At 32.4% G+C, this 50,261-nt stretch carries 44 protein-coding genes and 1 pseudogene; 15 read left to right on the forward strand and 30 right to left on the reverse strand.

Going from position 1 to position 50,261, the window contains the following annotated elements:
• Both pls and CD035_RS02185 read right to left on the reverse strand, forming a co-directional pair.
• Window positions 1-2,052: pseudogene (gene pls / locus CD035_RS02180) on the reverse strand (plasmin-sensitive LPXTG-anchored glycoprotein Pls); the annotation flags it as partial.
• A 280-nt stretch (window positions 2,053-2,332) separates the two neighbouring features.
• Window positions 2,333-3,775, reverse strand: a complete 1,443-nt coding sequence (locus CD035_RS02185; RefSeq protein WP_048540798.1) for a 6-phospho-beta-glucosidase — start codon at window positions 3,773-3,775, stop codon at window positions 2,333-2,335.
• A gap of 143 nt (window positions 3,776-3,918) precedes the next feature.
• On the opposite strand from CD035_RS02185, the gene CD035_RS02190 reads away from it, so the two are divergent.
• Window positions 3,919-4,620 carry a GntR family transcriptional regulator gene (locus tag CD035_RS02190; protein WP_048540796.1) on the forward strand — a complete coding sequence of 234 codons (702 nt, stop codon included), beginning with the start codon at window positions 3,919-3,921 and terminating at the stop codon, window positions 4,618-4,620.
• 42 nt (window positions 4,621-4,662) lie between these two features.
• On the opposite strand, the gene CD035_RS02195 is transcribed toward CD035_RS02190, so the two are convergent.
• Window positions 4,663-5,253 carry a histidine phosphatase family protein gene (locus tag CD035_RS02195; protein WP_197708387.1) on the reverse strand — a complete coding sequence of 197 codons (591 nt, stop codon included), beginning with the start codon at window positions 5,251-5,253 and terminating at the stop codon, window positions 4,663-4,665.
• 171 nt (window positions 5,254-5,424) lie between these two features.
• Here CD035_RS02195 and CD035_RS02200 point away from each other — a divergent pair, with 171 nt between their 5' ends.
• The 5 genes from CD035_RS02200 to CD035_RS02220 all read left to right on the forward strand — a co-directional run bounded on the left by CD035_RS02200 (window position 5,425) and on the right by CD035_RS02220 (window position 10,287).
• Window positions 5,425-6,060, forward strand: coding sequence for an FMN-dependent NADH-azoreductase (locus tag CD035_RS02200; protein ID WP_025906904.1), 636 nt, complete (start codon window positions 5,425-5,427; stop codon window positions 6,058-6,060).
• 217 nt (window positions 6,061-6,277) lie between these two features.
• Window positions 6,278-7,126 (forward strand): AhlS family quorum-quenching N-acyl homoserine lactonase, encoded by an 849-nt coding sequence (gene ahlS, locus CD035_RS02205; protein ID WP_048540794.1) that lies wholly within the window; start codon window positions 6,278-6,280, stop codon window positions 7,124-7,126.
• A 26-nt stretch (window positions 7,127-7,152) separates the two neighbouring features.
• Window positions 7,153-8,283 (forward strand): zinc-dependent alcohol dehydrogenase family protein, encoded by a 1,131-nt coding sequence (locus tag CD035_RS02210; RefSeq protein WP_048540792.1) that lies wholly within the window; start codon window positions 7,153-7,155, stop codon window positions 8,281-8,283.
• A 315-nt stretch (window positions 8,284-8,598) separates the two neighbouring features.
• Window positions 8,599-9,882 (forward strand): kynureninase, encoded by a 1,284-nt coding sequence (gene kynU / locus CD035_RS02215; protein WP_048540790.1) that lies wholly within the window; start codon window positions 8,599-8,601, stop codon window positions 9,880-9,882.
• A gap of 27 nt (window positions 9,883-9,909) precedes the next feature.
• Complete coding sequence (locus CD035_RS02220; protein WP_048540788.1) at window positions 9,910-10,287, forward strand: GtrA family protein; 378 nt, start codon at window positions 9,910-9,912, stop codon at window positions 10,285-10,287.
• Window positions 10,288-10,340: 53 nt separating this feature from the next.
• Here CD035_RS02220 and lrgB read toward each other — a convergent pair whose 3' ends face one another.
• The 4 genes from lrgB to CD035_RS02240 all read right to left on the reverse strand — a co-directional run bounded on the left by lrgB (window position 10,341) and on the right by CD035_RS02240 (window position 14,052).
• Complete coding sequence (gene lrgB / locus CD035_RS02225) at window positions 10,341-11,042, reverse strand: antiholin-like protein LrgB (protein ID WP_048540786.1); 702 nt, start codon at window positions 11,040-11,042, stop codon at window positions 10,341-10,343.
• A complete protein-coding gene (gene lrgA / locus CD035_RS02230) occupies window positions 11,039-11,455 on the reverse strand; it encodes an antiholin-like murein hydrolase modulator LrgA (protein ID WP_048540784.1) in 417 nt (138 codons plus the stop codon). The genes lrgB and lrgA overlap by 4 nt, the downstream gene beginning before the upstream one ends.
• Window positions 11,456-11,575: 120 nt before the next feature.
• The gene (locus CD035_RS02235) at window positions 11,576-12,298 is read right to left on the reverse strand and encodes a response regulator transcription factor LytR (protein WP_048540782.1); all 723 of its coding nucleotides are present in this window, start codon (window positions 12,296-12,298) and stop codon (window positions 11,576-11,578) included.
• Window positions 12,298-14,052 (reverse strand): sensor histidine kinase, encoded by a 1,755-nt coding sequence (locus CD035_RS02240; RefSeq protein WP_048540781.1) that lies wholly within the window; start codon window positions 14,050-14,052, stop codon window positions 12,298-12,300. The genes CD035_RS02235 and CD035_RS02240 overlap by 1 nt, the downstream gene beginning before the upstream one ends.
• Window positions 14,053-14,184: 132 nt before the next feature.
• Here CD035_RS02240 and CD035_RS02245 point away from each other — a divergent pair, with 132 nt between their 5' ends.
• Window positions 14,185-14,967 (forward strand): putative hydro-lyase, encoded by a 783-nt coding sequence (locus CD035_RS02245; protein ID WP_048540779.1) that lies wholly within the window; start codon window positions 14,185-14,187, stop codon window positions 14,965-14,967.
• A gap of 201 nt (window positions 14,968-15,168) precedes the next feature.
• Here CD035_RS02245 and kynA read toward each other — a convergent pair whose 3' ends face one another.
• The 5 genes from kynA to CD035_RS02270 form a co-directional block, all read right to left on the reverse strand.
• Window positions 15,169-16,011 (reverse strand): tryptophan 2,3-dioxygenase, encoded by an 843-nt coding sequence (gene kynA, locus CD035_RS02250; RefSeq protein ID WP_048540777.1) that lies wholly within the window; start codon window positions 16,009-16,011, stop codon window positions 15,169-15,171.
• A 2-nt stretch (window positions 16,012-16,013) separates the two neighbouring features.
• Complete coding sequence (locus CD035_RS02255) at window positions 16,014-16,634, reverse strand: cyclase family protein (protein WP_080964666.1); 621 nt, start codon at window positions 16,632-16,634, stop codon at window positions 16,014-16,016.
• A 126-nt stretch (window positions 16,635-16,760) separates the two neighbouring features.
• Window positions 16,761-18,122, reverse strand: a complete 1,362-nt coding sequence (locus tag CD035_RS02260; RefSeq protein WP_048540773.1) for a gluconate:H+ symporter — start codon at window positions 18,120-18,122, stop codon at window positions 16,761-16,763.
• 24 nt (window positions 18,123-18,146) lie between these two features.
• Entirely contained in the window at window positions 18,147-19,514 is a 1,368-nt protein-coding gene (locus tag CD035_RS02265; protein WP_048540772.1) for a four-carbon acid sugar kinase family protein, read from the reverse strand.
• Window positions 19,515-19,523: 9 nt separating this feature from the next.
• Window positions 19,524-20,399 carry an NAD(P)-binding domain-containing protein gene (locus CD035_RS02270; RefSeq protein WP_048540770.1) on the reverse strand — a complete coding sequence of 292 codons (876 nt, stop codon included), beginning with the start codon at window positions 20,397-20,399 and terminating at the stop codon, window positions 19,524-19,526.
• A 114-nt stretch (window positions 20,400-20,513) separates the two neighbouring features.
• Here CD035_RS02270 and CD035_RS02275 point away from each other — a divergent pair, with 114 nt between their 5' ends.
• Both CD035_RS02275 and CD035_RS02280 read left to right on the forward strand, forming a co-directional pair.
• Window positions 20,514-21,116, forward strand: coding sequence for a GntR family transcriptional regulator (locus CD035_RS02275; RefSeq protein WP_025906924.1), 603 nt, complete (start codon window positions 20,514-20,516; stop codon window positions 21,114-21,116).
• A 69-nt stretch (window positions 21,117-21,185) separates the two neighbouring features.
• Window positions 21,186-22,391, forward strand: coding sequence for a S41 family peptidase (locus CD035_RS02280; RefSeq protein ID WP_048540768.1), 1,206 nt, complete (start codon window positions 21,186-21,188; stop codon window positions 22,389-22,391).
• Between the two features lie 101 nt (window positions 22,392-22,492).
• Here CD035_RS02280 and CD035_RS02285 read toward each other — a convergent pair whose 3' ends face one another.
• The 3 genes from CD035_RS02285 to isaB all read right to left on the reverse strand — a co-directional run bounded on the left by CD035_RS02285 (window position 22,493) and on the right by isaB (window position 26,566).
• Window positions 22,493-23,704, reverse strand: coding sequence for an MFS transporter (locus tag CD035_RS02285; RefSeq protein WP_048540767.1), 1,212 nt, complete (start codon window positions 23,702-23,704; stop codon window positions 22,493-22,495).
• Between the two features lie 502 nt (window positions 23,705-24,206).
• Window positions 24,207-25,820 (reverse strand): ribosomal protection-like ABC-F family protein, encoded by a 1,614-nt coding sequence (gene abc-f, locus CD035_RS02290; protein ID WP_048540765.1) that lies wholly within the window; start codon window positions 25,818-25,820, stop codon window positions 24,207-24,209.
• 233 nt (window positions 25,821-26,053) lie between these two features.
• The gene (isaB, locus tag CD035_RS02295; protein ID WP_048540763.1) at window positions 26,054-26,566 is read right to left on the reverse strand and encodes an immunodominant staphylococcal antigen IsaB family protein; all 513 of its coding nucleotides are present in this window, start codon (window positions 26,564-26,566) and stop codon (window positions 26,054-26,056) included.
• Between the two features lie 613 nt (window positions 26,567-27,179).
• Here isaB and CD035_RS02300 point away from each other — a divergent pair.
• Entirely contained in the window at window positions 27,180-27,917 is a 738-nt protein-coding gene (locus CD035_RS02300; RefSeq protein WP_048540761.1) for a transglycosylase family protein, read from the forward strand.
• 79 nt (window positions 27,918-27,996) lie between these two features.
• Here CD035_RS02300 and CD035_RS02305 read toward each other — a convergent pair whose 3' ends face one another.
• Together CD035_RS02305 and CD035_RS02310 are read right to left on the reverse strand one after the other, a co-directional pair.
• Window positions 27,997-28,557, reverse strand: coding sequence for an RBBP9/YdeN family alpha/beta hydrolase (locus CD035_RS02305; protein WP_048540759.1), 561 nt, complete (start codon window positions 28,555-28,557; stop codon window positions 27,997-27,999).
• Window positions 28,558-28,575: 18 nt separating this feature from the next.
• Window positions 28,576-28,938: a helix-turn-helix domain-containing protein gene (locus tag CD035_RS02310; protein ID WP_048540757.1), complete on the reverse strand. Its 363-nt coding sequence runs from the start codon at window positions 28,936-28,938 to the stop codon at window positions 28,576-28,578.
• Between the two features lie 266 nt (window positions 28,939-29,204).
• Between CD035_RS02310 and CD035_RS02315 the strand changes: the two genes are divergently transcribed.
• On the forward strand, window positions 29,205-30,122 hold the full coding sequence (locus CD035_RS02315) for a nucleoside hydrolase (protein ID WP_048540755.1): 918 nt from the start codon (window positions 29,205-29,207) through the stop codon (window positions 30,120-30,122).
• A 508-nt stretch (window positions 30,123-30,630) separates the two neighbouring features.
• Here the strand turns inward: CD035_RS02315 and CD035_RS02320 are convergent.
• On the reverse strand, window positions 30,631-32,013 hold the full coding sequence (locus tag CD035_RS02320; RefSeq protein WP_048540753.1) for an amino acid permease: 1,383 nt from the start codon (window positions 32,011-32,013) through the stop codon (window positions 30,631-30,633).
• Window positions 32,014-32,222: 209 nt separating this feature from the next.
• Window positions 32,223-33,413: a CynX/NimT family MFS transporter gene (locus CD035_RS02325; RefSeq protein WP_048540751.1), complete on the reverse strand. Its 1,191-nt coding sequence runs from the start codon at window positions 33,411-33,413 to the stop codon at window positions 32,223-32,225.
• Window positions 33,414-33,529: 116 nt separating this feature from the next.
• On the opposite strand from CD035_RS02325, the gene CD035_RS02330 reads away from it, so the two are divergent.
• Entirely contained in the window at window positions 33,530-34,090 is a 561-nt protein-coding gene (locus CD035_RS02330; protein ID WP_048540748.1) for a helix-turn-helix domain-containing protein, read from the forward strand.
• A 32-nt stretch (window positions 34,091-34,122) separates the two neighbouring features.
• Here CD035_RS02330 and CD035_RS02335 read toward each other — a convergent pair whose 3' ends face one another.
• The 3 genes from CD035_RS02335 to CD035_RS02345 all read right to left on the reverse strand — a co-directional run bounded on the left by CD035_RS02335 (window position 34,123) and on the right by CD035_RS02345 (window position 36,319).
• Window positions 34,123-34,983, reverse strand: coding sequence for a fructosamine kinase family protein (locus CD035_RS02335; RefSeq protein WP_037590547.1), 861 nt, complete (start codon window positions 34,981-34,983; stop codon window positions 34,123-34,125).
• A gap of 76 nt (window positions 34,984-35,059) precedes the next feature.
• Window positions 35,060-35,359, reverse strand: a complete 300-nt coding sequence (locus tag CD035_RS02340) for a winged helix-turn-helix transcriptional regulator (protein WP_048540747.1) — start codon at window positions 35,357-35,359, stop codon at window positions 35,060-35,062.
• 45 nt (window positions 35,360-35,404) lie between these two features.
• Window positions 35,405-36,319 (reverse strand): LCP family protein, encoded by a 915-nt coding sequence (locus CD035_RS02345; protein ID WP_048540745.1) that lies wholly within the window; start codon window positions 36,317-36,319, stop codon window positions 35,405-35,407.
• Between the two features lie 162 nt (window positions 36,320-36,481).
• On the opposite strand from CD035_RS02345, the gene CD035_RS02350 reads away from it, so the two are divergent.
• From CD035_RS02350 to CD035_RS02360, 3 genes are read left to right on the forward strand one after another with little or no spacing between them, the layout of a single operon-like run.
• Complete coding sequence (locus tag CD035_RS02350) at window positions 36,482-37,057, forward strand: phosphatase PAP2 family protein (RefSeq protein ID WP_048540742.1); 576 nt, start codon at window positions 36,482-36,484, stop codon at window positions 37,055-37,057.
• A 51-nt stretch (window positions 37,058-37,108) separates the two neighbouring features.
• Window positions 37,109-37,801 (forward strand): GNAT family N-acetyltransferase, encoded by a 693-nt coding sequence (locus CD035_RS02355; protein ID WP_048540740.1) that lies wholly within the window; start codon window positions 37,109-37,111, stop codon window positions 37,799-37,801.
• Window positions 37,802-37,858: 57 nt separating this feature from the next.
• Entirely contained in the window at window positions 37,859-38,752 is an 894-nt protein-coding gene (locus CD035_RS02360; RefSeq protein WP_048540738.1) for a VOC family protein, read from the forward strand.
• Window positions 38,753-38,799: 47 nt separating this feature from the next.
• Here CD035_RS02360 and tenA read toward each other — a convergent pair whose 3' ends face one another.
• The 8 genes from tenA to CD035_RS02400 form a co-directional block, all read right to left on the reverse strand.
• Window positions 38,800-39,477 carry a thiaminase II gene (gene tenA, locus CD035_RS02365; RefSeq protein WP_048540737.1) on the reverse strand — a complete coding sequence of 226 codons (678 nt, stop codon included), beginning with the start codon at window positions 39,475-39,477 and terminating at the stop codon, window positions 38,800-38,802.
• 257 nt (window positions 39,478-39,734) lie between these two features.
• Window positions 39,735-40,466 carry an epoxyqueuosine reductase QueH gene (locus CD035_RS02370; RefSeq protein ID WP_048540800.1) on the reverse strand — a complete coding sequence of 244 codons (732 nt, stop codon included), beginning with the start codon at window positions 40,464-40,466 and terminating at the stop codon, window positions 39,735-39,737.
• Window positions 40,467-40,569: 103 nt separating this feature from the next.
• Window positions 40,570-42,486 carry a PTS beta-glucoside transporter subunit IIBCA gene (locus tag CD035_RS02375; RefSeq protein ID WP_048540735.1) on the reverse strand — a complete coding sequence of 639 codons (1,917 nt, stop codon included), beginning with the start codon at window positions 42,484-42,486 and terminating at the stop codon, window positions 40,570-40,572.
• A gap of 28 nt (window positions 42,487-42,514) precedes the next feature.
• The gene (locus CD035_RS02380; protein ID WP_048540733.1) at window positions 42,515-44,191 is read right to left on the reverse strand and encodes an alpha-glucosidase; all 1,677 of its coding nucleotides are present in this window, start codon (window positions 44,189-44,191) and stop codon (window positions 42,515-42,517) included.
• A 75-nt stretch (window positions 44,192-44,266) separates the two neighbouring features.
• Window positions 44,267-45,268 carry a LacI family DNA-binding transcriptional regulator gene (locus CD035_RS02385; protein ID WP_048540730.1) on the reverse strand — a complete coding sequence of 334 codons (1,002 nt, stop codon included), beginning with the start codon at window positions 45,266-45,268 and terminating at the stop codon, window positions 44,267-44,269.
• A gap of 126 nt (window positions 45,269-45,394) precedes the next feature.
• On the reverse strand, window positions 45,395-47,008 hold the full coding sequence (locus CD035_RS02390; RefSeq protein ID WP_048540729.1) for a hypothetical protein: 1,614 nt from the start codon (window positions 47,006-47,008) through the stop codon (window positions 45,395-45,397).
• Window positions 47,009-47,081: 73 nt separating this feature from the next.
• Window positions 47,082-49,112: a Mur ligase family protein gene (locus CD035_RS02395; protein ID WP_048540728.1), complete on the reverse strand. Its 2,031-nt coding sequence runs from the start codon at window positions 49,110-49,112 to the stop codon at window positions 47,082-47,084.
• 137 nt (window positions 49,113-49,249) lie between these two features.
• Window positions 49,250-50,261, reverse strand: a 1,012-nt coding sequence (locus CD035_RS02400) for an LPXTG cell wall anchor domain-containing protein (RefSeq protein ID WP_142383032.1), incomplete at its 5' end; no start/stop codon positions are given.

The following is a 50,261-nucleotide window of genomic DNA, read 5'->3' on the forward strand; positions in this document are numbered from 1 at the left end:
TTCTTCTGTGCCGTCTACTGGTAAGTTTGGATCGAACTCATCTTTGTGTCCTTGTGGTACTGCTTCAGGTGCAAAGTGTACAATCTCGTCTACTGGATTTTTTGTAACTTTTGTTGTTGGTTCACCGCGTTCAACTACATCTCCTGTATCTGGGTCAACTTTAGTTGGTGTAGTTGTTGTTGATTCTCCATCTTCACCTTTTTGTACGATAACATCAGGTGTTCCTGGTTCTAATGTTGGATCAAATTCACGAATAGTTTTATGAGGAATTGGTTCTTTCGATACTTCCACATCATCAATTAAATCAGCTTGAGGTGTCGTAATTGTTACACCTTCAAGATTTGTTCTCATCATTCCTACAGAATATCTATCTTGCATATGACTAGAAGTAATTAAGAAATTATACTTTTGAGTTTTATCAATACCTAATTGTGATGTAGTAGCTTGCCAAGTCTTACCTGCATACGTAGCAGTTAATGTACTTGTTGCTGCATCGTAATTTAATACTACATCATTTAATCTTTGACCATGGTATTTTCCATCATTATGATTCGTTGTATTATCTGCATATTGAATTTTGTTCACTGGCTTGTCTTTAGAATTGAGCGCATTTGATCCTACTTGCTTTGTTAATCCACTTGCATCATTTTTTACAAATGTACCGTAACCAATTTTGACTCCACCAATTTGACTTAGATTATTTTTCTTATCTGCATCGATTTCATCGGCTTTACCATTAACATTATTGTATGACGTATCAATCTTAAACCCAGATGCATTTGCCATACCTTTATCTCTTAAAATACCACCTTGGTTTAAAAAGTCTTGGCCATTTCCTTGAGTAAAGATGAAGCCCCAACCATCTGCTCCTGTTGTATTACCTTGGTTGTTGTTCGCTACTGGAACAGTAATTGTAAAGTCTTTGTTGAAATTTATTTTATCTTTATATTCTAATGCACCTTTAGTTCCTGTATTCGGTTTATTAACAGGATTTATCGCTGTTAAAACTCCCTCTCCCGGAAACTCTTCTGGATATTCTCTGTGGACGATATCCCCGTATTCATTAAAATTACCAGTTCCTTTTTTAGTAACTGAGTTTTGTGCAGCTGCTCTTAATGCTGTTGCTGAATTATTAACATTTGTTGTTCTAGCATTGCTGCTTACTGAACGGAATGTTGCTCTTGGTTGTGCGTTTTCTTTGTTAGCTGTTTCTTTAAGTGCTTCGCTTAATGCTATATTTTTAATTTCTTTATTAGATAAATTTGAAATATCTTTTGGTAATACTTTTTCAATTTCAGCTTTTTCTTCTTCTGTAACATCAGATTTATTATATAAATCTTTAGCAACTGTATCTACAACTTGAGTTCTCTCATTTTCTGCTGGTTGAGCATTTGAATTGCCCTTAGCATTTGTGTCTTCAACTGCTGGTGCTTCTTCTGTGGCTGCTTTATTTGTTTCTTCAGCTTTTGGCACTTCTTCTATTGCTGCTTTGTCTGTTTCTTCAGCTTTTGGCGCTTCTTCTATTGCTGCTTTGTCTGTTTCTTCAGCTTTTGGCGCTTCTTCTGTTTCTGCTTTGTCTGTTTCTTCAGCTGTTGGCGCTTCTTCTGTTGCTACTTTGTTTGCTTCTTCAGATGTTACTGCTTCTTCTGTTACTGCTTTGTTTGTTTCTTCAGTTGTTGGCGCTTCTTCTGTTGCTACTTTGTTTGTTTCTTCAGTTGATGGTACTTCTTCTGTTTGTTCTTCTTTAGCGACATCTTGTTCATTAGTTGCAATTTCTTCTGTGCTCTCTTGATCTACATTTTGTTTTTCTGTTGATGTTTGTTTTTCTATAGTCTCTTCAGATTGTCCATCATCATTTAAATTATTTGACTGTGATTGTACAGAATTATTTTGTTGTTCATCCGCTTTTGCTTCTTCACCTATCCCGAAAAGTAAAGTAGCTCCCACTAAAATAGAAGCAGTTCCTACAGTAAATTTTCTAATAGAATACTTATTAAGCCTATTAGGGATAAAATCTAATTTTCCCTTACTTGCTTTCGGCTTTTTCTTCATTCTACATTCCTCCTATGCTATATCATTTTCTATTGATAAGTTTTTTATTTTTAGAGCACTTATCAAGTGTAATTATACTTTTTGAATTTAAATAAAACAATATTTAAATTCAAAAGAAAATATCAATAAATATATTTTGTATTGTACAACGTTGTTTAATACAACATATATTTTTCTTATAAATTTAAGTAAGAACATATTTACAAAATTTCCTGTTTACAACATAAAAAAATCTCTTGTCATTTAATATAACAAGAGATTAATTCATTAAACTATTTTATTATTTAAGTTCTTCACCGTTTGTATCGATGACATTTTTATACCAATAGAATGAGTTCTTCTTAGTACGTTTTAATGTTCCTTTTCCTGCATTGTCACGATCTACGTGAATTAAGCCATATCGTTTTTTCATTTCACCAGTTGTAAATGACACGATATCAATGACGCCCCATGGTGTATAACCCATTAATTCAACACCGTCTTCATCAACCGCTTCTATTGACGCTTGAATATGTTCTCTCAAGTAATCGATTCTTTCTTGGTCATCTATCGTACCGTCTTCTTTAAATTCATCTGTTGTACCAAAGCCATTTTCAACGATAAATAATGGTAACTGATAGCGATTGTACAAAGCATTTAAAGTATATCGTAAACCAATTGGATCTATTGCCCAACCCCATTGACTAACTTTAATGTAAGGATTCTCTACTGAATTTGGTAATCCACCATTCACAACATTACCATCAACACTTTGTTCTGCATCATGTTTAACGACTGTAGACATATAGTAACTGAAGCCGATATAATCAACCGTACCATTTCTTAAGATTTCATCATCGCCTTCTTGCCACTTAATGTCGTAACCTTTTTTCTCGAACATTTTTAATGCATAACCTGGGTAATATCCTCTTACTTGAACATCTGGGAAGAAATATCTCAAACGACTTGCAACTTCCGCTTCTAAAATATCTTTAGGATTACATGAATATGGATAAATAGGTACGTGAGAAATCATGTTCCCAATAACAAAGTTTGGATTAATTTCTTTACCTTTTGATACAGCAAGTGCACTTGCGATTAATTCGTTATGCGCAACTTGATATAATACTTCTTCAGCATCATCTTCTTCTGTTAAAGTGACACCAGAATTCGTCCATAAGAATATTGGATTACTTGTATCCATTTGGTTATTAATCTCATTAAATGTCATCCAATATTTCACTTTATCTTTATAACGATTGAAGACAGTTTCAGCAAAATGCACGAAAAAGTCTACAACTTTACGATTTCTAAAGCCACCATATTCTCTTGCTAAATGTAATGGCATTTCAAAATGAGATAACGTTAATACAGGTTCAATGTTATATTTTAAAAGCTCATCTATCACATTATCATAGAACTTTAGACCTTCTTCATTCGGCTCTGTTTCATCACCATTTGGATAGATACGCGTCCATGCAATAGATGTTCTTAAACACTTTAATCCCATTTCATTGAACAAACCAATATCTTCTTTATATCTATTGTAAAAATCAATACCTTCATGATTAGGATAATATTTGTCCGCTTCAACCTTTTCAGTAATTTCACGTGCTTTACCATGCTCACCAGCAGTCATCACATCGTGAACACTTAACCCTTTACCACCTTGATCATATCCACCTTCAAATTGATTAGCAGCTAAAGCGCCACCCCATAAAAAGTCTTTGTTTAATTTAGCCATTTAAATACCTCCGCATATTTTGTATACACTTACATTATAATTATACCGGTACAATTTGTAAAGATAGGTATAGATTTAGTTGGTGTTATTAATTTAACAAGTGCTATAATATGGGTAATATCTATCATAAAGTGGGGATTAATATGCTTAAGTATGAGCTTATTGCTGAACGTATTGAGTCGCTTATCAATAATGGGCATTATGAAGCTGGAGATAAATTACCGAGTGTTGAAGTTTTAAGAAGTGAATTTAACGTGAGCAAGAGTACGATTATCAATGCTCTCAAAAATCTAGAAAAAACAGGTTTAATCTATCAAGCTAGAGGCAGTGGCATCTATGTAAGAAATCCGAAAAGAGATGGATTTGTTAACTTATTTACTGCTGATGGATTTTCAGATGAATTTAAAGGGCACGATGTAACGAGTAAAATCTTAAAAGTCGCGGAAATTCAACCTGAAGATGATATTAAACAACAATTAAAGTTAAAAGACAATGATACTGTTTATCTTGTAGATCGCGTTAGATATCTTGATGGAGAGGTATTCTGTATTGAAACTTCTTATTTTAGTAAGAATGTTGTCTTATACATGAATGAAGAAATTGCCAATGGTTCGATCTTTCATTACATTGAAAATAACTTAAAAGTCAAAGTAGGATTCACTGATATATATTTCAATATTGGTAAATTAAATAAAGAAGATGCGACACACTTAGAACTAAATGAAGGTGATCCTTCGTTAGAATATGAACAAATATTCTACACTAGCACAGGTATTCCTTTCGACTACTCTAAAATCATATTCCATTATGAAAATTCTAGATTCTATATACCTTCAATTAAATAATAGAACGGGACAGTCATCATGTACGATGGCTGTCCCGGTTTTTTATGCCATTTCTGTCGGATTAATGGCTTGTACAAATTTAAATGTATTGTCTTCAAATTCAAATTCTAGTATGCAACAATTGGAGAATTTCACTTCTTTAACTTTTTCAAATGGTAACCATAATTGTAAAAACATATATAATGCTCCCCCATGACTTACTGCTAAAATTGTATTGGCTTCGTCTATATTCATAATTTCTGTTAATGTTTCATTCATCCTACTTTGCAGTTCTTCACTAGACTCACCGCCATAATCAACAAAGAAGTCTCCATAAGAAGTTTCACCCGGCTTATGTGGTGGATTTAATGTCTCACTTTCAGCTTCATAAAGCCCAAAGTTCCATTCTTTCAATCCTTTTAATCTTATATATGGCCTTTCTGGACATATAATTTCAAGCGTATCACTCGCGCGTTCTTGTGTAGATGAGTATAACGATTCAAATGTAATATTCGATTCATCGAAATATTTTTTTGCCATACGTGCTTGTTCAATTCCTAATTGTGTTAAAGGTGAATCAGATGCACCTTGAATTTTTTTCTTCTCATTAAATAATGTTTGTCCATGTCTCATTAAGTATAATTTCTTACTCAAAAACCATCATCCCTCTTATCAAATTATCTTTCATTACATTTATCCTACCATTATTAAAACTTAAGTGTAAAATAACATTTATTTTCATGAGCATTCCTATTGCTTTGCTTAAAAATTTAAGTATAATAATTATAGTTAGTTTAATTTTTATCACAGAGGAGAAATATTATTATGTCACAAGTATTATTTATTACAGCTCATCCACATGATGAAACTGTTTCTTTTTCAATGGCAACAGCTAAATCATTTATCGAAAGTTATAAAGCTTCAAACCCAAATGATGAAGTCGTTCATATCGATTTATACAATTCATACATTCCACAAATTGATGCAGATGTATTTGCTGGTTGGGGTAAATTACAATCAGGACAAGGCTTCGAAGAACTTTCAGAAGGCGAACAAGGTAAAGTACGTCGCTTAAACGAATTAAGTGATCAATTTGTTAATGCAGACAAATATGTATTCGTTACACCATTCTGGAACTTCTCATTCCCACCAGTTATGAAAGCTTACTTAGATTCAGTATCAGTAGCTGGCAAAACATTCAAATACACAGCTGAAGGTCCAGTTGGTTTATTACCAGATAAAAAAGCATTACACATTCAAGCACGTGGTGGATACTATAGTGAAGGTCCAGCAGCTGACTTAGAAATGGGTCACCGTTACATCGGACAAATGATGAACTTCTACGGAATTACTGACTTTGACGGTTTAATTGTTGAAGGCCATAATGCTAACCCAGAAAAAGCAGAAGAAATCAAAGCAGACGCAATCGAACGCGCAAAAGCATTAGGACAAACATTCTAATTTAATATTGTAATATTGAACCTGAGTCATCATGCGATGACTCAGGTTTTCATTTATCGACCTGGTAATCCTTTTTTCGGGTCGATAAATTTTTTTATCGGTCCGTATTCCAACCTCATCACCCTATTCAATCTCTTTTACACTTGTCTTTTTGATTGTTCTTGAAAACGATTACAACTATAATGTAATTATACACTAAAGATTGAGGTGATGATTTATGGTAAATGTAAATAATCAAGGAATAAAGCTTTATGTGCTCGATAATGGTCGTATGAGAATGGACAAGAATCTAATGATTGCTGGGTCTAATCAAGCTACTTTGGATAATCCTAATGCACCTAATGAAATGTTTGAATTCCCTATTTACACCGTATTTATTGATCATCCTGAAGCAAAGATTTTGTTCGACACAGCTTGTAATCCTAACTCTATGGGGGAAAACGGTAGATGGATTAACCAAACTCAAAAAGCATTCCCGTATACTGCTGATGAATCTTGCTACTTACCTAATAGACTTGAACAAATTAATGTCGATCCAAGCGAAGTTGATTATGTCGTAGCTTCTCACCTTCATTTAGATCATGCGGGTTGTCTTGAATATTTTACAAACGCAACTGTAATTGTGCACGATGATGAACTTAATGGAACGATGCAGACTTATGCGCGTAACCAAAAAGCTGGTGCTTATATTTGGGCGGATATTGATGCTTGGATTAAAAATGATTTAACATGGAAAACGATTAAACCTTATGAAGATAATTTAGAAATTGTTAAAGGAGTTAAAGTACTGAATTTTGGTAGTGGTCATGCATGGGGCATGATTGGATTAGAAGTAGAAACTCAGGAACTCGGAACACTGATATTGGCTTCAGATGCTATTTACACAGCTGAAAGTATGGGAGACATTTTAAAGCCACCTGGTATTTTATATGATTCTATTGGTTGGGCAAGATCTGTTGAAAAGATTAAAAAACTCGCTAAAGAGAAAAATGCACAAATTTGGTTCGGCCATGATGGCAATCAATTTGAAGGCTTTAGAAAATCAACAGATGGATATTACGAATAATGTTAATCATATAGGAGTGAAAGCTAATGAAGACACGAGCAGCGGTATTGCACGAAATGGGTTTACCTAGTCCATACTCAGAAAGTAAACCATTAAAAATTGAAACACTTGAATTAAATAAACCGAATCAAAATGAAGTGCTCATTAAAATTGGAGCGGCAGGTTTATGTCATTCAGATTTATCTGTTATTAATGGAAGTAGACCACGCCCTACTCCTATGGCACTTGGACATGAAGCGGCAGGAGAAATCATTGAAATTGGAGACAACGTAACAAACTTTGAAGTTGGTGATCATGTTGTCTGTACATTTATTCCAAACTGCGGTCATTGTCTACCATGTAGTGAAGGTAGACCTGCACTATGTGAGAATGGCGCCGCTTCTAATGAGCAAGGAGAACTACTTGATGGTGGCATAAGACTACATAATGATGAAGATAATATGCATCATCACTTAGGCGTTTCTGGCTTTGCAGATTATGCTGTTGTTTCGCAACACTCTATCGTTAAAGTTGATAAAGACATTCCTTTTGAAAAAGTAGCCATATTTGGATGTGCTGTTATTACAGGTATAGGTGCAGTTATTAATACAGCACAAGTAAAACCTGGCAGCTCAGTTGCAGTTGTTGGATTAGGCGGTATCGGTTTGAATGCAATTTTAGGCGCTAAATTAGCTGGAGCAGGAGAAATCATTGCATTAGATATTAATCCAGGCAAATTTGAATTAGCTAAAAAACTCGGTGCAACTGCAACTTTTAATTCAGGAGACGATGATGTTGTTGAACAAGTTAAAGAATATGTAAAAGGCGGCGTTGAATATGCATTTGAAACTGCCGGTGTAGTGCCAGCAATGGAGGTTGCTTACAAAATCACTAAACGTGGTGGATCAACAGTAACAACAGGATTACCAGACCCTAAACATGAATTTTCATTTCCACAAGTTACTTTAGCAGCAGAAGAAAGAACCATTAAAGGTTCATATGTAGGTAGCTGTGTACCAATGAGAGATATCCCAAGATTTATCGCGCTTTATAAACAAGGTCGCTTAGATATTGATTCATTACTAACAGACACGTTGCCTCTAGATGAAATTAATGAAGGATTCGACCGACTAGCAAAAGGAGACGCCGCAAGATTAGTAGTCAAAATGAATAATTGATAACTGAGATACAAAATATGGACCGATAATTTTTCGTATCGGTCCATATTTATCGTTTCTGGACCGGTATTTATTTTTATCGGTCCAGAAACTCTATTTTCGGGTCGCTATTTTTATTTATCGGCCTGAAAATCTTATTTTCGGGTCGCTATTTTTATTTATCGGCCTGAAAATCCCAATCCCAACCTCACACTTCCTGCCCACACCTCTCTCCTACATCCACCCATCACATATATCATTATCTTTGTGACTTTTACATGGAAAGTATACAATTATATTTAAAGAATGATTCATTATTTATAAGGGGATGAACAAATGGATACTTCATTTAATACAACAAAAGAATTTGCCGAAGCTTTGGATAAAGCGGATGTGTTATATCATGTTCGTGATCGATTTTATATACAACCTAACGAAATTTACATGGATGGGAATTCTTTAGGTCTTGCTTCTAAAGATGCTGAGGCATCATTACTCAATGCGTTAGAAGATTGGAAAAAAGAAGGTATCAAAATTTGGAATATTGAAGACAGCAAATACTATCATTATTCTAAGCACATTGCTTCAAACATGGCGCCATTAATTGGTGCCAGTCCTGAAGAGGTAGTTGTCGTTGGTAGTACGACATCCAATATACATCAAGCTATCAGTACTTTTTACGAACCAACTAAAGATAAATACAAAATATTAGTTGATGACTTAAACTTCCCTACTGATCGTTATGCAGTAGATAGTCAAGTGCGCCTAAAAGGATTAGATCCAGACGACGCAGTTAAAGTTGTTAAAAGTTCAGATGGTGTATTCATTGATGAAGATGCCATTATTGAAGCAATGACGGATGATGTTGCACTTATTCTATTGCCTACTGTACTCTATCGAAGTGCCCAAGTATTAGACATGGCAAAAATTACAATGGCTGCAAAGGAACGTCAAATCATCATTGGATGGGACTTATGTCATGCAATCGGCGCGATTGAAATGGACTTAACTCAAATTGATGCAGATTTTGCTGTATGGTGTACATATAAATATTTATCAGGCGGACCTGGTTCAACTGCCGGATTATATATCAATAAGAAACACTTTAATCGCAGTCCTGGTACTGCCGGTTGGTTTGGGAATAAAGACGAAACACAATTCCAACTTAATCATACATTTGAACATCAACGAGATGCTTCAGGGTGGCAAGTTGGAACCCCAAATATTCTATCTATGGCACCGTTAGAAGGTGTACTTAACATTTTTAACGAAGTTGGCATGCATGCTATTAGAACAAAATCACTTCATATTACGTCATACTTAATGTATTTAATTGATGAAAAGTTAACCGACTATGGTTATTCAATTGGGAACTTACGTGATGATTTTAAACGAGGTGGACATATTTGTTTAGTGCATGATGAAGCATATAGAATCAGTTTAGCGTTAAAAGATAAAGGCGTCATTCCTGATTTCAGAGAGCCAAATGTTATTCGATTAGCACCTATTGCTTTATATACATCTTATGAAGAAGTATATAAAGTCGTTGAGATTTTAGAAGAAATTGCACAAGATCATTTATACGAACAATATAGTACTAAACGTGGCCTGGTCGTATAATAAATCGCGTACTTAAGGAGTAACTATATGTTCAAGAAATACGGTGAAATGATTCGATTTATACTTGTAGGTGGCATCAATACAATTAATTATTATTGGATATATTTATTATTATTAAAAGTGCTCGACATTCAATATTTAGTGAGTCATATATTGAGTTTCATAATAAGCTTTATCATTTCATTTTATTTGAATTGTTATTTTGTTTATCATGTTCAACCTACCGTGAAAAAATTCATTCAATTTCCTATTACACAAGTTGTAAATATGGGATTACAAACATTATTATTATTTGTGTTTGTACAATTACTTCATGTAAACGAAACTTTTGCACCATTTATCGGATTAATTTTTACAATTCCTATAACGTTTATATTATCTAGATGGATATTAGTAGATAAATAAAACCACAAGCGCCTGTAACATGTTTATGTTACCAAGGCGCTTGTGGTTTTATTCTATAATAAGAACATAACAAAGAATGGAACGACTGCTACCACTACAATACCAACTAGAACGAGTGAAATACTGGCCATTGATTCTTCTACTTCACCTAATTCTTTTGCTGCAGCGACACCGAGTGTGTGTCCACTTGTACCTAAGGCTAATCCTCTCGCAATCGGATTTGTAATATTAAAGAGTTTCAATAATTTATTACCTAATGCCATAATAATAACGGCGTTTAAAATTACGGCTAATGATGTGAGTTCTTTAATACCCGAAATACCTTCAGAAACTGGCAATGCAATTGCAGTTGTTGCTGCTTGTGGTAACATTGATGCGATAATATCATCACCAAATTGGAATGATTTCGCTACAATATAAATAATAACAAGTGCTGCTACTGTTCCGATAGCTATACCACCCATGATATGATGCCAATGTTTTTTAAGTACTTCACGTTTTTTGTATAAAGGAATTGCGAAACAAATTGTTGCTGGTTCTAGGAAGAAATTAATAATATCTCCACCTATTTTGTAATTTTCATATGGTATGCCTGTCGCTTTTAAAAATACAATGCCACCAACCATACTGAAAAATAATGGTGCAAACAAGAAGAATCCATTTGTTTTTTTAAATAAATAAGTACCGACTAAGAATAATGTTACAGATAATCCGATACCGAAATATGGTGTATTAAGGCCAAAATGTTCCATCATGCATAATCACCTGCCACGCGTTTATTGTTAATTTCTTTCGTACGTTTAGCTGATTTTTCACTTGGTTTAATAATCATTTGTGAAAAGATACCCGTACAAACAAGTAATAAAATTGTAGAAATAATAATCAGTAATATGATAAGTATTGGACTCGTACTTAAAATTCCTAATGAGTTGATTACTGAAATACCCGCTGGAACGAATAAGAATCCGATATTATTCGTCAATGCTGTACCAACCGCTTCTACTTGTTCTAACTTGATAACACCTGTCGTCAATGCGATAAACATCAGCACTAATCCGATAACAGATGCCGGCATTGGTATAGGCATAAAGCTTTCTATGACATGTGAAATTAATAATACAATTGATATTGTTAATACTTGATGAAAGAAGTTATTGACTTTTTTCATTTTGACAACCTCCCGAAGTAATCTCTTAAGGTTATCTTAATATGAAAATCATTTTTTAAAGCGTTTTCAATGCGAAATGCAATAATTGACCTCTAAGTTACAAAATTTATACTCTGAAAATTATACTAACCCTATTTCTGATTTAAACGACTTCATATATGATCGACTAACTTGTAATTTGATGTTCCCCGTCAACGTCACTTGATACGTCGAATTAAACCAATGTTCAACCGATTGTATATGCCATTTATTGATAATACTAGCACGATGAATACGAATAAATTTAGCGTGACTGAGCTTTTTCTCATAGAAACTGAGTGGCTCGTTTGTCGTATATTCATTGTCAGTCGTATTAATCGTCGTAATACCTTGGTTGACAGATATCGCAATAATATCATCTACATTCAATACATAAATACGATCATCGATTTCAATAGGTAAGACTTCATCATGATTGACCGGTTTCGGATCAACCGATTGTTGTGTCTCGATATTCGTAATTTTGTTAATCGCTTGTTCAATTCTTGATTTCTCAAATGGCTTCAAGATATAGTCTGTTGCTTCTAATTCAAATGCTTGTACAGCATATGTGTCATGAGCAGTTGCAAAGATAATATGCGGAACATGTTTCATTTTATTGATTTTCTTCGCTAAATCTAATCCACTTTCTTCCATCAAATTAATATCTAAAAATATAACATCAAATTCGTATGACAATAGCTGTTCCAATGTCTCTTCAACATTCTCTGCTTCTTCAATTTGACTAAATGAACCAATTTGATTCAATAAATATTTCAGTTCATTACGTGCTAAAGGTTCATCATCAACAATTAACGCATGCATTACATTTCCTCCTCTCGATATTTGTGTGGAATAATCGTACATACTTTCGTTCCTTTATCACTTGAATCGAATTGTAATTCTGCATGATTTCCAAATAATCCTATTAATCTTCTATTTAAATTCTCTAACGCACTTCCAGTTCCAGACTGAGAGGCAACCGTTGTCTTACCTAAAATAGCGATTTTATCTTCATGAATACCTTGTCCATTATCTCTTACACATAATTGAATCGATTGATGATTACGAATTACTTTAACCCAAATACGATTATCATCTTTTCTACTTGTAAAGGCATGTTTAATCGCATTCTCCACTAATATTTGTATAACAAAAGGTGGTACAAGTGCAGAATAATGTTCTTCGGGTATATCAAATTCAATTTTAAAGTGATCGGGATATCTCGCTTGTTCTAAAGCAATATAAGCACGTACTTGTTCTAATTCTTTTTCAATAGTAATTGTATTATTTCTCGCACCTTGTAAATTCGAACGGAAGAAATGACTCAATTGTAATAGTAATTGACGTGCTTTCTCATGATCAATTCGAACCAATGCTGAAATTGTATTAATCGCATTAAAGAAGAAATGCGGATTAACTTGAGCTTGTAACGACTTAATTTCAGCATCTTGTAATAATTTTCGTTGTGTTTCAACAGCACCAAGTTCTAACTGACTAGAGAATATTTTAGCTAATCCTTCAGCTAGTTGTTTCTCTACAAATGTTAAATCATGATGATCTGTAAAATACAACTTCAATGTCCCTACAATATCATCGTGAACATATAACGGAATAACGATCGCCGCTTCAAGTGGACAGTTCGGATGTTGACACCCTATATCTTTACTAGAATAGACTTCTTTTTGTTGACCTGTTTCAATAACCTCTTTAGATAAATCGGTAATAATCGTCTTATCAGGTGTATGATGATCACTAGCTACACCAACATGTGCCAATATATGCGTCTTATTTGTAATAGCAACAGCAGAAACTTTCATGAGATCTTTGATAACTTTTGCGGATTGATGTGCAGATGATTCTGTTAATCCTTCTTTAAAATAAGGCAATGTCTGATTGACGAGCTTTAAAACATCATGCGTTTGGATTGCTCTCATTTGTTCTTCTTGTTTAACTGTCGAAATAATTATAGACATAAATATCGCAGTACCTAATCCATTAATGATAATCATTGGCAATGCAATGAGTTGAACAAGTTCCCATGCATCTGCTTTTTGAGATGAGAATATCAATATACAAATCATTTGAATAACTTCCGTAGATGCACCAACTAATGCACTTTGTTTCACGGATAAATAACTTTTAGACTTCATTGCTTGTGCACCAAAATAACCTGCGACAAGCCCAATGACGATAGATGATATTAAATATGTATATGCATCTGCACCGCCAATATAAACTCTAAATATACCTGATAGCACACCTACAAACAGACCTACAAATGGACCACCTATCAATCCTGAAACGCCTATAGTTAACACACGTGTATTCGCAAGAGACACTTCTGGACCGAGATGTAAATAAATCATACTCGAAACAATTTCACCATTATGAATCGCTACACCTGTAAAATTAGATAGTAATGCAAATGATGAAAATACAATAATCAATCTCCATTTTACATACCATTTATCACGCTCACCCATCATATTTTTAAAATAAGTGGTATTCATTAATATGTATGCGACGAGTATAATTAAACCAACACGTTCTAATAATAAGACAAATAAATTTAACATATAAACACCTATCGTTTCTTTACTATTCTATACGTTCATACCAACAAATAGTTTACCATATGATTGTTAGAAATCTCGGAATAATGTTTAAATGATATAATAAGATGAACCATGCAGAAAGGGGATAATATGATGAATTTACAAACTGCATCACCAAATGAAATTAGAGCAAGTATAAGACAACGCGCATTAACACGACCAACTAGTGGGATGGCTAAAGGGTATGTCCAAGCAAATGTCGTCATCTTGCCTTCTAAATATGCCTATGATTTTTTGAAATTTTGCTTTAAAAATCCTAAGACATGTCCATTACTTGATGTATCCGAAGTAGGATCACCGTCATTTAGTAAATATGGAAAAGAAGCGGATATTAGAACAGATGTTGGATTGTACAGACTTTATAAAGATGGCAAATTCGTACAAGAATACGAAGATATTAAAGCGTTGTATTCAGATGATATGGTCAGCTTCTTAATTGGATGTAGCTTTACATTTGAACATGCTTTGCTTGAAGCGGGTATTCCAGTATGTCATATTGAAGAAAATCATAACGTGCCGATGTACATAACAAATATACCTGCTGAACCAAGTGGTACTTTTAAAGGAAACATTACAGTAAGCATGCGACCTATGACGATGGCAGAAGCAATTAAAGCTACTGAAATCACAACACATTTCAAAGAAGTACACGGTACACCAATACATATTGGAAATCCAAGTGAAATCGGTATCGGAAACATTGACCAACCTGATTTCGGTGAAGCTGTAACAATTAAAGATGGAGAAGTTCCTGTATTCTGGGGATGCGGTGTAACACCACAATCCGTAGCATTAGATGCCAAACCAGACATCATGATTACGCACGCACCCGGACATATGTTTATAACAGATATTAAAGACAGTGAAATGAGCTAGAATTAGAAGGACTTTGAAAGCAGAAAGCTGAGGCAACGTTAATTGCCTCAGCTTCATTTTGTTTCTGGACCGGTAATATTTTTTATCGGTCCAGAAACTCCATTTTCGGGTCGTTATTTCTTTTTATCGGTCCATATTTTCTGTTTCTGGACCGGTATTTATTTTTATCGGCCTGGAAATCCCTATACTTCCATTCTCAACTTATAGTTCTGTACGCAATTCCCACAATTCAGGAAAGAAGTTCTGGTCAATAACGCGCTTTAAATAATTTACGCCTGAACTTCCACCCGTTCCTGTTTTGAACCCTATTATTCTTTGTACGGTTTTCATATGTCTAAATCGCCATTGACTATATCTATCTTCTACATCTGTTAATTTCTCTAGTAGTTCATACAATTCAAAGTATGCGTCTGATTGTAAATATATTGCTTTAAAAGCTTCTTTGACTGAATCATTTCTCATATAATTCTGTGTAACTTCCCTATTTAACACTTCTGAATCTATGTCAAATCCTGCTCTATGTACTGCTTTAATTGTTTCATCATAAATACTTGGTCGTTCTAGTTGTGTTTTCAGCTGCTGATAAATATTTGGGTCTTTTTCATAGATTTTTAAAGCATGTGTTGTTTTATATCCTAAGCTATATTCAATCATTCTATTTTGAAAAGATTGAAATCCTGAAGAATTTCCTAAGTCATCTCTAAATTTCAAATAATCACTTGGTGTCATGGTTGATAATACTTCCCATACTTGAATGAGTTGTTTTTGTATATTACCTACACGAGCTAATTTTTTAAATGCTTGTTTATATTGATCAGATTTAATATCATCACTTGCAGAATTTAATTCATGAATAATCAAGTTCATCCACAGTTCTGATACTTGATGGACAATTATGAATAATTTCTCATCGTGCGCATCTGTTAATGTATGTTGTGCTGATAATACTTTATCTAAACCTAAATATTCACTATAAGTCATGTCCTTCGAAAAATCCGTCTTCACACTTTCCCCTTTAAGTGATTCATCTTGAAATTCGCTCACAACTACTCCCCCTTTTTAGAAATGACCGCTCTTATTGGCGATCCGTCTGCACCTACTATATTTAAAGGTAATCCAATGAAGTTATAATAACCTTCTGAAACATTTTCTAATAATAGATTTTCAATATTAATGATGTCGTATTGATTAAATGCATGATGATTGTCTAAAGTTTTAGAGTCGATATCATCTACTGATGGCACGTCTATACCAAATACTTTAATCCCTATTGAAGATAAATATTGAATGGCGTCTTCTGTTAAGACAGGTACTGACTCTGGGAACACTTCAGAATGTGCTTCTGATTTAGTCTTAATCATAATAATAGTCCCTTTAATCTCAAATTGCTTGAGTATTTCCTGGGTTATTAATGTTTCATCCATAATTTCAATTAATGTTGCATCGCCAATTAAACGATTGACGTCAATTTCATGAATCTTGATACCTTCTTCATCAAAGTGATATGGCGCATCCATATGTGTGCCTATATGTGTGCTTGTTGAAATGCTACCAATATTTACAGAACCCGTTTCTTCTTTAGTCGCTGAAAGTTTAAAATGAAAAGGCTCATCACCTGGCCAGTGTGCAATATTGTTCGTCAATTGTTGTGTAATATCAATCCACATAATCATGCTCCTTTATTAATGTAATCGCTACCATATTACCTTTTAATACAACTTTTGTACATTAATTTGTAATAATGAAAAAAGTAAAAGCCGAGACATATCTGTATGTCCCAGCCTTTTTCAAAATTATACAATTAAATTGACGATTAATATTAATATCAAACCTAATACAGAAAGTACAGATTCTAGAAGTGTCCATGTTAAGAACGTTTCTTTAATTGTTAAACCAAAGTATTCTTTGAACATCCAGAATCCTGCATCGTTCACATGTGAGCAGAATATACTGCCTGCACCAATAGCAAGTACGACAAGTGAAATATTCACATCTGAAGCTTGTAATAATGGTAATACAATACCTACTGAAGATATTGCTGCTACTGTTGTTGAACCAAGTGCTACCCTTAATAAAGCAGCAGCTAGCCATGCTAAAAATATTGGTGACATTTCTGTACCATGGAATATTTCTGAAATTGTGTCACCAACTCCACCATCAATGAGGATTTGTTTAAATGTACCGCCCCCACCGATAATTAAAAGTAACATTGCTATTGGTCCAATAGCTTCTTCAAATGATTTCATAATCGTTGTCATATTCTTAGATTGTTTAATACCCATTGAATATATCGCAAATAACACAGCTAATAACATTGCTGTAACTGATGAACCTAGTAGGTACACGATAGATTCAAACCAGTTTGTTGGTTCTTGATCATGACCAGTTATGAGTTGAACTACCGTAGCAAATAACATTAAGATAACTGGGAATAATGCTGTTAATAAACTGATACCAAAGTTCGGTAATTTTTCATTACTAAAATCATTAATTTTCCCAATACTTGCTGTGTTTCCTTTCTTTTCAAATGCTACAGGTGCTATAGCATAAGCAAATTTAGGGAAAATCCCTCCAACTATGATTGCTAAAGGTACACCGATGATAAGACCATACATCAGCACTTCTCCAATATTGGCATTAACCGCTTCTGATATCGCTACTGGACCTGGATGCGGCGGTAGGAATCCGTGCGTTACAGCAATTGAAGTCGCCATTGGAATACCAACTTGTAAATTAGAAATTTTCATTCTTTTAGCCAACGTAAACACTAAAGGAATTAATAACACAAATGCAACTTCTAAAAATAAAGATATCCCGATAATAAATGATGCAATAATCATTGCCCAAGTTACATATTTTTTACCAAACGTATTAATCAGTGTATCTGCAATTCTTGTTGAACCACCACCGTCAGATAATAACTTTCCTAAAATCGAACCTAATCCAAAAATAATCGCAATATGACCGAGTGTATCGCCCATACCTTTTTCAATGGTTTCCACAATTTTATCAAGTGGCATACCTAAAATAATACCTGTTAACATTGAAGTGATAATTAAAGCAACAAACGTATTTAATTTAAAGTACATAATAAGCGCTAATAAAATTAATACACCAATTACAACACTAATCAGTGGCCAGTATTCTCCCAACATTTAAATCCCTCTTTCTTTATATATTTAACGATTTAATTCATATACACTGCTTAAAGTTTCTTCATCTCCGACATTTCCTGGGAATATAACATAAGGTATATTTTGATATTTCGCTTCAGGACCTGTTAGCCATACTGGAACCCCTTGTGTAATTTGACCGATGACTTTTGCTTTTTCAATTTTTAACCCTTTTGTCGCAACATCGCTTGAAGTTATACCACCTTTAGCGATAATAAACTTCGGTTGTACATCTAAATTTGAAACGATTGATACTAAACTATTTGAAATTGCAGTAGAAATACTTAAATTATGTTGCAAATTCTCAGTTCTAATAACATCTCTTGACGTATAAATGACAACATCTTCACCGTTATCAATGTATCTTTCAACGAGTTGTGTCATATCATCAACATAAGCTTGTAAATTGGATGACGCTATTTGCGTAACGTCAAATTCTATTTCACTAATAAAAGTATTTTCCAATAAATATTTCAGTTGATCTGATGACTTTTTAACATGTGAACCAACAACAATAATGCCACCATTATCATTTTCTTTATACGAATTTAAATTGATAATTTCTCCAGGCGTTTCACAAATCGCTTTAACAAAAGATGCTGCTGTTCTAAAGATAAAGCGTTTATCATGTTGTGCTAAAAATACAGTCAAACAAGCTACAAAGAAATCCATATCCTCATCATTCACAGCATCTACAACGACTTGATCAAAGTCATTTAAATTTGAAAATACATTAAAAATCGTTTCTTTATCTCTTTGTCGTATGTTTTCTAATGTGATGTGATAAACTTCGTCAGATTGAATTTCGCCATTACTTTTTTCGCTTATAAAGTCATTCATATGTTTAGACTTAAATCCAAATGTTGTATCTTGTGCAAATTCACTTTCAGATACCGGGATATATTGCTCGCCTTCTTTAAGATAATGAATGCCTTCATATGTATATCTACTACCTTCAAAGAAAGCTGGAATATAGAATACAGCATCAAAAGCTTGGTCACTAGACTCACTTAACACTTTAGGTTCTATATAGAAATGACCTCTTAATGTAGAATCTCCTCTACTAATAATTAAATAAGGAATATCCAATTTATTAGCTACTTTTTGTATGTTAGCGCTTACCTCTTGGTGTAAAGAAATCGTCTCTTGCTCGTTTAACGCTCTAGAATTTGTCAAAATGTAAAACATATTATGGGATTGAAGGAAGCCATCTTCAATCCATTCCTCAGTCCACTTCGTATATACAGGTAAATCTTTAACTGTTTGAGTGCCTGTAGGATCATCATCTAGTACGATAATTTTATATTTTAAATCTGCTAAATGCTTGTTTATATCATCATGCTTAAATTCATTTATTAATTCTTTTGTTAACATCATTATCACCTACATATTATTTATTTTTTCGAAGTATTGAATGATACCTGAATGGTCATTTAAACCATTGCCTTGTGCAACTTCTGATTTATAAATTTCTTTAATTTGATTAATAACTGGTAATGTTAATCCTGCTGTATCTGCTGTTGACGATACATTTTTCAAATCTTTTAAATTAATATTTAAAGTGCCACCTGGTTTATAATCTTGTTTAATCATTTTAGGGAATTTGGCTTCCATAACTGCTGAACCTGCTAAACCTTTTTTGATTGCTTCATGCATTTCTGTCAAATCAATATCAAATTTCTTAGCGAGTACAACTGCTTCTGACAATGCTGCAATATTTGTATTCACGATAATTTGATTCGCCAATTTAACGACACTACCAGAACCAACGTGACCAACTCTTACAACAGATCCAGCAATTGGACGAAGCACTTCTTTAATATCTTCTAATAATCCTTCATCACAACCTACCATTACAGCTAGTTCTCCTGTAATCGCAAGTGGTTCTCCTCCACTAACTGGTGCATCTACATACTGAATATCTTTTTCTTCAAGTACTTTACTAATTTCTAAAGATTCATTAGGTGTTAAAGAACTCATATCAATAACCATTTTGACATTAATTTCATTTTGGTTTAATACTGCCGTTTCACCACTGTATAAAACTGATTTAACAATAGCGCCATTAGGCAACATCGTAATCATCACTTCAGCATCTCTAGCCATTTCTTCAATAGATACAACTTTCGCACCTAATGCTGCTACCTCTTTTTCAGCTTCTTTATTTAAATCATTTACTAATACATCTTTATTAGCTTTGATTAAGTTCTTCACCATTGGCTTACCCATAATACCTAATCCAACAAATCCAATTTTCATTTTTATGCTCCTCTTCTGTAAACGTTTACAGGTATTGTATACCAAAAATTAATAAATGTATACATTTTATTTCAATTTTTTTTATAGTAAGATGAAGTTAACGAGGTGAGAACGATGGCAAATAAGGAATTATCCATATATCAAAAAATTAGAAATGACATTATAAATGGTGACTTAACACAAAATGAAAAAATAACAGAAAGCAAACTTGCACAGAGATATAATGTTAGTAGAACGCCGATAAGAGAAGCTATAAAACAACTAGAATTAGAATACTTCATAAGAGACGGTTATATTTATGTACCAACAGTAGAAGAATATCGAAATATCTTTGAGATGCGTATTTTAATAGAAACACACGCAATTAAAAAAGCGAGTATCGTATTCACTCAAGACGATATCGAAGAATTAAAAAGTTACGCAACAATCGGAGACGATAAAACAGAAGAAGAAATCATACAAATCAACGATCAATTCCATCAAAAAATCATGAGCGCTACAAAAAATAGTTTTATAATAGATACGTATAGTAAATTAAAAAGTTATATATACCTATTCAGCAAAACAGTTATCAATAAAAAGCGCCCAGGTCTTATAGAAGAACATCAAAAAATAGCAGAAATGCTAGAAAAAAGACAAACCGAAGCGGCAATAGAACTCATGAAAGAACACTTATTAAACGACTTAGAATTCAGTCTATACTATTTGAAATCATAGGAAGAAATAGTGTGGGGAGAAGGGTAATAAACAATAATCAACTATATTAAAATGAATGGAGTGCATCATATGACATTAAAAGAATTTAACATCATTGAAAATCAACTCATTAATGAATATGCAGGTTACTTTGATAAAAAAGAACTTATAACACAATTTCCATCTAAACTTTCTAATATAAATGAAGAAGAATTTTATTTTTACATGACTAAATATTTGAATAAATTTCACGATCCACATCTTAAATTAGTTGATTTTAATGGACTTTATCCAAATATAAGAGTCCAATTATATAATGATCAATTATATGTGATAGACTCTAGAAATTCACAAATTCCAACGGGTACTGTAATTCATAATTTAGGTTCATACTCAATCGATTATATACTTGAAAATGATCATGATTTATTAAAATCAAGTAACCCAGAAAGAATGGAATGGTCAGACGTACTTAAAAAATATAAATATATCGTATCGGATTCTAAACAAATATCTATTTTACAAAAAGATAAACCGGATTTCTTTGAACAATCATACATTATCGAAAATAAAAGCACCTATATTTATATAAAATTCACCGACTTTATTGATCATTTAAAAATCTCTAATTTAATAGATAAGCATAAAAACCTACTTTTAAATGCGAAACAAATCATTATTGATGTGCGAGGTAATCGCGGTGGTTCAGATTTAGCTTATTTAAAGTTATTACCTTATTTAACAACCGAAAGTATTACAATAACTGATGAAACGCCTTATTATCATAGATTTACAAAATCTTATTGCGACGAAAGAATACATACAATTTCTGAACTCATAAAACAAATGCCAGATTCAGATGATCTCGATGAATATAAATCAATTTTAAATCTATATAAAGATAACTACGATAAAGGGTTTGTTAATATCAATAACAATCCAGAATCTGACACAATTAAAGGTATTCAAGAAAAGTGTCCAGATGTAAAGGTACTAGCGGATTTTGAATGCGGAAGTTCAGGAGATAACTTTGTAAAAATTGCACATGAATTTAAAAATATCGAAATTATAGGTAGACCTACTAAAGGTATGAACGATTATAGTAATATCATGTTTATCGATATTAACGGTAAATATAAATTAAGCGTCCCACACTCTAAAGACGGAAATGTAGATTTAGGTAAAAGTATGGGAAAAACAGGTATACCAGTAGACCACTATATTCCATGGACACCAGAAGAACTAGAAAAAGATATTATCTTAGAAATAGCTATAAATAGATTTACTTCGCATTAAATTTAAATGAAAAATGTTGAGCTAACGATCTTGTTTTTGTTTTATTCAAACATAAAATAAATGGTTGAAAATGATTAGTCTCTTAAATTAATTATTAAGAGTTATTCATTTCCAACCATCTTTTTTTGTCTTTTTATAAATACAAATGTAGCTAAAATTATGGTAATACTATTTATAATAATTGCAGCGTAAGCTATATTTAAAATGTCGACTAAGTAACTAAAAATCATAACTATTATTGGAGGCGGTATTCTTAGTGCTAGTGACCTAAAACTACTAACTCTACCTATAAATTCATTGCTTGTTTCTCTTTGAATAAAGGTATTAATAAATATGACACTTAAACTTGAAGTTATACCTGTTAAAAATATTAACAATACTACAAGTATTGTATTAGATATTAATACTGTTAATATCACTAATACTGAATACATCACGATTAATAAATAATTTACTTTGCTTTCTTCAACTATTTTTAAAATATATGATGCGCAAATTGTTCCTATTATTGAGCCTATAGAAAAACTAATCATTAAAACTGATAAACCTATTGACCCTAATTTTAATTGATCAGACATTAAGACAAATATTAAACTAATAGGAGCAACAGATATATTAATAATGATTAAATAATATATAGATTGTTGTAATAAATTTGAACTTTTTCTTAAGTAACTAAAAGATTCTGATATACTTCCTTTAATTTTTTTATCAATGATTTGTTGAGAAAAAATTGGAATATATGCTATTTTCATAAGTATTGCTCCACCTAAAAATAATAAGCCACCTAGAAAAAGTGTGTTAATTAATCCTAGTGAATCAACAAGTAATCCCCCTAATAATAATCCAAAAATATTACAAATATGTTTGATAAATTCAGACGAGCTATTAGCATTTATAAGTTTTTGATTACTTATCGTTTTCTTAATTGTTGCTTGGAAGCTTGGAAGATAAAAAGAAGTTAGTATAGCCAAAATAAAAACTAATATGTATAACAATATAATGTTTAACAAATCACTTTGAATAATATAAAAAATTAGCCCTGATAGCATTAGAAGAATAAAGCGTGATAGATTCGTTATGATTAAAATTGATTTATTATTATATGAGTCAGCCAGTGCACCAGAATAAAAAGAAAAGATTATAATTGGTAAAACTTGAAAAAGTGTTAATAAGCCCACTAAATACACTGAATCTGTATAAACATATAAGCTCCACAATACAGCTATGCCTAATAAAGATTCACTAATTCTCGTAATAGCTAAAGAAGATAATATCAAATAAAAATCATTAATTTTTAAAAATTTCTTCATATATACTCGCTCCCTTTCTGATAAAAGTGAGTGTTATCAGCCTGTTGAATTCGTTAGACTTCTCTATATTCCAACTATATATTTAATTTTACATATACGTTTGCATATAACATAAAAAAATTATTTGATTATACATAAGCATATAAAATCGTTACTTCTTAAAAAATATAATAGACTAGAAACATGATTTGTTCAAATCATCTTAGAAACAGCTACAAATACATTTACTTCGCATTAAATTTAAATAAAAATGTTGCGCTAACGATCTTGTTTTTCATTCTTGAGCGTTAGAGCGACATTTTTTCTGTTTTTGTGCTGGTTCTCACGCGCTAACGATCTTGTTTCGGTTTCTTGAGCGTTAGAATTTCTAACGATCTTGTTTCGGTTTCTTGGACGTTAGAATTTCTAACGATCTTGTTTTCCACTCTTGAGCGTTAGCAGGTCCAAAATCCTATACAAAATATGAAAAGCGACGCCTATTTCGGGCGTCGCTTTATTTGTATCATGATAACTTCTCTTTTACGTAATCATAATTTCCTTCATATTTTGTTAGTTGTTTATCTTGTAGTAAATACGTTATATCAAATAGTTTATTTAAGAAATATCGATCATGTGATACGGCTATTACAGTACCTTCATAATCTAACAGTGCTTCTTCTATTGTTTCTTTTGAATCTATATCTAAATGGTTTGTTGGTTCATCAAGTATGAGCACGTTAAAGTCTTGATTAACGATTTGTGCCCACCTTAGTCTCATTTTTTCTCCACCACTTAAACTTTCAACTGTGTTAAATACATCTTCTCCATAGAACATAAATTGTGCAAGTATGTGTCTTGCTTGTCCTTCTGTTACATGCACAACATCTCTAAAGGTTTCTATGACTGTTTGATTTTCTATATTTTCAAATGTATGTTGAGATAAGTAACCTATTCTTAAGTTTGAAGCACAATGAACTTCTCCATCGTCTGGTTCTATTTGCTGCATCATCATTTTCAATAGTGTACTTTTCCCTGTACCGTTGTTACCTATAATGGATACGTGTTCTTTTCTTCTAATAAGTAAATCGATATCTTCGAATAGTATATCTTCATACATTTTAGAAACTTTTTTGAATTCAATCACATCGTTTGAGACACGTTGTCCTTCTGTTAAGTTTACATTCATTTTTTTATTTTCTAGTACTGGCTTATCTAACCTCTTGATTCTATTTAATGCTTTTTCCATACTTTTCGCACGTTTATACATTGCTGCATTGGGTGGCTTTGCTTGACTCGCCCATAACCTTAATTGTTTAATGGAATCTTCCATTTTTTTAATTTTCTTCTGTTGTGTCTGATATGCTTCAAATTCACGTATTATGCGTGCTTCTTTTTCTTTAACAAAATAACTATAATTACCGTGATAAATGTGCAGATGTCCTTGATCGATTTCTAATATTTGATTGACTGTTTCATCTAAGAAGTATCGATCATGTGATACGATCATAACTGCACCATTATATTGTTTAATAAAATCTGATAGCCAATCAACAGAGGAAATATCTAAATGATTGGTTGGTTCATCTAATAATAGTAGTTTAGGCTGTTGCAATAATATTTGAGCAAGGCCAATTTTAGTACGTTCTCCTCCAGAGAGTTTCCCCCACGTTTGATTTAATAATTGATTAATTTTCAAACCATGACTGACTCTTCTTATGAGTGCGTCTCTTTCATACCCACCTATTTCTTGGAATGTTTCTTGTAATGCGCCATATTGTTTTAATAATCGTTCTAAATCATTCGTATTATTTGCCATTTCATCTTCTAAAAATTTCATTTTTTGAGAGATGTGATTAATTTCTTTAAATACTTCTGATAAACATTCATAAATTTCTTTATCTTCTTCATACTGTGGTAACTGGTTTAAATAACCAATTGAAATGTTCTTTTGCCAGCTTATTTGCCCCTCTGTCGGCACTTCGATACCAGCCATCAATTTCAATAATGTACTCTTACCCTCACCATTTCTTCCAACTAGTCCTACACAATCTCCTTCATTTAAGTCATATTTAATATCCTCAAAGATGAGATCACCTGTGTAAGACTTTGATAGTTTAGACATATTAATAATATTCATTTTGCTTCCTCCAAAATCGGTCTATAAGGAAGCTGGTGTTAGACATTCCTTATAGCTATATTTTTCTTCAAAAAAGACATACTCCGCCAATTTTGGAAGAACATCCGCAAATTTGTTGCGTACGATTAAGAAAAATCTGCAACTATGAGCTAAAAGAAACATCTAAAACACCTCCGTTCGTTTAAGTTAGTTTCATTATATAGTTGTGAAAATAATAATTCAATGTCTTTATGCTATTTTAAATTCTCACCAATATTAACAGTTGTGACGTAATTATTATCTATTGTAAATATGATAAGATTGCCACCTACTAGAAATCTATATTCTTCTCCGTTACGAGTTTCTTCTATAGTATAATCATTTCCGTAAGCTTTAAGAATTTGTGCTTTTGAAATGTGATGCTTTTTCACTGGGAATTTAGCACTTGCAGCATATTCTTCTTCATATTTTCCACCGAAATAGAATGTTTGATCATATGATGTTCTATGCGTATAAATATTTCCTTCATAAGATTGTGGCTGAACGATTCTATAATTATTCATTGTAACGTTCTTATACACTAAAGCATTGATGAAAGCTGAATCTAAAATAAAACTACCGTCATGGCCGGTGTAACCTTTATAAGTGTAGTAAGGTGTTGTTGCTGCTTCAACCTCATGACTGTCTTGACCAGGAAAATCTACAATACCAAAAATTGTTCCGAAAGAAATTCCTGCTGCAATTGTTAATTTAGTTAATTTATTCATTATCATCACTCCCTTTTGGTATAATTGTACACCTTAATATTACAATAATATTACAAAGTTATCAAAAGTATTACACAAAGAGATTGTAGGTATACCATCAGTAATATTACTGACAATTCAGTCTATTGTCGACATAATCACTCTGAAGCATACGCGGACTAAATATAGAAGCATTATAGGAAACATCCAGTTCTTACTATGAACTTTTTATAAACAAAAAATATTGATTAATTTTACACATCTAAAATTTTACATTTTTATTCTCTGAACTTATTTCTTAGTAATTATATCGAATTTAAAATTTTATATACCTCCTTTCAAAACCGTCATGAAAGTATTCATGTTGATTATATAAAATTCGACTATTTTATCATCCAATTGTATACAATTGGTAAATATAAGTGTAACATTACAAAATATAACGAGCGTAATTCATTATTACATTATTTCTTCTACATTGTAATCTTTTGTTATTTGACTGTAATTTACAAAGCCTCTATATATGTTATTGTTGTCTTGTCCCATTTTTAGGGAAGAATTTTTAACTAACAAAGAAATTATCATCTTAAAAAAGATACTATAAATAAAAAATTATTCGGAGGGTTTTAAAATTATGAAAAAAGCATTTTTAACTTCATCATTAGCAGTAGCAATCGGAGCAACAGGTGTTGCATCTACACAAGTAGCAGACGCAGCTGAACAGGACGTAAATAAAGAGCAATTAGCTCAATTAGCTCAATCTAATGCACCAGAACTTAATGAACATGCGATTCAAGAAGGCGCATATAACATTAACTTCACATTAGAAGGTTACGAGTATAACTTCCAATCAGATGGTCAAAACTTTACTTGGGAATACCATGCAACTAATGCAGCTGACTCTGAAAGCACTCAAGCTCCTGTAGCTGAGCAACAACAACCAGTAGCTGAAGAAAACGTAGCTGAACAAACTCCAGCTCCAGCAGCAAACAACACAGCTAATGAACAAGCAACTCAAGAAGCACCTCAACAAGTAGAAGCACCAAAACAAGAAACACAACAAACACAAGAAACTACTACACAAACAACTCAAACATCTACTAGTTCATCTTCAGCTTCTGAAGGTTCAAATGTAAATGTTAATGATCACTTAAAACTTATTGCTCAACGTGAATCTGGCGGAGACTTAAAAGCTGTTAACCCATCTTCAGGTGCAGCAGGTAAATACCAATTCTTACAAAGCACTTGGGATTCAGTAGCACCAGCAGAATATAAAGGTGTATCTCCAACAGAAGCTCCAGAATCAGTACAAGATGCAGCAGCTGTTAAATTATATAACACTGCAGGCGCTTCACAATGGGTAACTGCATAATATAAAAGCAGTATTAAAATTTTATTCAACACATTAATCCAACGCCCCCGGCAATAGCCGGGGGCGTTTTTTGTATATTTTATTTATTAAACATATCATTTGCGATTTCAGCAACTTCTGGAAACTCAGTATAACCGTCTGAATCACAGAAATGGCCAACATGCTGAATGATAACTTCTTCAGATTGAAGTCTTTCTGCTAATCGCTCACTTAAATGACGTGGAACTAAACGATCATTAGATGCTATGACACTTACAATGTTTGGGACTTGTTTAATAATCTTTTCAAAATCTACTTGTGTTTGATCCATATAAGCATCAATTTTATTTAAGTTAGGAATCTTTTCATAAAAGCCTGCTACAAGAACAAGTCCTTTAACATTCCATTCTCCTTCATATCTAGATAGATAATCTAATACCGTCACTACACCTAAACTATGTGCAACGATTACATTATTTCCACTCGATATATCTACTTCATCTAATAAAGTTTTATTCCAATCTTCTAACACAGGGTTTGATGAATTAGGAAAGTCTAAAATTTTACTATCTATATCTTCAAATTGTTCTGTTAACCATTTAAACCAATGCTTTTTACTGTCTGCAGTATAGCCATGTGCTATATATAATTGTTTATCCATATTCATTACCTCTTCTGTTTATTGTACGAGTGCATTAATGATACCTATTATAATACCTCCGAATGGAAATACGAGCCACCAAAATCTTGATAAGAACTCCCATCCATTCATCGGACGATCATAATAATTTTGATTATGATTAGGTTCATTTCGATAAGTCTCAATAATCGTGTGCTTTAAATTTTTATCCCCTTTGATTAACTCATCTAAAGATACATCAAAGATATCACTCATTTGCACCAATATATCTATACCTGGATATACTTTACCGAGTTCCCATTTAGAAACACTTTGTCTTGTGACATGTAATTTGTTAGCGAGTTCTTCTTGAGACCATCCATTAATTTCTCTCTCTTCTTTAATTTTAGCTCCAATATTCATATCAACCAACTCCTTATGTTTACTATATAACGACTACTTTAAAATATCCCGATACTATAGTTTGCACCCCAAGCAACTTGAAGTTGCAAACGCATAATAATAACCTTTAACACCATTATATACTTTTTTAACAATACGTCATTTATTTTTAAGAGGGTACTCTGCCTTCTGTCTTATTTTCAAAAAGGGTTATTAATCGTTCATTCCGTAATTATAATTGTACTTTGTTATACTATATATATCATACCGATAAAGGAGCGAACAACATGACAATCCCGATTATTATAGACACGGACCCTGGAATAGATGATATTATAGCGATTTCTGCAGCACTACATAGTAAAGAATTAGATGTTAGATTAATCACAACTATTGGAGGTAATGTAGGCATTGAACGAACAACTCAAAATGCATTAGATATTGTAAATTACTTTCATTCAAATACGCCAGTCGCTAAAGGTGTAGATAAACCACTCATCAATAAGCTTGAAACAGCAGAACATGTACATGGTCAAAATGGTATAGGTAATGCTCAAATTAAGACCACTTTACATAATGAATTACTAGAAGAACATGCTGTTATCGCAATGAGAGATACTATCTTGAATTCTGAAGAACCTATTACTCTCGTACCAATTGGACCACTAACTAATATAGGGCTGTTATTCTCACTATTTCCTGAAACTAAAAAAAACATTAAACGAATCGTGTTAATGGGCGGTGCAGCAGTTGGTGGAAATGCTACGCCAGTTGCAGAATTTAATATTTTTGTAGACCCACATGCAGCAAAAATTGTCTTTGATCAAGATATTCCAATCGTAATGTGTGGACTTGATGTAACGAGAGAAACTATGATCAATAAAGATGATTTAAATATCATTCAAACACAAGGAGACATTGGAAAGGTCATTATAGATATGTTATCTTCATACAACGATGTAAATGCCGGTGAAGAACATGAACATATCATTCATGACTTATGTACAATCTTCTACTTATTATATCCAGAAATGTTTACAACACAACGTGCCAATGTATCTGTCATAACTGAAGGACAAGCAGCGGGATGTACATACACTGAATTTAGCGATGAAGGAAAAGTCGAAGTATGTATGCATGCACAAAATAAACAATTCCGAGAAAAATTTGTAGACTTTATTAAAGCAATACATCAAAATCAATGACCATACATTATTCATATTAAAAAAAGAGACAGGTGCATTAAATGTGCCAGTCTCTTTCATATGGAAAATGTGAGGATGAGGAGTGAAGAGGCTCTAAGTTGCTTGTTTGGGCAGTCTTGCAACATACAGGCGTTCTATGTTGCTTGTTTGGGGAGTCTTGATAAATACAGGGCTCCTATTTATCTTGTTTGCACAGTCTTGATAAATACAAGGCGTCTATTTATCTTGTTTCACTAGTCTTGATAAATACAAGGCGTCTATTTATCTTGTTTGCACAGTCTTGATAAATACAAGGCGTCTATTTATCTTGTTTCACCAGTCTTGATAAATACAAGGCGTCTATTTATCTTGTTTCACCAGTCTTGATAAATACGAGGTCCTGAATATTGCTTGTCGCAGCCCACTTGCAATGTTCTCCTTCCTATCAGCATCGCCCTCACCCCATATTTCTGAAAAATACGAAAAAGCGTCTAGAACATTTCTGTTCTAGACGCTTTATGTTAAAGGCTTAATATTCACCTTTGTCTTCTTTATGATATCCTCTTAAGAAGTATACGATTGCCATTACTGATAAGAATACAATACCGATAATAACAGAAACGCGTGTTTCTGAATTGAACAACATACCGATTAATACTAAGATAAAGAATCCTAATGTTAAATAGTTAGAGTATGGTGCGAACGGCATCTTGAATGGATGATCTTTAATTTCATCTGAATGATGTCTTCTAAATTGAATATGACTAAATAAAATCATAAACCAAGGAACCATACCTGGCAGTATTGATGCACTGTATACATATACAAAGATATTTTCAGAACCATCAATTACTAATGGTAATACGATATTTAAAATAACACCTACAAAAATACCAATTGAAATGGCTAATACTGCAAAGAATGGTACCCCTGTTTTCATAACTTTAGTGAAAATACGAGGCATTTGTCCTTTTTGAGCTAATGTATAAACCATACGGCTTGAACTGAAAATACCCGAGTTACAACCTGACATTGCTGCTGTTATAACAACGAAGTTAATTAATCCTGCAGCAATCGTAATACCTACTTTTGCAAATGTTGCAACAAATGGACTACCTACGTTACCTAATTGATCCCATGGATAAACTGTTACAATAACGAAAATTGCACCTATGTAAAAGATTAAAATACGCCAAATTACACCATTAACGGCTTTTTTAATATTTTTCTGTGGATCTTTCGTTTCACCAGCTGTAATACCTATTAATTCAACACCTTGATATGAACCTACAACCATTGATAATGCAAAGAAGAAACCTACGATACCTTTAGGGAAGAAACCACCATGTTCTGTTAAGTTTCCTAATCCTATAGCATTCCCGCCATTTCCAAGTCCAAAGAAGATTAGACCGAAACCAGCTATAATCATTAAAATAATTGTTACAACTTTAATCATTGCAAACCAGAATTCAAATTCACCGAAAGCTTTAACTGACGCTAAATTTGCTGCAGCTAAAGTTACAACTACTATTACCCCTGGTATCCACGTTGGTAAATCTGGCCACCAGTATTGCATATATTGACCAACAGCGATTACTTCACTCATACCTACTACTATCCACTGGAATATGTTACTCCAAGCTGTCACATAACCAGCTACTGGATGTAAATAATCACTCGCATAGTTGGCGAATGATCCTGTAGTTGGATACAAATAAACTAATTCTCCCATTGCTCTCATTACTAAATACAAGAAAAGGCCTGCTACTAAATAAGCGAGTATTGCAGATGGTCCCGACCATTTTATAGTGCTTGAAGCACCCATAAACAAACCAACACCTATTGTTCCACCAAGTGCAATCATCTGTACTTGACGTGAACTCAGACCCCTTTTTAAATGATTGTCTTCCATTCTTTCGTGTCACTCCTCATTAAAACTTTTCAGTTAAGATTTATCTATTTAATTTTATTCAAACTTCATGGGACAATTATACTATAAATAATCAGAAAATAAAGCACTACTAGAAAGCGTTTTCCTTTTTTTATAAAATTATATGTATTTTGTTCATAATATTGTAATTTATTTATAATTAATAAATAGAAAAAAACCGAGACATTAATTTAATGTCTCGCTCCTAAAGTTTGTTCTATTGTGATGTTTCTACCAGCACGTGATCCTATAATCATAATGATAATTGAAGTAACAAGCAGTATTCCAAACGACGTATTCCAACTGTTTGTAGCATCGTGCAGTATACCGAATAGTAATGGACCAATCGCAGCAAATAAATAACCTACAGACTGTGACATACCTGATAATTTGGCTGCCGTTAAACCATTTTCTGTTCTTAATCCAAAGAATGTATTTACAAGACCAAATGCCAAACCACTGGCAACACCAATCAATATAATACCTAAAAATGCCCAGTTAGGTTGTAACATTAATGTTAATATACCTAATACGAAGAGTAATCCCGTCACAAAAGTAATCAGAACTTGGTTCTTCAATTTTTCAGCAAATATAGGTGTGACAAAAGTTAATGGAATAATGGCTAATTGAAGAATAGATAAATAAATCCCCGCTTCATTAATCGGTGTACCATGACTTAATAAAAATTCAGGTAACCAATTTATCAATGAATAAAATATCATTGACTGACCACCCATTAATAGCGTAATTTGCCATGACAATGGTGATTTCCAAACATTTATATTTGTCGTGGTTTGAGAACTATTAACCGTTTCATGTTTATTTAACTGGAATGACCATGTAATAATACCTATAAACGTTACAATACCTATTAAACTGATTGCTATGTTGTAGTTAAAATGTTTAACAAGTGGTGCTGTAACATATGATGAAACACTTCCAAATATATTCATCACAACTGTGTAATAACCTGTCATGATACCTATATGTAAAGGGAAGTTCATTTTAATAATACCTGGCGTTAACACATTTCCAAACGCAATACCTACACCTATTAATATCGTACCGACATATAACCAAGACACGCCTGTAATCGCTCTTAAAGCAATACCTACACATATTAATATAAGTGCTCCAAAAACTGTACGCTCTAATCCGAATTTGTGGCTAATTTTAGCAGCGAATAGTGAAATAACCGCAAATGAAAGTAACGGAATAATCGTAATTAAACTGACAGATGTATTGGATAAATTTAAAGTATCTTTAATTGAAGGTAGCGCAATCCCTACTGAAGTAATAGGTGCTCTTAAACTTGCTCCAATTAATAAGATGCCAATAAATAATATTAAACTTTGTTTTTTATTTCTATTTATATGATCCATCTTTTTATTATCTCCTTAAACTGAATTTCTGTTATACTGTTCTTAACGTTCGTTATAAAGAACACATTATATTGTACATCGCGTTCGTTATAAAGTAAATAGGAGTGTTTATATTTATGAAAGATATCCATACAATTGTTGCGCATAATTTATCACAGTACCGAACATCGCAACAATTAAGCCTAAGTAAAGTATCTAAATTGACAGGCGTTAGTAAAACAATGCTCAATCAAATTGAGAATGGACAATCTAATCCTACCATTACAACTTTATGGAAAATAGCAAATGGCTTACATTTACCTATATCCGATTTAATTTCTAACAAAGAAGATAACATTAATTGCGTGTCTAAATCAGACATCACACCTATATATAACGATAATCAATCCGTCACAATATACCCATATTTCCCATTTAATATAGATAAAAATTTTGAAATGTTTAATATGATTTTACTCAGTGGAGCTGAAATGATATCAGAAGGACATCACAATGGATCTGAAGAATATATCATTGTTCATAGTGGCATACTTGAAGTCGATATCAATGGCGTTAAACACACAGTTCGTCAAGATGATGCTATCCGTTTTGAATCTGACGTAACACATACTTATCGTAATATCGGTAAAGAGGATGTTCATTTAACAGCAACTATACAATATCAACAACATAAATAAAGGATTGGGATAAATTTTTATCCCAATCCTTTTTACTTATCATTTAATATGTCATCCATTGTTCTCTGAACACTACCTGCATACATTGAACCAAACTTCACTAAGTGAACCATTAATAAGTATAGTTCATAAAATTTAATTCTTTCATTTGCACCCTTACTTAATGGTAATGCTTCATCATAAGCTTTATAAAAGGCTTCCGTGAAACCACCAAAGACTCTTGTTGCTCCTAAATCAAATTCACGATCTCCGTATAATGGAGAAGGATCAAATAATGCAGGTTCCCCGTTAGATAAGAACATATAATTGCCTGCCCACAAGTCTCCATGTAGTAATGAAGGTTTGCTTTTATGTTCTGTTAAGGCTTCAATAATGACTGTACGTACTTGTTCAAATTGTTGAAGTTCGTCCTTGGACCAAAGTCCTCGCCTTACAATTTCGTCTCTCAGTTGATCTAAGCGTTGCTCGACAAATATATTAATCCATGTATCTTTCCAACCATTTTCGAACGTAATATCACTACCATGATAAGGTAAATGAAATCCAAATTTACCATCCTGTTGATAATGACTATGCAATTTCGCTACAAGTTTGCCGAGTTCACTTTGGCTACCTCGACGACCTTCTTCAAGATAACTCAATATTAAATATGCATCTCCGTTAATTTGACCATAACCTTTAACAACAGGTGCCGTAACGCCCGCTTCTTCAAATGCTTCTAATCCAGCAATTTCTGCAGCATAAAAATCTTCGCTTCTATTATGTTGAACAAGTAGAAAATCCGTTCCACTTTGCCTTTCAATTCTATATGCTTCATTCACATCTCCACCACTAACTGGTATGAGTTCTTTAATATCATCTATAGGTAATTGTGATTGCCAATCTTTATTCATGACGATCCCTCCTATGTGTTATTGTATTAAAAATTAATCAAACTTCAAAACAACAGCAATTTTATTATTATGTACCCTACTCAAAGTTTAATGATTCGAACTTATAAATCATCTGTAAAATCAACTCGCCATCTTTCGTAAGATGATAATAGATGTTCGGGGGCATAATCTCTTCAGTTCTAATATTTATAAGATTATTTTGCTTCAACAATTCTAGAGATGCTTTAATAATTTGATCATCCACTTTATCAAACACTGAAAGTAATGCTTTTTCTTCTCTTTCACAATCACTCATATAATTTAATAACTGAATACCGTAATTTTGAATAAGATGATTTATATTTTGTTTGATTTTCATTTCATTAATTGAAGTCACTTAGATAGCCCCATTTCATATTAAGTATATTGAAACATAAATATGCTAGCTTTTTAAATTATTTTTATACGTTTTGACAATTTGTTGTTTCGCATCTTTATCTGCTTCGAAATACCAAATACCATCATTCTCTATTTGATTCACACCATCGATAGATATCTTCTCAAAATGTTCTGTTGCACTTTTATAGTCAGTAATTAGTTTTCTTGTGTCATTTAAATTAAAGCTTGTTGTAATGTTATCTTGAGCAACATTCATCAACTCGTTGAAATTATTGACATTTAAATTATTTTTAAGCTTTTTACTTGTTGCTTCTATTACAATACGTTGTCTTTCTTGTCTTCCTTCATCATCTCCAGCACCCGCTTCTTTACGACTTCGTACAAAGTCTAATGCTTCTTGACCGTTTAATTTCACTTTCTCTCCAGCTTTAAATTTTGTACCGTTAAAAGTAAATGATTTATTACTTTTAACATTTACACCGTCTAGGGCATCGATTGTCTTTTTAAAGCCATCCATATCTACTGTTATATACCCATCTATCGGTATATTGAATTCATTTTTTAATGTTTGTACTGCTGTTTTTGAGCCACCGTATGCATATGCATGTGCGACTTTATCATGACTACTATATCCAGGAATATTTACTGCCATATCACGTGGAACACTAACGAGTTTAGTTGTTTTAGTTTTAGGATTGATTGAAGCTAACATAATTGAATCCGTTCGTTCACCTATATTTTCAGATTCTCTTTCTTTGTTAGAATCTACACCAAAAATCGCGATAGAAATCGGCTTATTGTTTTTAATTTTTTCTTTCACGTGTTTTGTATCTTGTTTATTAATCGGTTGATAAACTTTGTTATTTATATTAATCGCTTTTACTGTTACAAATATACCAGCAATTAAGACGAGAGCTGCAATTATAATTGTTACTTTACCTTTTCTTGTTAGCTTCATAGTCACACTCCTATTTTTTATTTATAATTACCATGATAGCACTTTTAAGTAGATTACTAAATGATATTTAGGTAGTCCTAAAGTCCTATTGTCTAAAATTATTTTTATATTTACAATAGAAAAAAAGTCTAAATATTTACGTTCAAAGGAGCTTTACGCACAATGAAGAAAGATTCCAAGCTCATTATTTATTATGCTATTTTATTAATTTTAATCGTGTCATTGATTTTTACAAATTATATAAATCCTATTGATCAGTATGTCTATCAATTTATTCAAACCGAAACATTAGCATTTAGATTACATAATTACTTATCGATTATTTCATTTTTATTTTCACCTTTACATAGTGGTATATTAATATGCATATTATTAATTGGATTATACTTTTATAATAGAAGAAATTTGCTTCAGTATTTCATCTTCTCTTTCTCATCACTATTTATCGGAACAGCGTTAAAGTATATTATTCAACGACCAAGACCATCTGATTTAATTGATGGATACAGCTTTCCAAGCATGCATACACTAACGTTATTTGTAGCTATTTTTCTAATACTTGCGTTATACAATCATGTAACGGTCAAATGGATTACTGCTATATTAATTTTATCTATGATGTGTTCAAGAATTTATTTAAGTGCACACTTCTTTTCTGATACTGTCGCAAGTCTAATCATTGTTCATTTAGTTTACTTAAGCGTTACTAAATTTATGCATCAGTCCTCGCGCTTGTAAATTTCACCTCCTTTATTTTATGCTATGATAAAAAATAAAGGAGGATTTTTTATGAGATATAATACTTTTAATCAACCAATTGGTGATGAAATCGAATCATTTAAAGAACCAAATATGCCTAGTATTGATATGATTGAAGGTAAGTACAGTAAACTTGAACATTTAAATGAAAGTCATATCGATCAGTTATTTGCTTTATTATGTTCATCAGAAAATGATGCAAACTGGACTTATTTACCTCATGAACCAATTCATGATAAAGCTTCATTTACTCTATTAATCGAAGAAAGAATTATTTCTAAAGATCCTTATTTCTTTGCGATTGTCGACAAAGAAACACATCAAGCATTAGGAATAATGTCACTTTTAAGAATTAATCCTAAAGCTTCAACGATAGAAGTTGGCCACATTCATTATTCATCACTACTAAAAAGAACGCGAATTGCTACTGAAGTACAATATTTACTTGCTCAATACGTTTTTGAAACTTTAAAATATAGACGTTATGAATGGAAATGTGATAGTTATAATGCACCTTCAAAACACGCTGCCGAAAGACTTGGTTTCAAATATGAAGGTACTTTTCGACAAGCACTCGTATATAAAGGAAGAAACCGCGATACAAATTGGTTCTCTATCATAGATACAGAATGGCCATCTATCAAAAAACATTATGAAGAATGGCTAGATGAAAGTAATTTTAACCATGATGGTACACAAATCAATAAACTCTCAATGAACTAAATGTTTATATTTATCACGATGGGTATAATAAGTAAAAAGGATTGAGGAGATGAAGAAATGAATAATCAAAGAATTGTTCCGCATTTATGGTTCGATAATGAAGCGCAAGAAGCCGTCGATTATTATATGCAAACTTTTCCAGAATCAGAAATCATTTCAGATGTAACGTTTACAGATACACCATCCGGAGATGCAAAACAGCTCACTTTTAATATTTTTGGTTATAAATTTATGGCAATCAATGCAGGTCCTTATTTCACAAAAAATCCTTCCATATCATTTACAGTTCTTTTCAATCAATCTGAAGCAGCATTGCTCGACAAAGTTTGGACTGCACTTGCACACAACGGGAAAATTATGATGGAACTTGATACTTATGACTTTAGTGAAAAATATGGCTGGTTGGAAGATCAGTTTGGTGTTTCATGGCAACTCCTCATTACAGATCAACCATTCGACGATCGTATTAGACCATCATTTATGTTCATTAATAATAATGTAGGTAGAGCTGAAGAAGCGATTAACTACTACACAAGCGTATTTAAAAATAGTGGTGGTATTAGTAAATTTTATTATCCAGAAGGCATGGATCCAGACAAGCCAGATACACTCGCTCATGCCGAATTCAAATTAGAAGACCAATATTTTGTCGCACTTGATAGCGCACATAAACACGAATTCAACTTAAATGAAGGTATTTCGTTAATGCTATTTTTAGAAGACCAACAAGAAATTGATTATTATTGGGATAAATTATCTACTGTACCAGAAGCAGAACAATGCGGATGGGTTAAAGATCAATTCGGTGTCTCTTGGCAAATTGTCCCTAAAATCATGGACCAAATGGCAGAAGAAGGTACACCAGAACAAATCAGTAACGTTACAAAAGCATTTCTTAAAATGAAGAAATTCGATGTAGAAACTTTAATAAAAGCCTATGAAGGCAAATAATAGTATTAAAAAGACAGAAGCGTTGTGCACGCTTCTGTCTTAATTATTTATTTAATCGGTACTGGCCATGTTTCTAAATGTTCAGCCATATCCCAGAACATATATTCATAGTAGCTTGTTTTAACGATAATGTCTTCTAAGCGTTGTAATTCTGCTTCAGTCTTACCTTCTGCAACTTGATCCATCAACTGTATACAATCTTCCTTGTACTGACTAAATTCGTCTGAAGCATACATATTGATCCATTCTCCATATAAAGGATGGTCTGATGCTCCTTCAATTTCAACTAATTTTAACCCTATATAATTATAACTCCAAGTACATGTCAAAATAGCTGCAATAACATTCTCTATACCACCTTGTTGTGCCATATTCAACATATAACTCGTATAGCCAACAGTCGTTTGAGCAGGTTCTGTCTCTTCTAATTCCGCTTCTGTAATACCAAATTGCTTAGCATAACCTCGATGTAATGACATTTCAGTATTTAATGTACCATTCGCTAAATCAGCATAAGTCGCCATCATTTTTAAGTCAGTTGATTTAGCTGCACCGATTGAAAATAGTCTCGCATATTCTATTAAATATATATAATCTTGTTTCAACCAATGTTTAAATTTATCTTGATCTAACGTGCCATCACCTAATCCTATAATAAAAGGATGTTCCATATAAGATTGCCATATGGGTTCAACTCTATTGAATACTCTATCTGTAAATTTCATTTATAAATCCTCCTTAATAATAAAAACGTCTGGGACATAATATAGATACCCAGACTTATTATATATATTGGCAGTAGATGACTGAACCCGAAATGCGCTTGTACCAAGCTTTTTCAACTCTAGTCATCCTTGCCGGGGCGGGACTACGAAATCTTTTTATATAAATTAGATTTCTGTCCCGCTCCCCAGTGGTTTAAAATTATTTAATTTCTACACTCTTTCAACATATCTGTTTTATCATGGGATTGCAAATAAAATTACATGCAACTTTTATTACATGATTCTAAATAAGCTTTAGCCTGTTTATTCACTTCTTTAAAATCTATACCTTGCTTCATAGCTGCAAACACACAACCACAATAGCATTGTCTAAAAATTTCATACTCATTGCACATTTTAATCGATCTTTCATACCCCTTGTTCTTCTTAAAATCACTCGGTAAATAGTAAACATGATATAAATCTTGAACATCCATACCAAGTTCATTTATCAATTGTGCATTTTTCTTAGGTGATAACGTTAACGCACTTGCGAAATAATCATATCCAAGATCAGCTGCCGCTTCTGCAACGAGTTCTAAACGCATTTCGAAACAAGCCGTACATCTTAGCCCACCTTCATTTTCATCAGCTAAATCTTTACTTTTAACCATTTTCATAAATTCATGAGGTTCATAAGCCGCTTCAATATATTTAACATTTGAATTTGTACGCTCATTAAACTGTTCAACAAACGTTTCTTGAACTCTCGCCCTACGTTCATATTCACTTTTCGGATGAATATTTGGATTCGCAAAATAAATCGCAACATCTGCATATTGTGTTAATAACTCTAACGTATAAGTACTACAAGGTGCACAACAACTATGAATTAAAATAGAAGGTCTTGTTTCAGAACGTTCCCATTCAGAAATCATTTTACGCATAACCTTATCATAGTTAATCTTTTGATTTTTCATCTTAGCAATAATACCATCAGCTGAAATCACCATATCCCTAACCATTCCTTTATACAAAAATTGTCATTTTTACAATATTTTATAACATACAAAAGATGATAGCAATATGATGATGACAGATAGTGTAGTGATTTTAATAAATGACTTTTGCAATATTATCTTCACTTTGAGATTGACCAGTCTTTAATAAGTTTAGTTCATTAACCTTCTCATTACTATTTGTTATAACTGTTAAAATTGTTGTTTGCTTTCCTAATTCAAGTATTCGGTTAATATCCATTTTCGCTATTAATTGCCCTTCTTGTACAATATCTCCTTCTTTAACTAAAACATTAAAGACGTCTTCTTTTATTTCTACTGTATCAATCCCCATGTGTACGAGTATTTCTAAGTTATCTTCAGTTTCAAATCCTATAGCATGTTTCGAATCTGAAATAAGCGTAACTTTACCGTTCACGGGTGCATATACTTCATCAGTATTTGGAATGATACCAAATCCTTCTCCCATCATACGTTGAGAAAAAACTGGATCATCCACGTCAGCTAATGAAAGAATTTCTCCATTTGTCACTGCTTTTAAATTGATTGCCTTTAATTCATGCTTATCCGTTAAATTGTCAGAGACTTTTTCATCATTCAAATCAATATCGGACATTGATGATTTAGGAATACCAAATAATTGTGTAATAATAAATCCTAATACAAAAGTAGCTACCCCAACGATAATATATGTCAGTAATTGACTAAAGTCATATATATACATTAATGGTGAGAGTATCACTGCTAATCCATAAGAATTCGCCTGAATATTAAGTAAAGCCAGCACACCGCCACCTAGCGCTGAACATAATAACATGATACTTAATGGTTTTATACCTGAACGTAATACAACACCAAATAGTGCTGGTTCACTAACACCTAACAATTGAGTAATCGTTGCACTAATACCGGCAGTTTTAAATGAGGATTTTTGACTTCTTAAAGATAAAGCCAAACATACACCAGCGTTTGAAAAACCATACATCGCTGCTAATGTAATTAATGGGTTAAATCCTGTTGATGCCAGCAATGATGTTTCAACAATAATAAACATGTGATGTAACCCTGTCATAACTGCTAATGGATAAATAAACCCAATTAACAATCCACCGAGACCTAATGGTAAATGTATAAATGACTTAACAACTGTAATCCCTACTGATTCTATACCATGAACAATCGGACCCATGATAAATAATGAGAATATCATCATAAGTAAAATAACGAAAAATGGTGTGAAAATTAAATCTAATGCATTTGGCATTATTTTTCTTAATCTTTTTTCTAACTTCGCACCTACTAAACCTGTGAATAGTGCAGTTAGAATACTTCCTTGATAACCAACAATCGGAATAAATCCAGCAACCATTATCGGCTTAGCATCTCCCCCTGCGACATCATAAGCATTTGGTAAAGCTGGAGATACTAACATTAAACCAATCAAAAATCCTATGACAGGTGTCCCTCCAAATGTCCTAAAAGCACTCCAAGCGATAAATGCAGGCAAGAATGCAAATGCGGTATCCGTTAACACTGTTATAAGCGTTTGAATATAATTTGGAATCATTTCTGGTGTAGCACCAAATACACCTAATACCGATTCATTAAATACAACGCCTTTTAAACCAAGGAACAAACCAGTAGCACCCAGTACTGGAATGATTGGAATAAATACGTCAGCTAATAGTCTAATTGCACGTTGAATGTTTCCTTGGTTTTGATTTTTCATCGTTTCTTTACTAACTTCATCAAATTGATGTACATTTGTCATTTCATCATAAACATTATTAACAATTCCCGTACCTAATATAATTTGATATTGGCCACCTGTATAAAATACACCTTTCACTTCATCAATTTCTTCGATGGCATCATCATCGATAGATTCTCTATCATGAACAGATAAACGTAATCTCGTAGCACAATGTGTAACACTTTCGATATTTTCAATACCAATAACCTTAACAATCTGTTCAGAAATATTTTTATATTTATTGTTATCTTTCCCCATATAATCTCACCTTTGCTTAATATTAAATTTATAATTCAATCATTATTGCTTCGTAAGGTTTTAATAATAACTTTCGATCGTTTCTATCTACTTTTTCATAGTTTTGCATTAAAACTTCAAAACGATCATTTTTAATCTCTATTTGATCCTCTTTATTTGATAAATTTATTATGACTTGTATTGTATGTGTTTCGTTGTGTCGATAATAACTGATAATGTTTTCAGAAACATGATTAACTTCCTCGAATGTCCCATAAGTTAATACTTCTTTGTACTTAGAGTGATTTCGCAATTCGATCATATATTTATAAAAATTAAATAATGACTGGTTATTTTCCACTTCATCTTTAGCATTAACACTCGGGAAATTGGTAGTTAAACCTATCCATGGTGTACCATTTGTAAATCCAGCATTCTCAGAGTTGTCCCAAGGAAAAGGTGTTCGTGTGTTATCTCTACTTCTTAAATTTACGAAATTTAATGCTTCTGTTTCACTAAAGCCTTCTTCAATACTTCTATAGTAGTTATCAATACTAGATATATCATTAAATTCTTTTATAGACTTACGTTTAAAGTTCGTCATGCCCAATTCTTGCCCTTGATAGATAAATGGTGTACCTCTTAAGAAGAAATACATCATCGCTAATGCACTGCCACCAATATAATTCTGATATTTCTCATCTGTTATATACTTAGATAATGCACGAGGTTGGTCATGATTTTCTATAAAATTGGCACTCCATCCTACTTTTTGTATTTCTTTTTGACTATTAAACAATAGTTCTTTAAATTCTTGAGTCGTCCAATTCGTTCTTTTAAACCAATCGCTGCCAGATTCAACATCAATATCAGCATATTTAAAATCAAATATCATAGAAAAGTAACCATTTTCACCTATAAAATCTGAAAGCTCATCGTACTTCACACCAGGGGCTTCTCCGACTGTGACACAATCGTATTTATTAAATGTGTTTTCCTTTAATTCATTTAGAAAAATATCAATTCCAGGTTGATTTCTAGTTCCATGTTTACAAGTGACCAATCCATCACTTCCATCAGGTTGATAAGATTCAAACTGTTGATCTTTTTTTAAGAACGTTATAGAATCCACTCTAAATCCTGCTAACCCTTTATCTAACCATGTATTAATCATGTTATATATTTCGTTACGTAATCTCGGATTTTCAAAGTTCAAATCTGGTTGTTTTTTATCAAAAACATGCATATAATATTTATCTTCATTTTGTAACTTTTCCCAAACACTTCCTCCGAAAATAGAACGCCAATTATTTGGTTCTTTATTTTCAACGCCTTCTTTGAATATATAATAATCTCTATAAGGACTATTTGGATTCTTCAAAGCTTCTTTAAACCATCGATGTTCATCTGAAGTATGATTAATGACAAGATCAAGCATAACTTTTATACCTAAAGCTTGTGCTCTTTCTAATAATTCATCTAAATCTTCCATACTTCCAAATTCAGAATTAATCCCTAAATAATCAGATATATCATATCCATTATCAACCATTGGAGATTTGTAAATTGGACAAATCCATATCATCGTTATACCCAAATCTTTTAAATACTCTAATTTACTCGTAATACCTTTAATATCACCAATACCGTCTCCATTAGCATCATAAAAACTTCTCGGATATATTTGATATATGATTTCCTTTTGCCACCATTTTCTATCTTTCATTAGTGTTTCCTCCTTGTGGTATCGATACCATATTTTCGATATAGTAAGTGAGACAGCTATATGTGTCTCACTTATTTATGTAGAACTTCTCTCAATAATATTTAATTCTAATGCATCTTGATTTACTGTATATTCTTTCTCATTCAAATAACTCATCAATAAATTTGTTGATTCATAACCTATCCCTTCTATCGGTTGCGAGACAGTCGTCAGTGGTATACTTAACATTTCAGATAGTGGCTGATTGTCATAACCCATTATTGCAATATCTCCAGGAACATTAATATTATGCTCTAGTAAATATTTAATCATCCCAGCAGCTACTTCATCACTTCCTGAAAATACCGCTGATGGCCACTTAGATTTTTCATTATCAACAATATCCTTTGCTACTTTATAACCATCTTCTATTGTATGAACATTTTTATAAATCCATTCCATTTTCAGATCTATTTGATTATCTTCTAATGCTTTAATAAAACCTCTGTTTCTCGATGAACCGTGCTTAGTCTTATCAAAAGCACCACCCGTACAATATGCAATATGACGGTAACCTTGATTAATCAAAAATTGTATAGCTTGATAAGTAGATTTCTCCTGATCAGTCCAAACAACAGGTAAATTTGAATCGATTAAAGACTTATCACCTGTTAATACAATTGGTCCATATTGTTTATATTGTGAAATGACACTTAAATCATTTTCAATAGAAGCCATTATAATACCATCAATATGTTTTTGCTTTAACATATCAAGTAGTCTTAATTCTTCATCCTTATCATCATAAGTCTGCATAATCAGGAGATGATAATTCGTTTTTTTTACAACTTTTTCTATCGCGTCTATCAGATATGCAAAATACGGATTTGTAATACGAGAAACAATAACGCCAATAGTAAAAGATCGATTAGACCTTAATTGAGTTGCTGCAGAATTAGGCGTATAATCCAGTTCTTTCATAGCTGCCTTTATCTTATCTTTTTTATCTTCCGATATATATGGATGATTATTTAAATAACGTGAGACAGTTGTAACAGATAATCCAGCATGCCTTGCAACGTCTTTTATTGTCGCCATTGTGATACACCTACTTTTGTGAAATCGATTTCATATAAATCATAAATCTGTTTATTTGTTTTGTCAATAATAAAAAAAGAAGCAGATAATCTGCTCCTTTATAAAAATCACTTATTTACTTTACTTTTATCCTTTAAAAACTTTCTGATATTGTACATATCCAGATAAGTAATGTTCAATGTCATCAATTCTTACTCTATAGCCATGGTGTTTAATAAAGAATGAATGAAGTATCCTTGAAGGATTCTTAAAATACATCGCAACTTCTGGATAGAAAAACCCTGTTCTTTGATAATCTGCACGTTTATGAATGGTAGCTATAAATTTCTTTTCATCTAAATGTTGTTCTACTAAAGATTCATAACCTGATTCTTTAGCATATTCAACTAAGTGATATGTAGCCATCAACATTTCTAAAAATGTTGGGAAAGTTGTTTCTCTTTGGTACATATAATCTAAATAGCTAGACACATTCTGTATACCGAATTTAAAATATTTTTCTTGTGGATCGATTTGTACAAGTTCATTCGTACAATAACCTAACCAATGATCGTGATACTTCCAATAATCTTTTTGAATAAAACGTTCAAATAGATTTTTAACGATATTTAACCATTTTTCATTATGATCTATTTGGTATAACCTTAATAAAGCTAATGCTGCTTCTCCATCGTAATATATAATTCTATATTGTTCTTTTACAGTTAATTCAGGGTAGTTAATAACATGTACTGTTTTAGCATCTTCGCCTATCATCGTTTCAATACCACATGCCACTTTTTGAGCAGCTTCAAGATATTCTTTTTTATTTGGATTATGTTTTAAATATTCACAAATTGCGAATATAAACGCAGCATTCTGACCTAATTTAATTTCATTTACATTTTTAGTATCGTCAAATATATGACCTAAGCCATCTGTTTCATATAAATAATGATTGATTAAATAATCTATAGCTTTTTCTGCAATTGTGATATCTTCATTTAAATATGTTAAGCCTTCTATTAAAGCATATGTTGATGATGAATGTCTTAAGTTATTGTAAAATGCTATGTTTTTATCGAAATGTGGAAAATACCCGTAATGGTACTTGCCATCTTCACCAATTTCATTACTTAAATAATGTGTACTATGTTCAATCATCATATCGATTTCACTACTTAAGTTGTCTATTTCTCTTAGACCTTTTGTGTAACCTCGCTCATCAAGAGCATACACATCATTATCCTCTATAATATAACCTTTTGTATAAAATTTTCGTACACGTTCACCTTCGTATTGTTGATGACTATAACGTACTTTAATACCTTTATACTTTTTCAAATAATTATTAATATTGTCTTCAGATAAAATGAATGATTTTTTATCTTTTGATAGTCTAACAAAAGCATTTGCATTAATTTCATCTGATAAAAAAGCATATTCCCAATTGTCATCTAATGCTATTCCGTAATCAATATAGTTTCTTCTTGTATTGATTAAATCGTCTTTTAATATATCAAAATCTATCACTTCTTCTTCTATAACAAAATCAAGCTTTACCCAGTTAGCGCTCTTTCCAGTTTTCTTTCGAAATTCTTGCGCTAACTTCAAAATATTTATTTTAATATTATTTTGAGTCTTAAAAACTCTTACGATTGCCTTTTGGTACTGATTGCCTATACTTACAAAGCTAACATCATGTTTAGGATATGTTTTATGCATCTCAAGAATTCTATCTATATCTTTACTTAAATTCATATTTAATCCCCCATTATTTGTGCTTTTATACTATTATAGCAATTCTATTCAATAACCTTTAAATATTTTTATATTATTTATCACTGCTGTCTGAAGTATAAATTAACGTATAATCACCTTTATTAATAATTCCGTGTTTGTATTGATCTCCGAAAACAAATTTATGATCGTTACTTAATAAAATATCTTTATGTTTAATATATAAGTTGTATAAATCATAAACAGTGAAGGATTGTCTTTCTTTTTTTCTATACCTACCTGTTAAATTAACGACTGCAGATTTTGACAAATTATAATTATGAACAAATTCATTTATAACCTTCAATCTATCCTTTTCTTTATCAAATAATAAATCTGACAGTTGATAAATTAGTGAAGGATGAGGAGAATCAGACATCGCATTAATAACATCATTCACTGAAAATGATGCACCTTCTAAGTAACGCCCTTTATTAGTTGGCCATTTTTTTAATTGTACATTTTTATTCTCAATATTTTTACCTTTTGCATAGATGTAATAAAGTACTGACGCTATTCCACTTATTGTTGAAGAATTTTCAGCATTGTATGTTTCGACTATTTGATCAGTTTTATTTGAAATTTTTAGATATGCGTATTGATTGAACTTCTTACCTGTAGGATAATCATTCTCTGACAAATCTGTATTAAATTTTTTAAGTTCTATAGGTAACTTTTGAGCAATTTTAGGAAACTGAGTATCAGTAACTGATGATTTTAGTAAAATCAATGAATCTTTGTTAGCCATGTATAATAAATCTTTCAACAATAAATCAGGATCGTTATACCACGTTATATTTTTATTCTTTGTATTATTTACAATTACTCTCGTTTCATCATCTAAACATAATACATAATCTACTTTCGACTCTTCGATATATTTAATTAACTTTTTATGGATTTCTTTTGATTGAGCACCTAAGTCACTTATTTTACCAATAGCTATTATTTTATTACCTGAGAAATACTTACATTGACTGTTAAAAGCTTCAATTGCATTAATCATTGCTGGTAATGACGCATTGTGTGTATCATCAATCAAAGTAATTGTATTATTCTGTGATTCTACCTCTTTTATTTCAAGTACTTTTTTGAATGATTTAAATTCTTTTAAATGGTTTAAACAACTTGATAAATCTACTTTTAAATTCATTAAACACAGAACTACTGCTAATGAATTTTCAATCATTCCTAAACTTAAAGATGATAATTCATAATTAATGTTCTCTTCTTTAACTTTTAATTTAATATCTGCGTAACCTTTCTTAATTGAGTATCCTAAAATTTCTATAGTTCCTTTATTCTGCTCCAGATCATAAGTCATGATATTATCTGTTGCTTTCTGTGCATTTTCTATTAAAATATCTGAATGCATTGTACCTTGATTAATGATTGCTATACCTGAATCCTTCAATCCATAAAAGATTCTACTTTTAAAGTTTGCTATATCAACCTCACTACCTATAGTCGATAAATGCGCAGAACCTATTCCCGTTACAATAGCTATATCTGGTTTTAATATTAATGAAAAATTGCCTCTATTATTTAAAGCATTTAACGAAACTTCAAATATTGCAAAATCAGGATTACTTGCTAATTTGCACATTTGCAATAAAACAGCACTTCTCGTATTACTATTAGCTCTATTTTCTAATACTTTATAATTTTTCAAAGCTTGCGCAACCATAAGCCTTGTAGAACTTTTACCCATTGATCCTGTAATAGCTACAATCGGATTCTTATAATTTTCACTTATTATTACAGCCAAAGTTTTGAGTGCTTCAATACTATTTTCAACTATGATTTGAGGAATTTTGAAATTGAGTCCCTCTATGTATTCTTCGGTTATGATAAGACCGATATTTTTAATGTTTTTATTAATTTGTTTATTCCCATCTGTTAATTTACTTGTTCTTCCAAGAAACTTTGACCAAGAATTTGAACTAATTGAAAAGAAAGCTGTTTCTGTATTATTTAAATGGATAGCTTGATATTCAAAATTAGTAATAATTTGTTCTTCTTTACCTGAAGGATCTAGTATAGGTGAATTAAGAATATTAGAAATTTCTTTTATTGTGTATTTCATTAAATAAACACCCCTAAATATTAATAGATAATAGCAATCATAGGTTTAGATTATATGTAACTATAAATTCAATTGTTATAAAAATTGAGGCCAGGACAAACTATGTTGTCCTAGCCACAATCAAGATTCAGCAATCATTATTCTTTCTTTTTATATCTTCTTCTACTGAATAAGATAATCGATCCCAATCCTGCTAATAATGTTGCAAATAAAGTACCATTGTTAGATTTTTCTTCTCCCGTATCCGGTAATTTATCATCATTTTTCTCGTTATCAGTAACTTGACTTTCTGAGTCAGTACTTGTAACAGAAGTAGAAACATTACTATTAGCCGAATTAACATTTCTTAGATCTTGGCTATATTCATTATTGTTTGTAGCTAAACCAGAATCTCCATCTAAGTCACTAACATCAACTAAGTTATCATTTGCATCTGAATCATAACCACTGCCAGCGTCATTATCGACATTAGAAGTTGCCTCCGAATCACTGTCGGCGCCTGAACCACTTTTGGCATCCGAGTCACTGTCTGCGTCCGAGTCACTATCGGCATCTGAATCACTGTCGGCATCAGAATCGCTGTCCGCATCTGAGTCGCTATCTGCGTCTGAGTCACTGTCTGCATCGGAATCACTATCTGAGTCAGAATCACTGTCTGCGTCGGAATCACTGTCTGAGTCTGAGTCACTATCTGAGTCAGAATCACTGTCTGCGTCGGAGTCAGAATCCGCATCCGAATCACTGTCGGCATCTGCGTCGGCATCGGAGTCACTGTCTGCATCCGAGTCACTATCGGCATCTGAATCAGAGTCTGCATCCGAATCGCTGTCCGCATCTGAGTCGCTATCTGAATCTGAGTCGCTATCTGCGTCAGCATCCGCATCAGCGTCAGCATCTGCGTCAGCATCTGCGTCAGCGTCAGCATCCGCATCAGCGTCAGCATCTGCGTCAGCATCCGCATCGGAATCGGCATCTGCATCTGCATCAGCATCGGCATCAGCATCCGCATCGGCATCAGCATCCGCATCGGAATCGGCATCTGCATCTGCATCTGCATCTGCATCTGCGTCAGCATCAGCATCCGCATCGGCATCAGCATCGGCGTCGGCATCGGCATCGGCGTCTGCGTCGGCATCAGCGTCGGCATCG

It is taken from the genome of Mammaliicoccus sciuri, assembly GCF_002901825.1.
GTDB classification, from domain to species: domain Bacteria; phylum Bacillota; class Bacilli; order Staphylococcales; family Staphylococcaceae; genus Mammaliicoccus; species Mammaliicoccus sciuri.

Bases quoted from the DNA above. Each gene is read 5' to 3' on its own strand.
- CD035_RS02185 (WP_048540798.1), bottom strand. From the start codon at position 3,775: ATGGCTAAATTAAACAAAGACTTTTTATGGGGTGGCGCTTTAGCTGCT.
- CD035_RS02190 (WP_048540796.1), top strand. From the start codon at position 3,919: ATGCTTAAGTATGAGCTTATTGCTGAACGTATTGAGTCGCTTATCAAT.
- CD035_RS02200 (WP_025906904.1), top strand. From the start codon at position 5,425: ATGTCACAAGTATTATTTATTACAGCTCATCCACATGATGAAACTGTT.
- ahlS (WP_048540794.1), top strand. From the start codon at position 6,278: ATGGTAAATGTAAATAATCAAGGAATAAAGCTTTATGTGCTCGATAAT.
- CD035_RS02210 (WP_048540792.1), top strand. From the start codon at position 7,153: ATGAAGACACGAGCAGCGGTATTGCACGAAATGGGTTTACCTAGTCCA.
- kynU (WP_048540790.1), top strand. From the start codon at position 8,599: ATGGATACTTCATTTAATACAACAAAAGAATTTGCCGAAGCTTTGGAT.
- CD035_RS02220 (WP_048540788.1), top strand. From the start codon at position 9,910: ATGTTCAAGAAATACGGTGAAATGATTCGATTTATACTTGTAGGTGGC.
- lrgB (WP_048540786.1), bottom strand. From the start codon at position 11,042: ATGATGGAACATTTTGGCCTTAATACACCATATTTCGGTATCGGATTA.
- lrgA (WP_048540784.1), bottom strand. From the start codon at position 11,455: ATGAAAAAAGTCAATAACTTCTTTCATCAAGTATTAACAATATCAATT.
- CD035_RS02235 (WP_048540782.1), bottom strand. From the start codon at position 12,298: ATGCATGCGTTAATTGTTGATGATGAACCTTTAGCACGTAATGAACTG.
- CD035_RS02240 (WP_048540781.1), bottom strand. From the start codon at position 14,052: ATGTTAAATTTATTTGTCTTATTATTAGAACGTGTTGGTTTAATTATA.
- CD035_RS02245 (WP_048540779.1), top strand. From the start codon at position 14,185: ATGAATTTACAAACTGCATCACCAAATGAAATTAGAGCAAGTATAAGA.
- CD035_RS02255 (WP_080964666.1), bottom strand. From the start codon at position 16,634: ATGTGGATTGATATTACACAACAATTGACGAACAATATTGCACACTGG.
- CD035_RS02260 (WP_048540773.1), bottom strand. From the start codon at position 18,122: ATGTTGGGAGAATACTGGCCACTGATTAGTGTTGTAATTGGTGTATTA.
- CD035_RS02265 (WP_048540772.1), bottom strand. From the start codon at position 19,514: ATGTTAACAAAAGAATTAATAAATGAATTTAAGCATGATGATATAAAC.
- CD035_RS02270 (WP_048540770.1), bottom strand. From the start codon at position 20,399: ATGAAAATTGGATTTGTTGGATTAGGTATTATGGGTAAGCCAATGGTG.
- CD035_RS02275 (WP_025906924.1), top strand. From the start codon at position 20,514: ATGGCAAATAAGGAATTATCCATATATCAAAAAATTAGAAATGACATT.
- CD035_RS02280 (WP_048540768.1), top strand. From the start codon at position 21,186: ATGACATTAAAAGAATTTAACATCATTGAAAATCAACTCATTAATGAA.
- CD035_RS02285 (WP_048540767.1), bottom strand. From the start codon at position 23,704: ATGAAGAAATTTTTAAAAATTAATGATTTTTATTTGATATTATCTTCT.
- abc-f (WP_048540765.1), bottom strand. From the start codon at position 25,820: ATGAATATTATTAATATGTCTAAACTATCAAAGTCTTACACAGGTGAT.
- isaB (WP_048540763.1), bottom strand. From the start codon at position 26,566: ATGAATAAATTAACTAAATTAACAATTGCAGCAGGAATTTCTTTCGGA.
- CD035_RS02300 (WP_048540761.1), top strand. From the start codon at position 27,180: ATGAAAAAAGCATTTTTAACTTCATCATTAGCAGTAGCAATCGGAGCA.
- CD035_RS02305 (WP_048540759.1), bottom strand. From the start codon at position 28,557: ATGGATAAACAATTATATATAGCACATGGCTATACTGCAGACAGTAAA.
- CD035_RS02310 (WP_048540757.1), bottom strand. From the start codon at position 28,938: ATGAATATTGGAGCTAAAATTAAAGAAGAGAGAGAAATTAATGGATGG.
- CD035_RS02315 (WP_048540755.1), top strand. From the start codon at position 29,205: ATGACAATCCCGATTATTATAGACACGGACCCTGGAATAGATGATATT.
- CD035_RS02320 (WP_048540753.1), bottom strand. From the start codon at position 32,013: ATGGAAGACAATCATTTAAAAAGGGGTCTGAGTTCACGTCAAGTACAG.
- CD035_RS02325 (WP_048540751.1), bottom strand. From the start codon at position 33,413: ATGGATCATATAAATAGAAATAAAAAACAAAGTTTAATATTATTTATT.
- CD035_RS02330 (WP_048540748.1), top strand. From the start codon at position 33,530: ATGAAAGATATCCATACAATTGTTGCGCATAATTTATCACAGTACCGA.
- CD035_RS02335 (WP_037590547.1), bottom strand. From the start codon at position 34,983: ATGAATAAAGATTGGCAATCACAATTACCTATAGATGATATTAAAGAA.
- CD035_RS02345 (WP_048540745.1), bottom strand. From the start codon at position 36,319: ATGAAGCTAACAAGAAAAGGTAAAGTAACAATTATAATTGCAGCTCTC.
- CD035_RS02350 (WP_048540742.1), top strand. From the start codon at position 36,482: ATGAAGAAAGATTCCAAGCTCATTATTTATTATGCTATTTTATTAATT.
- CD035_RS02355 (WP_048540740.1), top strand. From the start codon at position 37,109: ATGAGATATAATACTTTTAATCAACCAATTGGTGATGAAATCGAATCA.
- CD035_RS02360 (WP_048540738.1), top strand. From the start codon at position 37,859: ATGAATAATCAAAGAATTGTTCCGCATTTATGGTTCGATAATGAAGCG.
- tenA (WP_048540737.1), bottom strand. From the start codon at position 39,477: ATGAAATTTACAGATAGAGTATTCAATAGAGTTGAACCCATATGGCAA.
- CD035_RS02375 (WP_048540735.1), bottom strand. From the start codon at position 42,486: ATGGGGAAAGATAACAATAAATATAAAAATATTTCTGAACAGATTGTT.
- CD035_RS02380 (WP_048540733.1), bottom strand. From the start codon at position 44,191: ATGAAAGATAGAAAATGGTGGCAAAAGGAAATCATATATCAAATATAT.
- CD035_RS02385 (WP_048540730.1), bottom strand. From the start codon at position 45,268: ATGGCGACAATAAAAGACGTTGCAAGGCATGCTGGATTATCTGTTACA.
- CD035_RS02390 (WP_048540729.1), bottom strand. From the start codon at position 47,008: ATGAATTTAAGTAAAGATATAGATAGAATTCTTGAGATGCATAAAACA.
- CD035_RS02395 (WP_048540728.1), bottom strand. From the start codon at position 49,112: ATGAAATACACAATAAAAGAAATTTCTAATATTCTTAATTCACCTATA.